Source organism: Curtobacterium sp. MCBA15_016 (genome assembly GCF_001865105.1).
GTDB lineage: Bacteria > Actinomycetota > Actinomycetes > Actinomycetales > Microbacteriaceae > Curtobacterium.
Genome location: NZ_MJGR01000020.1, coordinates 1 through 57671, shown reverse-complemented (window position 1 = coordinate 57671; position 57671 = coordinate 1). Strand labels below are relative to the sequence as shown.

The 57671-nt window shown below is 71.9% G+C and carries 46 protein-coding genes and 1 tRNA gene (1 of these 47 running past the window's edge); 17 read left to right on the top strand and 30 right to left on the bottom strand.

Annotated features, from left to right (window positions below):
* Positions 1-854, top strand: partial view of a S9 family peptidase gene (locus BIV03_RS08890; protein WP_071295496.1) — the end only. It extends 1291 nt beyond the left edge of the window; the window shows 854 of its 2145 coding nt (coding positions 1292-2145); the start codon falls outside the window, past its left edge; its stop codon occupies positions 852-854.
* 76 nt (positions 855-930) lie between these two features.
* Here the strand turns inward: BIV03_RS08890 and BIV03_RS08885 are convergent, their stop codons facing one another.
* Positions 931-2460 carry a CYTH domain-containing protein gene (locus BIV03_RS08885; RefSeq protein WP_071295407.1) on the bottom strand — a complete coding sequence of 510 codons (1530 nt, stop codon included), beginning with the start codon at positions 2458-2460 and terminating at the stop codon, positions 931-933.
* 60 nt (positions 2461-2520) lie between these two features.
* Here BIV03_RS08885 and BIV03_RS19570 point away from each other — a divergent pair, with 60 nt between their 5' ends.
* Positions 2521-2793 (top strand): mycoredoxin, encoded by a 273-nt coding sequence (locus BIV03_RS19570; protein ID WP_070416538.1) that lies wholly within the window; start codon positions 2521-2523, stop codon positions 2791-2793.
* Between the two features lie 129 nt (positions 2794-2922).
* Here BIV03_RS19570 and BIV03_RS08875 read toward each other — a convergent pair whose 3' ends face one another.
* Together BIV03_RS08875 and BIV03_RS08870 are read right to left on the bottom strand one after the other, a co-directional pair.
* Entirely contained in the window at positions 2923-5052 is a 2130-nt protein-coding gene (locus tag BIV03_RS08875) for a DEAD/DEAH box helicase (RefSeq protein WP_070416539.1), read from the bottom strand.
* Positions 5053-5517: 465 nt separating this feature from the next.
* Positions 5518-6762, bottom strand: coding sequence for an aminoglycoside phosphotransferase family protein (locus tag BIV03_RS08870; protein WP_071295406.1), 1245 nt, complete (start codon positions 6760-6762; stop codon positions 5518-5520).
* Between the two features lie 80 nt (positions 6763-6842).
* Between BIV03_RS08870 and BIV03_RS08865 the strand changes: the two genes are divergently transcribed.
* The gene (locus tag BIV03_RS08865) at positions 6843-7937 is read left to right on the top strand and encodes an aromatic acid exporter family protein (RefSeq protein WP_071295495.1); all 1095 of its coding nucleotides are present in this window, start codon (positions 6843-6845) and stop codon (positions 7935-7937) included.
* Positions 7938-8025: 88 nt separating this feature from the next.
* Here BIV03_RS08865 and BIV03_RS08860 read toward each other — a convergent pair whose 3' ends face one another.
* Complete coding sequence (locus tag BIV03_RS08860) at positions 8026-8325, bottom strand: hypothetical protein (RefSeq protein ID WP_139199160.1); 300 nt, start codon at positions 8323-8325, stop codon at positions 8026-8028.
* A gap of 216 nt (positions 8326-8541) precedes the next feature.
* Between BIV03_RS08860 and BIV03_RS08855 the strand changes: the two genes are divergently transcribed.
* Together BIV03_RS08855 and BIV03_RS08850 are read left to right on the top strand one after the other, a co-directional pair.
* Positions 8542-9219: a response regulator transcription factor gene (locus BIV03_RS08855; protein ID WP_070416542.1), complete on the top strand. Its 678-nt coding sequence runs from the start codon at positions 8542-8544 to the stop codon at positions 9217-9219.
* Positions 9216-10700 (top strand): cell wall metabolism sensor histidine kinase WalK, encoded by a 1485-nt coding sequence (locus BIV03_RS08850; RefSeq protein WP_083403309.1) that lies wholly within the window; start codon positions 9216-9218, stop codon positions 10698-10700. The genes BIV03_RS08855 and BIV03_RS08850 overlap by 4 nt, the downstream gene beginning before the upstream one ends.
* 8 nt (positions 10701-10708) lie before the next feature.
* Here the strand turns inward: BIV03_RS08850 and BIV03_RS08845 are convergent, their stop codons facing one another.
* The 15 genes from BIV03_RS08845 to rplU form a co-directional block, all read right to left on the bottom strand.
* Positions 10709-14173, bottom strand: a complete 3465-nt coding sequence (locus BIV03_RS08845) for an error-prone DNA polymerase (RefSeq protein ID WP_071295405.1) — start codon at positions 14171-14173, stop codon at positions 10709-10711.
* Between the two features lie 22 nt (positions 14174-14195).
* Positions 14196-15824: a DNA polymerase Y family protein gene (locus BIV03_RS08840; RefSeq protein ID WP_139199161.1), complete on the bottom strand. Its 1629-nt coding sequence runs from the start codon at positions 15822-15824 to the stop codon at positions 14196-14198.
* Between the two features lie 101 nt (positions 15825-15925).
* Positions 15926-16750, bottom strand: coding sequence for a hypothetical protein (locus BIV03_RS08835; protein ID WP_175473611.1), 825 nt, complete (start codon positions 16748-16750; stop codon positions 15926-15928).
* 132 nt (positions 16751-16882) lie between these two features.
* Complete coding sequence (locus tag BIV03_RS19115; RefSeq protein ID WP_071295404.1) at positions 16883-18412, bottom strand: anthranilate synthase component I family protein; 1530 nt, start codon at positions 18410-18412, stop codon at positions 16883-16885.
* Positions 18391-19314 (bottom strand): aldose 1-epimerase family protein, encoded by a 924-nt coding sequence (locus tag BIV03_RS08825; protein WP_071295403.1) that lies wholly within the window; start codon positions 19312-19314, stop codon positions 18391-18393. The genes BIV03_RS19115 and BIV03_RS08825 overlap by 22 nt, the downstream gene beginning before the upstream one ends.
* Positions 19315-19410: 96 nt before the next feature.
* Positions 19411-19486, bottom strand: a tRNA-Ala gene (locus BIV03_RS08820).
* A 118-nt stretch (positions 19487-19604) separates the two neighbouring features.
* Positions 19605-19979: a ribosome silencing factor gene (rsfS, locus tag BIV03_RS08815; protein WP_070416546.1), complete on the bottom strand. Its 375-nt coding sequence runs from the start codon at positions 19977-19979 to the stop codon at positions 19605-19607.
* A gap of 106 nt (positions 19980-20085) precedes the next feature.
* Positions 20086-21570: a hypothetical protein gene (locus BIV03_RS08810; protein ID WP_071295402.1), complete on the bottom strand. Its 1485-nt coding sequence runs from the start codon at positions 21568-21570 to the stop codon at positions 20086-20088.
* Positions 21567-22166 carry a nicotinate-nucleotide adenylyltransferase gene (gene nadD / locus BIV03_RS08805; protein WP_022907294.1) on the bottom strand — a complete coding sequence of 200 codons (600 nt, stop codon included), beginning with the start codon at positions 22164-22166 and terminating at the stop codon, positions 21567-21569. The genes BIV03_RS08810 and nadD overlap by 4 nt, the downstream gene beginning before the upstream one ends.
* Positions 22167-22177: 11 nt before the next feature.
* Positions 22178-22378 carry a hypothetical protein gene (locus tag BIV03_RS08800; protein ID WP_070416548.1) on the bottom strand — a complete coding sequence of 67 codons (201 nt, stop codon included), beginning with the start codon at positions 22376-22378 and terminating at the stop codon, positions 22178-22180.
* A 42-nt stretch (positions 22379-22420) separates the two neighbouring features.
* Positions 22421-23686 (bottom strand): glutamate-5-semialdehyde dehydrogenase, encoded by a 1266-nt coding sequence (locus BIV03_RS08795; protein ID WP_071295401.1) that lies wholly within the window; start codon positions 23684-23686, stop codon positions 22421-22423.
* Between the two features lie 324 nt (positions 23687-24010).
* Positions 24011-24829 (bottom strand): glutamate 5-kinase, encoded by an 819-nt coding sequence (gene proB / locus BIV03_RS08790; RefSeq protein WP_083403307.1) that lies wholly within the window; start codon positions 24827-24829, stop codon positions 24011-24013.
* Positions 24830-24836: 7 nt separating this feature from the next.
* Entirely contained in the window at positions 24837-26378 is a 1542-nt protein-coding gene (gene obgE, locus BIV03_RS08785) for a GTPase ObgE (protein ID WP_071295400.1), read from the bottom strand.
* An 86-nt stretch (positions 26379-26464) separates the two neighbouring features.
* Positions 26465-26716, bottom strand: a complete 252-nt coding sequence (rpmA, locus tag BIV03_RS08780) for a 50S ribosomal protein L27 (protein WP_070416551.1) — start codon at positions 26714-26716, stop codon at positions 26465-26467.
* A 14-nt stretch (positions 26717-26730) separates the two neighbouring features.
* Entirely contained in the window at positions 26731-27039 is a 309-nt protein-coding gene (gene rplU / locus BIV03_RS08775) for a 50S ribosomal protein L21 (protein WP_022905369.1), read from the bottom strand.
* Positions 27040-27227: 188 nt separating this feature from the next.
* Here rplU and BIV03_RS08770 point away from each other — a divergent pair, with 188 nt between their 5' ends.
* Entirely contained in the window at positions 27228-27491 is a 264-nt protein-coding gene (locus tag BIV03_RS08770) for a DUF4031 domain-containing protein (RefSeq protein WP_229085138.1), read from the top strand.
* Positions 27492-27909: 418 nt separating this feature from the next.
* On the opposite strand, the gene BIV03_RS08765 is transcribed toward BIV03_RS08770, so the two are convergent.
* Together BIV03_RS08765 and BIV03_RS08760 are read right to left on the bottom strand one after the other, a co-directional pair.
* Positions 27910-28848, bottom strand: a complete 939-nt coding sequence (locus BIV03_RS08765; RefSeq protein ID WP_071295399.1) for a hypothetical protein — start codon at positions 28846-28848, stop codon at positions 27910-27912.
* Between the two features lie 2 nt (positions 28849-28850).
* Positions 28851-31703, bottom strand: a complete 2853-nt coding sequence (locus BIV03_RS08760) for an Rne/Rng family ribonuclease (protein ID WP_071295398.1) — start codon at positions 31701-31703, stop codon at positions 28851-28853.
* A gap of 267 nt (positions 31704-31970) precedes the next feature.
* On the opposite strand from BIV03_RS08760, the gene BIV03_RS08755 reads away from it, so the two are divergent.
* Entirely contained in the window at positions 31971-32573 is a 603-nt protein-coding gene (locus tag BIV03_RS08755; RefSeq protein WP_229085097.1) for a vitamin K epoxide reductase family protein, read from the top strand.
* A 100-nt stretch (positions 32574-32673) separates the two neighbouring features.
* Positions 32674-33525 carry a thioredoxin domain-containing protein gene (locus BIV03_RS08750; RefSeq protein WP_175475778.1) on the top strand — a complete coding sequence of 284 codons (852 nt, stop codon included), beginning with the start codon at positions 32674-32676 and terminating at the stop codon, positions 33523-33525.
* A 69-nt stretch (positions 33526-33594) separates the two neighbouring features.
* On the opposite strand, the gene BIV03_RS08745 is transcribed toward BIV03_RS08750, so the two are convergent.
* From BIV03_RS08745 to ileS, 5 genes are read right to left on the bottom strand one after another with little or no spacing between them, the layout of a single operon-like run.
* Complete coding sequence (locus BIV03_RS08745; RefSeq protein WP_071295396.1) at positions 33595-34443, bottom strand: thioredoxin domain-containing protein; 849 nt, start codon at positions 34441-34443, stop codon at positions 33595-33597.
* Between the two features lie 17 nt (positions 34444-34460).
* Complete coding sequence (gene ndk, locus BIV03_RS08740; RefSeq protein ID WP_070416558.1) at positions 34461-34880, bottom strand: nucleoside-diphosphate kinase; 420 nt, start codon at positions 34878-34880, stop codon at positions 34461-34463.
* Between the two features lie 36 nt (positions 34881-34916).
* Positions 34917-35333: a DUF4233 domain-containing protein gene (locus BIV03_RS08735; protein WP_070416559.1), complete on the bottom strand. Its 417-nt coding sequence runs from the start codon at positions 35331-35333 to the stop codon at positions 34917-34919.
* A complete protein-coding gene (locus BIV03_RS08730; protein WP_083403306.1) occupies positions 35330-36775 on the bottom strand; it encodes a folylpolyglutamate synthase/dihydrofolate synthase family protein in 1446 nt (481 codons plus the stop codon). The genes BIV03_RS08735 and BIV03_RS08730 overlap by 4 nt, the downstream gene beginning before the upstream one ends.
* Positions 36772-40023, bottom strand: a complete 3252-nt coding sequence (gene ileS, locus BIV03_RS08725) for an isoleucine--tRNA ligase (protein WP_071295395.1) — start codon at positions 40021-40023, stop codon at positions 36772-36774. Before ileS ends, BIV03_RS08730 begins: the two co-directional genes overlap by 4 nt.
* Before the next feature lie 250 nt (positions 40024-40273).
* On the opposite strand from ileS, the gene BIV03_RS08720 reads away from it, so the two are divergent.
* Positions 40274-41317, top strand: a complete 1044-nt coding sequence (locus tag BIV03_RS08720) for a cation diffusion facilitator family transporter (protein ID WP_071295394.1) — start codon at positions 40274-40276, stop codon at positions 41315-41317.
* A 27-nt stretch (positions 41318-41344) separates the two neighbouring features.
* Here BIV03_RS08720 and BIV03_RS08715 read toward each other — a convergent pair whose 3' ends face one another.
* Positions 41345-42841 carry a hypothetical protein gene (locus BIV03_RS08715; protein ID WP_139201917.1) on the bottom strand — a complete coding sequence of 499 codons (1497 nt, stop codon included), beginning with the start codon at positions 42839-42841 and terminating at the stop codon, positions 41345-41347.
* Positions 42842-42867: 26 nt separating this feature from the next.
* On the bottom strand, positions 42868-43467 hold the full coding sequence (locus BIV03_RS19565) for a TetR/AcrR family transcriptional regulator (protein WP_071295392.1): 600 nt from the start codon (positions 43465-43467) through the stop codon (positions 42868-42870).
* A gap of 32 nt (positions 43468-43499) precedes the next feature.
* Between BIV03_RS19565 and BIV03_RS08705 the strand changes: the two genes are divergently transcribed.
* The 4 genes from BIV03_RS08705 to BIV03_RS08690 are packed head-to-tail and all read left to right on the top strand — an operon-like array spanning position 43500 to position 48740.
* Entirely contained in the window at positions 43500-45128 is a 1629-nt protein-coding gene (locus tag BIV03_RS08705; RefSeq protein ID WP_071295391.1) for an ABC transporter substrate-binding protein, read from the top strand.
* 35 nt (positions 45129-45163) lie between these two features.
* A complete protein-coding gene (locus BIV03_RS08700) occupies positions 45164-46195 on the top strand; it encodes an ABC transporter permease (protein WP_254790821.1) in 1032 nt (343 codons plus the stop codon).
* Positions 46192-47073, top strand: a complete 882-nt coding sequence (locus BIV03_RS08695; protein ID WP_083403305.1) for an ABC transporter permease — start codon at positions 46192-46194, stop codon at positions 47071-47073. The genes BIV03_RS08700 and BIV03_RS08695 overlap by 4 nt, the downstream gene beginning before the upstream one ends.
* A complete protein-coding gene (locus BIV03_RS08690) occupies positions 47070-48740 on the top strand; it encodes an ABC transporter ATP-binding protein (protein ID WP_071295390.1) in 1671 nt (556 codons plus the stop codon). The genes BIV03_RS08695 and BIV03_RS08690 overlap by 4 nt, the downstream gene beginning before the upstream one ends.
* A 224-nt stretch (positions 48741-48964) precedes the next feature.
* Here the strand turns inward: BIV03_RS08690 and proP are convergent, their stop codons facing one another.
* A complete protein-coding gene (gene proP, locus BIV03_RS08685) occupies positions 48965-50545 on the bottom strand; it encodes a glycine betaine/L-proline transporter ProP (RefSeq protein ID WP_254790819.1) in 1581 nt (526 codons plus the stop codon).
* A 274-nt stretch (positions 50546-50819) separates the two neighbouring features.
* On the opposite strand from proP, the gene valS reads away from it, so the two are divergent.
* Both valS and BIV03_RS08675 read left to right on the top strand, forming a co-directional pair.
* The gene (gene valS, locus BIV03_RS08680) at positions 50820-53414 is read left to right on the top strand and encodes a valine--tRNA ligase (RefSeq protein ID WP_071295389.1); all 2595 of its coding nucleotides are present in this window, start codon (positions 50820-50822) and stop codon (positions 53412-53414) included.
* Between the two features lie 65 nt (positions 53415-53479).
* Complete coding sequence (locus BIV03_RS08675; RefSeq protein WP_070416567.1) at positions 53480-53731, top strand: hypothetical protein; 252 nt, start codon at positions 53480-53482, stop codon at positions 53729-53731.
* Positions 53732-53839: 108 nt separating this feature from the next.
* Here the strand turns inward: BIV03_RS08675 and BIV03_RS08670 are convergent, their stop codons facing one another.
* The gene (locus BIV03_RS08670; protein ID WP_071295388.1) at positions 53840-54676 is read right to left on the bottom strand and encodes an alpha/beta fold hydrolase; all 837 of its coding nucleotides are present in this window, start codon (positions 54674-54676) and stop codon (positions 53840-53842) included.
* A gap of 121 nt (positions 54677-54797) precedes the next feature.
* Between BIV03_RS08670 and BIV03_RS08665 the strand changes: the two genes are divergently transcribed.
* The gene (locus BIV03_RS08665) at positions 54798-55391 is read left to right on the top strand and encodes a TetR/AcrR family transcriptional regulator (protein ID WP_070416569.1); all 594 of its coding nucleotides are present in this window, start codon (positions 54798-54800) and stop codon (positions 55389-55391) included.
* Between the two features lie 88 nt (positions 55392-55479).
* Complete coding sequence (locus BIV03_RS08660) at positions 55480-57507, top strand: M3 family metallopeptidase (RefSeq protein ID WP_071295387.1); 2028 nt, start codon at positions 55480-55482, stop codon at positions 57505-57507.
* The last annotated feature ends 164 nt before the right edge of the window (positions 57508-57671 follow it).

The following is a 57671-nucleotide window of genomic DNA, read 5'->3' as shown; positions in this document are numbered from 1 at the left end:
GCCAGCCCGTGCTCGGCGGCTACGACCCGGCCGACTACGTCCAGGAGCGCGACTGGGCCACCGCCGACGACGGCACCCGCGTGCCGATCTCCCTCGTGTGGCGCCGTGACGCGGTGGACACCGACCGTCCGGCACCGCTGCACCTCTACGGCTACGGCTCGTACGAGCACTCGATCGACCCCGGGTTCAGCGTCATGCGCCTGTCGATGCTCGACCGCGGCGTCGTGTTCGCCGTCGCCCACGTGCGCGGTGGCGGCGAGATGGGTCGGCACTGGTACGAGAACGGCAAGACCCTCACGAAGAAGAACACCTTCTCCGACTTCGTCGCGGTCGCCACGCACCTGATCGACACCGGACGCACCACCGCCGACCGGCTCGTCGCCGAGGGCGGCAGCGCGGGCGGGCTCCTGATGGGCGCTGTGGCGAACCTCGCCCCGGAACGGTTCGCCGGGATCCTCGCGGCGGTGCCCTTCGTCGACGCGTTGACGAGCATCCTCGACCCCGACCTGCCGCTGACGGTCATCGAGTGGGACGAATGGGGCGACCCGCTGCACGACCCCGAGGTCTACCGGTACATGAGCGAGTACTCGCCGTACGAGAACGTCCGCGACGACGTGCAGTACCCGAAGATCCTCGCCGTGACGTCCATCAACGACACCCGTGTGCTGTACGTCGAGCCCGCGAAGTGGACCGCGAAGCTGCGTGAGGTCGGCGCTCCGGTGCTGCTCAAGACCGAGATGGCAGCGGGGCACGGCGGCGTCAGCGGCCGGTACGCCTCGTGGAAGGAGCGGGCGTTCGAGCTCGCCTGGCTCCTCGACGTCCTGGGGTTGGCGGACGAGGCGACCGCCGCGTGACGACTTCGTGAGCAGGAATGGTCGGGTTGCCCATCGGCACCCGACCATTCCTGCTCACGAAGCGAGCGCCCGGCGCTCACACGCGGTTGAGCGCGTGCACCGCCTCGTCGTAGGACTCCTCGGCGAGGCGCACCCGGTCGCCCGCGAGCACCCCGTACCCGAACGTGCCCTCGCCGCCGCGCTCGGCGATCGCCGCGTTCGTGCGCAGCGTGTCGAGCGCGTGCAGGGAGCGCACCCGCTCGGTGAGGACGTCGGCCGCCGTCCCGATCCGCTTCCACAGTGCGTGCGGGAACGCGTCGTCGCCGAGCACGTCCATCGTCAGGCGCGCGCGCATCGTCGCCTGCCAGGCGGCCTCGGTCGTGGCGCGGTCGGCGGCCTCACGCGCAGCGGCGGTGTCCGAGGTGTCGTCGGCGACCGCGGCGCGCACGAGTTCGCGGACCTCCGGCTTCACCTGGGCGACGACGTCCTGCGCGACCTTCTTCGGCGACCGGAGGGCCCACGCGGTCGGTGCGGGGCGCTCGACCGCGTCGTCGAGGGCGTCGAGGAGCTCGAGGAACGGCTCGCCGTGCAGGAACGCCACGACGTCCCGGACCGACTGGTCGCGACGTTCGCGGGTGGCCGCCAGGATCCGCTCGCGCGTCATCGCGTCGACGAGCTCGTCCTGCGCCGGGGTCGACGCACGCGGCAGCCGGTCGATGAGGTACTCCGCCAACGCAGCGCGCGCGGTGACGGCGGCGAGTCCGTCCGCCCCTGCGGCAGCGCGGTCGACGGCGTCGCCGGCGGCGAACGCCGGACGGTACGCGCCGAGGATCGCGGCGATCTCGAGGGCGGTCTCGGCCGCCTGCCGGAGGTCGGTGGCGTCGCCGGAGCGGAGCCGCGCCTCCTGGGCGAGGAGCGCGGCGCGGAGCTTCCGCAGCCGCTTCACCAGCACGCGTGCGGTCGTTCCCTTGTCCGGCTTGTCCTCGGCCTGGAGGCGCGGTGCCGGTGCTCCTACCAGCCCACGTGCCAGCTTGGACGAGACGGCGGCGGGGCCGGCGCCGACGGCGGCGAAGCGCCCGTCCAGCGACGCGAAGAGCTCGTGGGCGACCTGCGGGTCGACGCCGCCGACGATCTCGACCTCGACCTCTCGCCAGGTGCGCGGGGTCTCGGGGGCGTCGTCGTCGAGCCGCGTCGCGCGGACCTGGTCGTCGGCGAGCTCGGCGATCTGGTCGCCGTCCTCGTCGAGCAGCCGCGTCACCGTGCGGGTCGTCGTGATCCGGACCACCGGGTGGAGGCCCCGGCCACGGCGCTCGGTGAAGAGTGCGGCGAGGACCTCGTCGGGGACGGTGTCGGCGTCGTCGGTGAGTGGGAAGTGCTGCTCGTGCCGGACGGTGTCGGACGAGGCGCGCTTGATGTGCCAGCCGGCGTCGGGGCCACCGGTCCGTCGGCGCACCGTCACGCGGGCGGCCACGAGGTCGTACCGCTCGGTGTCCCAGTACGTGGCGTCGAGGTCGAACGGTTCCTGGTGCTCGGTGCGGATGATGCCGCCGATTCCCACGAGGTCCGGCAGGGCACCGCCCTCGGGCAGGTCGTAGGTTCGCTCGATCTCGAGGTGCGTGTCGCTCACGCGGTCCTGTCTACCAGGGCTTCCCCGTGTTCCCCGAACCGGCGGGGTTAGCCTGAGCACATGAGCGAGACGATCACCCGCGACGCGTTCGTGCCGGAGGCCGGCGCCGTCACGATGTTCACGACCAGCTGGTGCGGCTACTGCGCGCGCCTGAAGAACCAGATGTCCAAGGCCGGGGTCCCCTACCGCGAGGTCGACATCGAGCAGACGCCCGGCACGGCCGAACTCGTCGCCGAGGTCAACGGCGGCAACCAGACCGTGCCGACGCTGGTGTTCCCCGACGGCAGCACGGCGACGAACCCCTCGCTCGCCGAGGTCCAGTCGCGCATCTGACGCCGCGGAGCCCCGCACAACCGAAGTCCGTCCGAACCGCGCGATCGCGTGGTTCGGACGGACTTCCGTTGTGCGAGAGACATGCGCGCCACGCGCCGGGCGCGCCGCACGCGCCGGACGGCGCCGGCCCTAGCCGCGCTCCAGCGCCTCGGTCAGCAGCGCCGCCATCGCGTCGAGCTGGATGTCGCCGGAGTCGACGATCTCCTCGTCCGAGCCGTCGAGCGCGCGGGCGGCGAGGGACGCCTTCGAGTCGATGAGCTCGGCGATCTTGGTGTCGATCGTCTGGGCGGCGATGATGCGCCACGCCGTGACGGGCTCCTCCTGCCCGATGCGGTGCACGCGGTCGATCGCCTGGGTCTGCTCGGCGCTCGTCCACGACAGCTCGGCGAGCACGACGTTCGACGACACCTGCAGGTTCAGGCCGACGCCCGCCGCGGTGAGCGAGCAGACGATCACGGCGACGTCGGGGTCGTTCACGAACGAGTCGATCTCGGCCGTGCGCTGCGCCGGCGTCTGGTCGCCCCGGACCGTCGCGGTGCGGAGGTGTCGACGTGCGAACACCTCTTCCGCCTGGTCCATGACGTCGAGGTGCTTCGCGAAGAACACGACCTTGCCGACGTTCGAGGCGAGCTGCGCCGCGTAGTCCGCCGCGAGCTGTGCCTTGGCCCGACCGATGCGCCGCACCATCGAGAACACGTTCTCCCCGGTCGGCGAGGCGTCCTGGTCCTCGAGCTCCCAGCGCGCGACCTGGCGGACGAGCTTGTGGTCGATGCCGACGACCGGGTCCTGCCCGGTGCGGGCGTCGAGCGCCTGGTGGTACCGCTTGACGAGCTTCGCGGTGAGCTCGCGCTCGGCGTCGCGGATCGAGCGGCCGACCTCGTCGTCGAGTTCGACGGGGATGTCGGCGATCCGACGTGCCGGGATGTCCGCGGCGACGTCGACCTTGCGGCGGCGGACGATGCCCTGGTCGATGACGGCCTTGCGGGCCTCGACGAAGAACCCGGGGTCGGCCGGCGTCAGGCCGATCTCCTCGAGCTCGTTCATGAGCTTGGCGCGCGGCTTCTTGTCGTCGATCCAGCCGAGGTACTCCCAGATGGTGCGGAAGTCCTCGACCGAGTTGATCAGCGGCGTGCCGGTGAGGGCCATCAGCAGCGGCGACGCGGTGCGCGACCGGATCGCCTCGGCGAGCTGCAGCACGAACTTCGAGCGCTGCGAGTCCTTGTTCTTGATGAAGTGCGCCTCGTCGACGACCATGCCCTTGAACCCGAAGTTCCCGAGCCAGCCGGCGTGCCGGTCGAGGATCTCGTAGTTCACGATGACGATGTCGGCGAACCCGTCGAGGTCGTCCCCGTCGCCGTGGATGACCGTGGCGGTGCGGTTCGGGACCCAGCGGGCGGCCTCGCGCTTCCAGTTCGTCTTGACGACGTTCGGCACGACGACCAGCAGCGGGAAGGCGTTCGCGGCCTCGGCGGCGAGGAGCGACTGCGCGGTCTTGCCGAGGCCGGGCTCGTCGGCGAGCAGGAACGTGCGGTGGCCCTGCGCCGCGGCGGCGATGAGCTCCGCCTGGTGCTTCATGAGCGTGGTGCCCGACCGCGAGTGCAGCGTCGTGGGCTCCGGCAGCGGCATCGTCGCCGCTCCCCCGCCCGCGCCGTACTCGAACGACTTGAAGAGCGGGCCGAACAGCTCCCAGTTCGCCAGGCGACGCGGGTGCGCGACGGGCTGGTCGGCGAGCGCGAAGTCCGGCGGCAGGAACGGGTTCGCGAGCTGTCGCTGCACGACCGCCTGCGGCACGACCGCACGCACCGGACTCTCCACCGTCGGCGAGGGCTCCGCCGCGATGACGAGTTCCTCGGGCTGCAGTTCCATGCCGCCCGCGATCATCATGTCGCGCTTCACGGTGCGGGTCGTCTCGCTGACCGACGCCTCTTCCGTGAGGAGCTGGATCACGCTGGTGTCCCGCGCCGCGGTCTTAGCGAGGATCGTCGCGACGCCGTCGAGCCGCTTGAGCTGCTCGGCGCGCTGCGAGTCGGTGAGTTCGGTGTCCGCCTTGACCCGTGCGCGTTCCTCGCGCATGAGCAGGGCGACCGCCTGGAACTTCGAACGGTTCGACGCCTTGAGCGGTCCACGCTGCGCCGCCGCCTCGACCTCGCGCACGGCGCGGGCGAGCACGGGGATGACGCCGTCGTTGTCGAGCGGCCTGGTGCGACGCGACGCGGTCCGCGTCCCGCCGGCTGCTCGCCGGGTGCCTGATCGAGCCAACGCTCCTCCTGTTCCGCCCGTTCGTGCGGGCGAGCCGCCCCGCGGGGCGGAAGTCCTGAACCGGCGCCTGGCACGGCTCCGGTGTTCCGGGGGCCACCGTGGCCCACCGCTTCGCCGGTCCCCGTCCGGGGGACGTGGAGTCCCGCGGACCGTTCCCATCGCGGCCACCGGGTGGGGCCGGATGCGACGGTCCGCGCCGGGATCCGGCGCCGTCACACGCACGTGATGCCCCCTCGGAGCGATCACGGACCCGGTTCCCACGTCGGTCAAGTGACCGACTGCTGCGTCCGGAATCGACGCGGCACGCGGGAACGCGGTGCGTGCGCGCTCAGTTTACTCCCCGACCACCGACGGAGGCGACTCGACGACGCCCGCGCGAGTCGCGCCTCCTGGATCCGCCTGCTGTCGGGTCCAGGAGGCGCGGTGCGGACCCGTCCCGCGACCGGCGTCGCGCAGGTGGTCGCGTCAGGCCTGTGGTGCGGAGCGCGGACGGAGGAGGCCGTCGGACGGGACGATCGGCGTCGCCTCCGCGAGGGCCGCCTGCGTCGCCGCCAGCAGCTGCTCCGCCGTGTGGATGCCGTTCGCGGAACCGGTCGTGGCCTGGCCGCCGGCGTGCGCGAGCAGTTGCGCGCCGATCGCCGGGCCGATCCGGTCCGACTGGTCGGGGTTGCGCGCGATCCAGTCCCGCGCGACGGCGTCGGCGAGGCGTTCGGCGGCCGCCCCGCGCTCCGCGTCGCCGCGCGACCGGTGCCACAGCCCCGTGACGACGAGGTGCGCCACCACGGCACCGATGTCGCGGACCGGGTAGCCCCAGCCCGCCGTGTCGATGTCGAGCAGGCCGGAGATGCGCCACGGCTCGTCCTCGTCGACGAAGACCTGCTCGAGGTGCAGGTCGCCGTGCACGACCTGCTTCGTCGCGGTCGCCCAGCCGATCGAGCGTCGACCGATGGCGTCGTAGAGCGCGTCGATCTCCTCGGCGTCCTGCGGCAGCGCGGCGACGAGGGTGCGGCGGTGCCAGTCGGCGTGGTCCATCGCGTCGGCGCGGGCCTGCTGCGTCATCGGGACCGTCGCGATCCGCCCGGTGAGCGCGGCGAGGGAGGCCACGAAGCGCGGGTCGTCCGCGATCTCGAGGATGCGGCTGCCGGCGGGGACCCCGCGGATGCGTTCGAGGACGAGCAGACCGTCCCCACGGCTCGAGAGCACCCGCGGCACCGGCAGTCCGGCGGCGACGAACTGCTCGTGCGACTTCTCGATCGGGGCCACCCGGTGCGGACGCACGACCTTGAGGAAGAGGGTCCCCTCGGCGGCGTCGACCCGCACCACGGCACGCTTGCCCGGTCGGTACGCCGCGACCGTGAGGGTCGGGTCGGTGACCGGCATGCCGAGCGTCGTGAGGAGCTCGGCGACGGCGTCGCGGTACGTCACCTGGGGCAGCACCGGCAGCCCGGGGTCGTTCGGGTACGCCCACACCGAGACCGGCTCACCCGTCGCGGGGTCGGTGACGATCGCGCTGTTCTGGTCGTGGGTCCCGCCGGTGTCGACGTAGGTCAGGACCGTGGCGCGCTGGCCGTTGCGGTCCACGGTGTCGACCTCGTAGCCGTACAGGTAGCCGTTGCCCGAGGGTTCGACCGAGTGCGCGCGTGCGGCCACCACGGAGGTCCCGGAGCCGGCGAAGGCCTGCGGGATGACGCGCTCATGGTTGGGCCACACGAGACCAGTCAACCGGACGGGGCGGGATTCGTCGCGTTCGTGCACGGCTCGGCGCGCGCACCGTGGCTACGGTGGTCGTCGTGAACCCGGTCGCGCGTCTCCGCAGCTCCAGTCGCACGCCGTTCCTGCAGGTCGTCAAGACCGCGGTCGCGGTGGTCGCCGCCGTGCTGCTGTGCCGGGTGCTCATCGACGGCCCGTTCCCGACCTTTGCCGCGATCGCCGCGCTGCTCGTGGTGCAGCCGAGCATCAACCAGTCGTTCGTGAAGGGACTCGAGCGCAGCGCCGGGGTCGTCCTCGGGGTCGTGCTCGCCACCGGGTTCCACCTGCTGCTCGGCGACACCGTGTGGGTCGTGCTGCTGGTCATCGTGCTCGCCATCCTCATCGCGTGGGCCCTGCGGCTCACCCCGACCTCGGCGACGCAGGTCGGCATCAGCGGCATGCTCGTGCTGACCGCGGGCGTCGTCACGCCGAACTACTCGGCCGACCGGATCCTCGAGACCGTCCTCGGAGCGATCGTCGCCCTCATCGTGAACGCGCTCATCGTGCCGCCGGTGCTGCTCGGTCCGGCGCACCTCGCGGTCGCACGGCTCGCCCGGGACACCGCCGCCGCGTTCGAGCGGGTGGCGATCGGGCTCACCGAGGGGTGGGACCAGGACCGCTGGCACGAGGCGCTCCTGCAGGCCCGGGCGCTCCGGCAGCAGCACGCCCGCGCCGAGGCGTCGCTCACCGCGGCCCGGGAGTCCCTCACGATGAACCCGCGCGGCGGCCGGCACCGGACCGTCCTCGACGAGGACATCGTCGTGGCCGAACACCTGCGTGTGCTCGTCACCCGGGTCACCGGCATGACCCGGGCGATCCAGGACAACACGGCGCCCGACCTCCGGGCCGACCCCGTCGTCGGGAGCATCGCCACCGAGGTCGCCCGGATCGCGGCCGACGTCCGGGCGCTCAGTGCCCGGGTCGCCGCGAAGGAGGTGCCCGTGTCGACCGCCGCGTCCCCTCGGCCCCGGTGGTCGGTGCCGACGTCGCCGCAGCACGACGAGGACGTCGCGGAGCCGGCACTCACGGCGCCGCTCGAGGTGATCCAGCCGAACTCGCGGCACTGGATCCTGATCGGGGCGCTGCTCGAGGACATCCGGCGCGTGCGCGAGGAGCTGCTCGGCGAGGACGACTGACGCGGAACGTGGGCGGGCGCGTGCGCGTGCGCGCTCGTGGCGCGTCAGCGTGCGGCCGGCACCGCCTTGCTCACCGGCACGTGGCGCGTCAGCGTGCGGCGGACGCTGCCTCGGCCGCGGAGTGCACGATGTCGTCCCAGATCGTCGCCGTCGGCACGGTCGAGTCGCTCGAGACGACCTCGACGCTCGCGAATCGGCTGATCTCGGCCACGACGGCATCGGCCCCCGCGGCACGAGCAGCGACGCTCGCGATGTCCGGGACCGCCGCCCGGAGCTCGGCGACCACACGGTCGCGGCTGTCGTCCTCCATGTCACCGAGCACGCCGATGCCCTTCCAAGCGGCGTCGAGCTCGGCACGCAGACGGACGAGGGCCGGGTGTTCCGGCATGTCGTTCATGGTGCCCCCACTGCGGATGTGACGTCGGGTACGCCGCTTCCGGTGCGCGAGCATAGCAACGAAGCAAGCAGTCCTCACGTCCCACGAACGGGGGACAGACCGTTCTACCTGTCCGACCGCCGTGACTGTGACGAGATTCAGCGAGTTCAGCCGTGGGATCTCCCGCATGTACAGGTTCGATGCCACGATGGGGTCGAGGAGGTCGCTATGCGCCTGTTGGTGGTCGAGGACGATGACGAGATGCGCGCGCTCATGGAACGTGGGCTCGCGGCAGAGGGGTACCGCGTCACCGCGGTCGAGAACGGGGTCGAGGCGCTGATCGCGCTCGGCGACCAGGCGTTCGACCTGGCCGTCGTGGACGTCATGATGCCCGGCATGTCCGGCTTCGAGCTCGCCCGCCGCATCCGCGAGCGCGAGGACCCGGTCCGGATCCTCCTCGTGACCGCGCGGGACGCCGTGGACGACCGCGTGTTCGGCCTCGACGCCGGCGCCGACGACTACCTCACGAAGCCGTTCGCCTTCGCCGAGCTCACCGCTCGGCTCCGTGCCCTCGGTCGTCGCGAGTCCGCCGGCGCCCCGCGCACCATCGAGGTGGGCGACGTCGCGATCGACTCCGAGGCCCGTCGCATCCTGATCAAGGGCCAGCGGGTCGCCGTGAGCCCCACCGAGTTCGCGCTCCTCCGGCTGCTCGCACGGTCGGTGGGCACCGTGGTCGACCGCCCGAAGATCCTCGAAGAGGTCTGGGACGGCTCGCAGCACGTCGACCCGAACGTCGTCGAGCAGTACATCTCGTACCTCCGCAAGAAGCTGACCTCGCACGAGGCGACGGTCGCGATCTCCACCGTGCGCGGCCGCGGCTACCGGCTCGATCTGCTCGGAGCGTGACCGGTTCCGGGCGTGGCCTGATCCGTCCGCTGCGGAACCTGTCGCTCCGCGCTCGGATCACCATCGGGTCCACGGCGATCGCGGCGGTGGTCATCGTGCTGCTCGTGCTCGTCATGCGGTTCCAGGTCGTCAGCGTCGTCGCGAGTGCCACGCGCACGCTGCTCGACGCGGACGCCGACCCGTACGTGGCCACGCTCGAGGTCGACAGCGATCCCGACCTGTCCCCGCCGGGCAACGCGCAGCTCGTGGCCGTGGTCTCGCCGTCCGGTGACATCGCCCTGTCGACCATGCCGCCCCGCGTCGAGCGCGCGCTCGGCAGCCTCACCGAGACGAAGGCCGGGACGTCCCTCATCCGGGTCGCCGGCTCGGAGTACCGCGTCGTCGTCGAGCACCCCGTCAACCAGGCGGGTCGGTGGACGGTCGTGGCGGCCCGCAACTCGCAGGCCGAGGCGATCGTCGTCGACGACCTGACCTCGACGCTGTCGCTCACCGGCCTCGCGATCCTGGTCGCGTTCGGCATCGCCTCGTGGGTGCTCGCGACCGCCGCCCTGCGCCCGGTGAACCGGATGCGCCGCGAGGCCGAGCGCCTCTCCGTCGCCCCCGAACGCGCCGAACTGCCGGTCGGTCCTGCCCAGGACGAACTCGCCTCGCTGGCGACGACCCTCAACGCCTTCCTCGCCCGCACGCGCCAGGCCACCGAACGCGAGCGCCAGATGGTCTCGGACGCGAGCCACGAACTCCGCACGCCCCTCGCGATCCTGACGACCCAGCTCGACCTGGCGTCCCTCGACGGGGACGACGCGGCCGCCCTCGCCGCCCACATCGAGCGCGCGAAGCTCAGCGTCGCGCGGCTGTCCCGCCTGGCGAACGACCTGCTCGCGCTGTCCCGCATCGAGGAGTCCGAGCGCCGCGAACAGGACGGTGCCGAGCAGCAGCCCACGGGCTGGTCGGACCTCGGCGACGAGGTCATGAGTGCCGTCGACCGCGTCCGGCTCATCGCGTCCGCCAAGGACATCACCGTCGACTTCGACCTGGAGTCCCCGGTCGCCGTCGGGGGTTCCGGCCCGGGCATCGGCGGCGGCACCGTGGAACCGCGGTACCGACTCGACACCGGTGGCATGGCGCAGCTCGTCACGAACATCGCCGGCAACGCGGTGTCGGCACTCCCCCGCGGCGGCGGCGTCTTCGTCTCGTGGCGCAGTGCCGGCGGCGAGGGGATCCTGCAGATCACGGACGACGGCCCCGGCGTGCCGGAGTCGTTCATCCCCGTCGCCTTCGACCGGTTCACCCGTCCCGACGAGGCCCGGAAGTCCCGCCCGAACCCCGACCCCGCGACCGGCACGATCCCCCTGCCGGGTGGTTCCGGACTCGGGCTCGCGATCGTGCGGGCCGTGGCGGAGCGTGCGGGCGGGACGGCGTCGCTCCGGAACGTGCGGTCCGGCGGGCTCGAGGTCACGATCCGCATCCCCGAGGTGCGGTAGCCGGTCGGTCACTGGAAGTCCCTCGACCGGGTGCGGACCGACAGGGACAGGTGTTCGATCCGGTCGGCCACCAGGTTCACGACCCCGTCCGGCGACCGCTCGAGGATCCCCCGCACGATCACGGCCGGCGCCTCGCGCGCGACCCGTCGGTACCGCCCCCACACCCCGACGCTGCAGATCACGTTCACCAACCCGGTCTCGTCCTCGACGTTCATGAACGTGATGCCGGACGCCGTCGCCGGACGCTGCCGGTGCGTCACGATCCCTCCGACCTCGACCCGCCGTCCGGTCTCGGCCGTCGCGGTGTCCTGGACGCTGAGCACCCCGCGGGCCACGAGGCCGCCACGGACGTGCCGCACGGGATGGTCGTCCGTCGTCATCCCCGTCGACCACATGTCCGCGATGAGGACGTCACCGCTGGTCATCTGCCCGAACAGCGGCGGCTGCACCGTCACCTGGGTGTCGGGCAGCTGGTCGGGACGCTCGGCCGCGGCCTGTGCTGCCGACCACATCCCACCGCGCCGGTCGACCCCGATCGACGCGAAGGCGTCGGCGGCGGCGAGCGCCTCGAGCTGCGCCGTGGTCAGGCCGACACGGCGAGCGAGGTCGGACATGTCGGTGAAGGGACCGTGGGCGTCCCGCTCGGCGACGATCTTCTCGGCGCTCTTCCGGCCGAGCGAGGAGACCTCGGCCAGCCCGAGACGGACCGCGAAGGCGCCGTCCCGCCGGTGCCGCGCCGTGTCGTCGGGCGTGGCCTTGTCGAACGGCAGCACCGGGGGTTGTTCCTCGGCCAGGCAGTCGTCGTGACCCGTCGCGTGGACGTGCGCCGCGCCTCCTGGACCACCGTCGGCGTCGTCGTCGGCGGCGTCGTCGTGCAGCGGCTCCAACGTGGCGTCCACGCCGGAGCGCAGGATGTCCGGTCGCAGGACGGTGACCCCGTGCCGACGGGCGTCGGCCACCAGGGTCTGGGGTGAGTAGAACCCCATCGGCTGCGCACGGAGCAGCGCGGCGAGGAAGGCTCCGGGGTAGTGCAGTCGCATCCACGCGCTCGCGTAGACGATGAGCGCGAAGCTGATGGAGTGGCTCTCCGCGAAGCCGAAGTTCGCGAACGCCTGGATCTTGGCGTAGATGGCGTCGGCGTCCTCGCCGTGGATGTCGTTCGCAGCCATCCCGGCGTAGAGCTTCTCGCGCAGCCGGTCGATCTTCTCGTGCCCGCGCTTCGACCCCATCGCACGCCGGAGCAGGTCGGCGTCGTCCCCCGAGCACCCGCCCACCGCGATCGCCATCTGCATCAGTTGTTCCTGGAAGAGCGGGACGCCGAGGGTCCGCTCGAGCACGGGTTCGAGCGACGGGTGGATGTACGTGATCGGCTCTTCGCCCGTGCGCCGCCGGATGTACGGGTGGACCGCGCCGCCCTGGATCGGCCCGGGGCGCACCAGGGCGACCTCGATCACGAGGTCGTAGAAGCGCCGCGGCAGCAGTCGGGGCAGCGTCCCCATCTGCGCTCGGGACTCCACTTGGAACACCCCGATGGTGTCCGCGCGGCACAGCTGGTCGTAGACGCCCTGTTCCTCCTTCGGGATGGAGTGCATGTCCCACCGCTCCCCGCAGTGCTCGTCGGCGAGGTCGAACGAGTACTGCAGCGCGGCGAGCATGCCGAGCCCGAGCATGTCGAACTTCACGAGCCCCATGTAGGCGCAGTCGTCCTTGTCCCACTGCAGCACCGTCCGGCCGTCCATGCGGGCGTGCTCGATCGGCACGACCTCGCCCACGGGCCGGTCGGTGAGGACCATGCCGCCGGAGTGGATGCCGAGGTGCCGGGGGAACCCGAGCACCTGCTGCGCCATGTCGACCACGGTGTCCGGGATGTCGTGGTCTTGGCTCTCGGTCACCGAGCCCCAGCGTTCGACCTGCTTCGACCAGGCGTCCTGCTGCCCGGGGCTGTGGCCGAGCGCCTTCGCCATGTCCCGCACGGCGCCCTTCGGCCGGTAGGTGATGACGTTCGCGACCTGTGCGGCGTTGAACCGGCCGTACTTCTCGTAGACGTACTGGATGACCTCTTCACGCCGGTCGGAGTCGAAGTCGACGTCGATGTCGGGTTCCTCGTCGCGCATGGCCGACAGGAAACGCTCGAACGGCAGCCCGTAGCGGATCGAGTCGACCGCGGTGATCTCGAGCAGGTAGCAGACCGCCGAGTTCGCCGCCGAGCCGCGGCCCTGGCAGAGGATGCCGCGCTCACGGGCGTACTGCACCATGTCCCGCACGATGAGGAAGTAGCCGGGGAAGTCCTTGTCCTCGATCACCGAGAGCTCGCGCTCGATGCGCTCGCGCTTCTGCGGGTCGACACCGTCCGCGCTGCCGGGGTAGAACCGGCGGGCGCCGCGCCAGGTGAGTTCCCGCAGCCAGGACATCGTGGTGTGCCCGTCGGGGACGTCGATGTCGGGCAACCCGGGCTTGACCGTCTTCAGCCGGAACCCGAGCTCGTCGGCGAGTTCGACGCTGTGCTCGATCGCCCCGGGGTAGCGGGCGAACCGCCGGGTCATCTCCGCCCCCGAGCGGAGGTGGGCCGTCGGTGCGGCCGGCAGCCAGCCGTCGATCTCGTCGAGACTGCGGCGGGCCCGGACCGCGGCGAGCGCCGTCGCCACCGGGAAGCGGTCCGGGGTGGCGTAGTGCACGTTGCCCGTGGCCACCGTGGGCAGCGCGTGCTTCGCGGCGAGGGCGGCCAGGACGTCGTTCCGCGCGGTGTCCATCGGGTCGCCGTGGTCGGTGAGCTCGACGACGACCCCCGCCGTGCCGAACCGGTCGAGCAGGGCGCGCAGGGCGTCCTCGGCCGCGGACTCGCCCCCGCGCTCGAGCGCCTGCCGGACGGCCCCCTTGCGGCACCCGGTCAGGACGCGCCAGTGCCCGTCCGATCGTGCTGCGAGGTCGTCGAGGTCGTACCGGGGTCGTCCCTTCTCGGCGCCGGCGGCCAGGTGCGCCCGGGTGACGGCACCGGCGAGCCGGTGGTACCCGTCCTGCCCGTCCGCCAGCAGGAGCAGGTGCGTGCCCTCGGGGTCGGGTACGCCGTTCTGCGGTTCGGTCAACCCGAGGGACAGCTCGGTGCCGTACACCGTGGCGACGGTCGGGTATGCCTCGGCCACCTCGGCCATGCGCGCGGCACCGTAGAAACCGTCGTGGTCGGTGAGGGCGAGCCCGTGCAGGTGCAACCGAGCGGCCTCTTCGAAGAGCTGTTCCGGGCCGCTCGCGCCGTCGAGGAAGCTGAACGTCGAGTGCGCGTGCAGCTCGGCGTACGGCACGACCGGCACGTTCGTGTCGTCGGCCACCGGCGGGGTCGTCGGCGCGTAGGGCTCGCGCTTGCGGGACCACGCGGGGCTGTCCCCGCCGTCGCCGTCGTGCGTGCTGCCGGGGCTCCGCTTGTCGGACAGCGCACGTTCGAACTGGGACCACGGGATCGGCGGGTTGCTGTACCCCATCAGTGTTCCCCCGTCCGGGCGGTCACGTCGCCACCGCCTCGGCCCACCACCGGTGGTCGGCGAGCACGAGGTACCACGCACGTCCGTCGGCGTCGACGAGCTGCAACCGGTGGAGTCGGCGTCCGCCGGCCTCCCACCAGCGCACGACGAGCGGCCACGGTCCGGCCCACGCGGTCACGGCGTCGAACCGGCCACCACGCTCCCCCTCGGCACGGAACCGTTCCGGGACCCCGGTGAGGACGCCGCGGTCGTCGACGTCGACGGTGCCGCCGTCGCCGGTGACGACGTCCACCGGGCGCGGACGGTCGAGCACGGTCGCCGGCGGCGGACCGGGAAGCTTGCCGGGCCACGGGCGGTCGCGGACGGTCGCCAGCGCACGCTCGCCACCGACGGGAGCGTCGCCCCACGGCACGAGCACCACGCGTTCGGCCAGGGTGCGCCCGCCGCCGATCCGTGGCGTGACCACCCCGTCGTGCCCGACCAGTCCCTGCACGCGGGCGAGACCGTGGTGCACGCGTTCGTCCGGTCCGGTCCCCCAGAGCCCGCGTTCGTGGTTCGCCATGTCGTCGACCGCGACGGGCTCGAGCACCACCTGGACGACCGGCGCCTCGAGACCGGTCGGGTCCACCCCGCCGGCGAGCTGCCAGCGCACCCGGTCCACCACGTCGGCGGCGTCGAACCACCGCGGGTGCACCCACGTGCGCTCGAGCAGGATGTCCCGCTCGTCGACGATGCCGACCCGGATCGTGGTGGCGACGAGTCCGGCTGCCCGCAGGCGTGCGGCGAAGTCGTCGGCGGAGCGACGGAACGCGAAGGCGATCTGGTCGGCACGGTCGAGCGGGGGTTCGAACGACGCCTCGACCCGGAGTTCGGGCGGGACCGCGCGCGCCGCGACCTCTCGCGGGTCACGACCGCCGGCGAGCCGGTGCAGGAACGCCCCGGCGAGTCCGAACCGGTCGCGCACCTGTTCGTCGGCCAGCGCGGCGAACTCGCCGAGGGTCTGGATGCCGAGGCGCCCGAGCAGCATCGCGAGGTCGGCGTCGCCGAGCACGCCGAGCGGCAGCCCGGCCAGGAACGGCGCCGAGCCGTCGACGGGCACGATCCGCACCCGCTCCCCCGGACGTGCCGGGCGAGCCCGTGCGGCCTGTTCGGCGGCGAACGGGGTGTCCGCGACGCCGGCGCGCACCCCGGGAGCGCCGTGGTCGGCAGCGATGCCGGCGAGGGTCGCCGCGGCGGCTCGTTCTCCGCCGTAGTACCGGGCCGGCCCGCGGGACCGCAGCGCGAGGGTGCCCGGGCGGAGCACCTCGACACCGGGGACCGCCGCCTCGACCGCGCGGATGACCGGTTCGAACGCCCGGTGGTCGAGCGCGTCGTCGTAGGGCTGCACGACGAGCTCGGGGCAGCGCGCCTGTGCCTCGCGCACGCGGAGCCCACGGACCACGCCGTGCTGCCGAGCACTGGCGGAACTGGCGTACACCTGGCCCTTCACCACGAGGGCGAACGGGTGGTCCGGCGGCGACCCGGCAGCGCGAGCGGCCGCGATCACCGGCCAGTCCGGGCACCACAGCACGATCGTCCGGGTCGGCGGGGGCTCGGGCAGCGCCCCACCGCGGGCGAGTGCGTCGGCTCGGATCGACCGCGCATCGGGCACGCCCGCCGCACCCGCGCCTGCCCCGGGCCCGCGTCCGCGTCCGGCGAGGGCACCGGTGACCCGGGACCCGGTCGTCCGGGTCCGGCCGCCGCCCCGGGGGCTCACGACGCCACCGCCACGGGACGCAGCACGGGTGTCGTCCGGCCGGGGCCGGACGCCGCAGCGGTGGGGACGGCGGCCCGGACCGTGCCGTCCGCCGCGGGCAGCAGCAGGTCGGCGTCCACCGGTCGGCCCGCTCCGGCACGACCGGACGCCGACACCGTGACCCGTCGTTCCGTCAGGAAGCCGTGCCCGTCCCCGATGCCGCTCCACTCGGACCGGGTCACCCGCAGCGAGACGTCGGCCCCGGGCCAGGACCCGAGCGCGACGAGCGCCCCACCACGCTGACGCAGCCGTGCCGACAGCCGGGAGACGTCGCCGGGCACCACCCGACCGAGCGGACGGGTGAGGACGATCTGGGCGACGTCCGCCAGCGCGGCCGTCACGGTGAGCCACTGGTCGCCCGGGTCCGGCACGAGCACGAGCCGTTCGAGGTCGATGCCGGCCGCGGCCGCTGCCTCGACCCCGAAGGACGGCACCCCCACCACCGCGCACCAGGCACCGGCGGCCGAGGCTGCCTGCAGCATCGTCATCGCGAGGAGCACCGACTCGTGCACCGAGTAGGACCCGCCCACGCGGATCGCGCCACCCGGCAGGAGCGGTGCGAGCGCCTCGGCCGTGGGCAGCCCCTCGGTGTCGACCCGGGTGGACTCCATCTCGGCCACACGCGACCGCAGCGAGGTGATCCGTTCGAGTGCGGCGCGGGCGTCACCGAGGTGGTCGACCCGCCGCACCGGCCGGGCAGGACCGGGCCGCCCGGTCGGCTCTGGGTGAGCCCCGGGCGATCGGAGTGCCGCCGCCGTCTGCATGCCCTCATATTCGAACATGTGTTCGATGATGTCAATCGGGTCTGACATCCTGTGGACAGTTGCTTCGAACACGCGTTCGACACGCCGTGTGAGCGGTGGATCAGCGCCCTGTGGAGGAGTGATCCGGCACCGCCGCCCGACGATCCGCCGTCACCAGCGGGCGACGGCCCCCACACCGGCGAGCACCGAGCGCGTCTTCGTCTCGACCTCGTCCGCCTCGTCTGCGGCGACCGACGACCACGTCACCGCGCCGCCGGCACCGAACGACCGCGACCGCACCGTGCCCCGGTCGTCGATGACCGTCACCAGTGTGCGGATCACCACCGACAGGTCGACCGCGCCGCTGGCCGAGAAGTACCCGATCGCACCCGAGTACAGCCCGCGAGGCCCGTCCTCGAGCCGATCCGCGATCCCCATGGCACTGATCTTCGGAGCGCCGGTCATCGACCCCGGCGGGAACGCGGCGTGCACCACGGCTGCCCGCGACGTCCCCGCGGGCAGGACCGCACCGATCGTCGACACCATCTGGTGCACGCTCGCGTACGTCTCGACGTCGCAGAGCCGGTCGACGTGCACCGACCCCGGTACCGCCGTCCGGAGCAGGTCGTTCCGGAGCAGGTCGACGATCATGACGTTCTCGGCTCGGTCCTTCGCGCTCACGGCGAGTCCGGCGCGGACCGCTTCGTCCTCCACAGGGTCGTCGGAGCGCCGTCGGGTTCCCTTGATCGGCTCCGCGGACACCGTCCCGGACGCATCGATCCGCAGGAACCGCTCAGGAGACCGGCTCGCCACGCGCAGCGGGCCGAGCCGCAGGTACGCACCGAACGGGACGGGGTCCGCCGCGCGCAACCGCAGGTACTCGGTCAGGTGGGGGTCCGTGGCGGGGCCCCGCCGCGCCTCCTGGACCGGCGGCACCGCGAAGGCGGTCGTGAGGCACACCTGGAACGCGTTGCCCGCACGGATCTCCGCGCGGCACGCGTCCACCGCCGTCTCGTAGGCGACGCGCGTGACGCGCCCGGTCGCCGGAGCAGGGCCCGGGAGGAACGGGGCCACGTCGTCGACGTCGACCCGCGTGACCGGGGCGGTCACCGTCTCCAGCCATGCGCGGTTCCGCGCGCTGGCCTCGGGTTCCGCATCGCTCGCCAGGGCGAGTGCCCAGGCGTCACCGGCGGCGTCGACGACCACCGCGCGGTCGACGAACCGCAGGTCCGCGTCCGCGTGCCCCTCGGCCGTCCGGTCGACGCCGCCCGACTCGCGACCGAGCTCGTAGCCGAGGAACCCGACCCAGCCGAGCGCGAAGCCGCAGCCCGCAACCGGTTCCGGCAGCACCGGGGTGCGCGCGAGCAACTCGGTGAGGACCGCGAAGGCGGGTCGGTCCGATCCCTCGGCGGTCGCGACGTCCCCGAACCACGGTCGGGACGCCGGGGTCGTCTCGACGAACGCCCGTCGCGTCTCGTGCCGGAACCGCGCTGCGAACGGGCCGTCCGTCAGCGCCAGGACCGACCACCGGGCACGGGCGCGCGCGGTCGGGGGCGAACCGGCCGGCAGCGAGGAGTCGAGCCAGACCACGTCGGCGCCGGACGCGGCGGCGAGGGCGCCGAGGTCGGGAGTCGACGGCAGCCGCCGGACCTCGATCCGGGCGGACGCGGGTGCTGCCGTCAGACCGCCGCGATCGTCCACGAGGCCGCCGACGAAGACCCGGGCTCGAGCACGACGAGTCCGGCGTCGGACCCGGCGTTGAAGGCGTCCGGCGCACAGGTCATCGGCTCGACCGCGAGACCCGCACGGTGGTACTCCGGCACGACGTGGTCGGCGGTGTGCACCTGCGCCCACCCGCACTCCGGGCCGAACGAGGCACGGACACCGCGGCCGTCGGCGGCGGTGAGGACGATCGTCGCGGTGCCGTCGGCGTCGCGGTCGAACCCGGTGAAGGCGTGGTCGATGAACCGGTCGCCGATGCGCGTCGCGGAGCGCAGATCGAACTCGTCGTGCACCGGCGCGAGGCCCGTCGGGACGAGGCGGTCCTCGGTTACCTCGAGCACCTCGGCCGCGGGCAGCGTCAGGGTCCAGTCGTCGACACGACCCTCGCCAGCGACGAGGTACGGGTGCGGACCGGTCCCCCACGGTGCCGCGTCGGCACCGGTGTTCGTGCCGGTGATCGTCGTGTGCAGCCCCTCGCCGTCGACGCGGTACTCGACGAGCACCTCGACGCGGAACGGGTAGCCGGCCTGTGCAGGCACCGTCGTGCCGAGGACCGCGCGGTCCGGTTCGTGGGCGACGATCCGGAAGTCGGTCCAGGCGACCAGCCCGTGCAGGGCGTGCTGACGTGCTGGCTCGGTCAGCGCGAGCTCGTGCTCGGTGCCGCCGAACGTGTACTTCCCGTCGACGACCCGGTTCGGCCACGGCGCCAGGACGGCTCCGCGGAAGGCCGGGCGGACCTCGTCGGCGTCGAACGGCACGACCAGGTCGCGTCCCTCGAACCGGAACGTCCGCAGTGTCGCCCCCACCGAGGCGATCTCGGCCGTGTAGCCGCCGGCGGTGATCGTCAGGGCGGAACCGGACAGGGGTGCGTCGCTGCTCATGCGCTCAGCGTACTGGGGACGCGGGAGCCGGATCGCCTCGGGCGCGCGTCCCCGGAACGAGAAGACCCCCGCGGTTCCGGAGAACCGCGGGGGTGATGGTGGATCTGAGGGGACTCGAACCCCTGACCCCCTGCATGCCATGCAGGTGCGCTACCAGCTGCGCCACAGACCCGAAGTGTTGGTGTTCCCACCGACTTCAGTGTGCCCCCATTCCCCGGAGGCACCATAGAAGCGTACACCATGCGAACGCCGGGTGACGAAATCGTCGCCGCCACCCGGGCGCGTCGCAGCTACGCGGTGTGGTCCACCGGGAGCTCGAGCGGGATGGTCGGGCAGTCCGACCAGAGACGCTCGAGCGAGTAGTACTGGCGGTCTTCTTCGTGGAAGACGTGCACGACGATGTCGCCGAAGTCGATGAGGACCCAGCGGCCCTCGCTCCGGCCTTCACGACGGAGCGGCTTGGCCCCGGCTTCGAGGAGGCGCTCTTCGATCTCGTCCGCGATGGCGAGCACGTTGCGCTCGTTCCGGCCGGTCGCGAGCAGGAACACGTCGGTGAGCTGCAGCGGCCCGGTCACGTCGAGGGCGACGAGGTCCTCGGCCTGCTTGGCGTCGGCCGCCTGGGCGGCGATCTGCACGAGTTCCACTGCGCGTGAGGAGGCGGTCACGGATTCCTTCCGGTCGGTCGACCTGGCAGGCTGCCGGATCGCTTGATGGGTCACGATCATAAGCCACCCACCGACACACGGCCAGGCCGTGCGCGGTGGGGAGAGCTCAGAACGTGTGGGTGACGAGGAGCGAGACGATGATGACGGCGGCCGCCGCGACACCGACCGAGCCGATGGTCACGGCGAGGACGACCGGCATCCGCGACTCCTTCGGCTTGGCCGCCGCGAGGACGACCTGCCGCGTCGAGGTGTGGCTCGACACCGCACGGCTGGCACGGACCGGGCTGGCGTCCGTGTCTGGCTGTTCGTCGTGCTGCTCGAGCAGTCGGTCGACCTCGGCACCGTCGATCGGCCGGTGCGACCCGGTCGAGGACAGCGACGCCGGCAGGTCGATCGAGCCGGTGAGGATGACCTCGCCCGTGGCGTTCAGCGCACCCGTCGGGTCTGCGAGGGCCGAGTTCGGCAGGATGATCGCGTTCGTGTTGGTCACGGCGACGCGGCGCGTGCCGGTCTCCTCGTCGTGGACCTCGGCGTCGTTCGAGTCGTGCGCCTGCTGCGACCAGTGGCCGACGGGCGGCTCGAACGCGGTCGTGAGGGGCTTCGGCTCGGCCGGACGCTGGAACGAGGCCGGCACCCGGGGAGCATCGGCGTCGCCATCGGTGTCACCGGCGGACGACGGCGCGCCACTCGACGTGGGTGCCGAGGCAGCACGCGCGGGCTGGGCGGCGTTCTGGACCGGGACCTCGTTCGTGTCGTCCTCGTCCAGCGAGAGCGGGAACACCGCCGGGGTGGAGGACTGGATCGGGGTGCGCTGCGCCGTGGCAGGGACGTCCGGGGTGCCCAGCGTGTCCGGAGCGTCCGGCGTGCCCGGCGTGTCCGAGTCGGCTTCGGTGTCGGACGGCTCGGTGGCCTCGGGCGGGGCCCAGGTCGAACGGTGGCGACGCGGCTCTTCGCTGTGGGCGGCGGCTTCCTCGAGGGGCTCGATCGCGTCGGGCGATCCGTCCGCCTCGGTCGCCTGCGCCACGGCTGCCTGGTCGAGCACGACCGTCTCGGCCGAGGGCTCGGGGTCGACGGAGGACTCCTGCGCGAGCGGCTCGGGCTCGGCAGTCGACGTGCCCGTCGCGTCCGGCGTGCCCGTCGCGTCCGGCGTGCCAGGGCGCTCCGGTCCACCGTGCAGCGCGTCGACCGAACCGAGGACGTCCTCGACGGTGCGGTCGGACGACTGCGGGGTCGGGTTCTGCAGCGGGACGGGCTGGATCGCCTGCCCCTCGGCCGCACGCAGCTGCCGGATCTGCCGACGGGTGAGCCCGCCCGAGCCGGGGACGATCTCGGTCGCCGAGGCCGGGGGCATCGACGGCACACCGGAGCCGGCGGACGACGGCGACGAGGCCGACGACGGCACGGCGGACTGTGCGGGTGCGCCAGGGGCGGGAGCGACGTGGCTGCCGGGACGGTGGCGCACTTCCGGCTGCTCGGCCGGGGCGGCGACGGTCGGGGGCGGCGTCACGGGCTGCGCACCGCCCGCGGCGGCACGCTCCCGCTCGCGCGCCTGGCGCCGCGACAGAGGCGGCTGCGCGTCGGACGAACTCATGCAACGCTCCGATACAGATGGTGCTTGGAGATGTACTGGACGACACCGTCGGGGACCAAGTACCACACGGGGAAACCACGTCTCACCCGGTCGCGGCAGTCGGTCGACGATATTGCCAGCGCGGGAACTTCGAGCAAGCTTACGTCTCGTTCGGGCAGACCCGTGATGCTCAAGGCGTGTCCCGGACGTGTCACAGCGACGAAGTGCGCGAGGTCCCAGAGGCCATCATGGTCCTTCCAGTCGACAATCTGCTGGACGGCGTCTGCGCCGGAGATGAAGACCAGCTGCGCGTCGGGTCGCTGCTCGTGCAGGTCCTTCAGCGTGTCGACCGTGTAGGTCGGGCCCGGGCGGTCGATGTCCACGCGGCTCACGGTGAACATCGGGTTCGACGCCGTGGCGACGACGGTCATGAGGTAGCGGTGCTCGGCGTCGGTCACACCGGACTTCATGTACGGCTGCCCCGTGGGGACGAAGACCACTTCGTCGAGGTCGAACGCGCGCGCCACTTCGGACGCTGCCACGAGGTGGCCGTTGTGGATCGGGTCGAACGTGCCACCCATCACGCCGATGCGAGGCCGCCCCGTGCTCTCGAGCATGGAGTCGCGGGTCAGTGCTCGGCGCGACCGAACTCGTCGACACCCGTCTCGTGGGTGCGCGTGGCCTCGAACTTGTGCGAGTGGCGGTAGGCCACGTCGCGGAAGCTCCAGGTCACGAACCCGAGGAACGCGAAGAAGAGGGCACCGACGAGCGGGAACACGTACGCGGGGACCCCCGAGGCGTGCTCAGCGGCTTCTGCGAGGAAGGTCATTGATCCGATGCTCCGTTCGGTCGGGGGAATTCGCCGTTCAGTCTAGCCGCGGATCTGTCCCTGCCCGCGCACGATCCATTTGGTGCTCGTCAGCTCGGGCAGCCCCATCGGCCCACGAGCGTGCAGCTTCTGCGTGGAGATCCCCACCTCGGCACCGAACCCGAACTCCCCGCCGTCGGTGAACCGCGTCGAGGCGTTCGCCATCACGACCGCGGAGTCGACCTCGGCCAGGAAGCGCTCGGCCGTGTCGACGTCGTTCGTGACGATCGACTCGGTGTGGTGCGTCGACCAGCGCGCGATGTGCGCCATCGCCGCATCGACGTCGGGCACCACCCGGACGGACAGGTCGAGGTCCATCGACTCGGTCGCCCAGTCGTCGTCCGTCGCCCGGAGCACACCGGGCACGAGCACCCGCGTGGCGTCGTCACCGCGGAGCGTGACGCCGGCGGCCCGCAGCCGGTCGGCCAGCGCGGGCAGGAGCCGGTCGGCCGCCCGCTCGTGCACGAGGAGCGTCTCGAGCGCGTTGCACACGCTGGGCCGCTGCACCTTGCTGTTCAGGACGATGTCGATCGACCGGTCGAGCGGGGCCGACTCGTCGAGGAAGACGTGGATGACCCCGGCACCCGTCTCGATCACGGGCACCTGCGACTCGGTCACGACGGTCTGGATCAGTGACGCGCTGCCCCGCGGGATGAGCACGTCGACGAGCCCGCGTGCCCGCATCAGGTCGGTCGCGCCGGCACGCCCGAACTCGTCGATCGTCTGCACGAGTTCGCGCGGCAACCCAGCCGAGGCGACGGCGTCCTGGATCCGGGCGACGAGCACCGCGTTGGTGTGCTGCGCCGCCGAGCCGCCCCGGAGCACGACCGCGTTGCCGCTCTTCAGCGCGAGGCTGGCGATGTCGACCGTGACGTTCGGCCGCGCTTCGTAGATCGCGCCGACGACCCCGAACGGCACCCGCACCTGGGAGAGCTGCAGCCCGTTCGGCAACCGCGACCCGCGGACGTGCTGCCCGACCGGGTCGGTGAGGCCGACGACGTGCTCGACCGCGGCGGCGAGGGCGTCGATGCGGACGGGATCGAGCCGTAGCCGGTCGAGGAGCCCGGACGAGAGCCCGCTCTCCTCGCCCGCCAAGAGGTCCTCGTGGTTGGCCGCGACGATCTCGTCCGTCGCCTGTCGCACGCCCGCCGCGATCGCGAGGAGCGCCGCGTCCTTCACCGCGGTCGTCGCCGTGGCGAGGACCGACGCCGCGTCGCGCGCAGCGACGAGCTTGTCGGTCAGGGTCGGGGCGGATGCGGTCAGCGACATGGCTCGATTCTAGGCGCGGGGGTCCGCCACATGACGGCGGTCCGGCTCACCTGTGGAGGGCCCTGGAGGCGCGGCTCCTGTGGAGGAGTCAGCACACGCCCGCAGCGTCCTCACCCCTCGGTCCGCGCGCCCCGCGAGCGGGCACGACACGCCGCAGGCGTGCCGCCGAGGTCGCGGAATCCGTCGCTCGGAGACGCCGAGAGTGACGAACAATGCCCCCTCGGCGGACGTGAGCGGCGCGTCGAAGCCGACCCGCGCCTCCCGAACCGAACCGAACCGAACCGTACCGAACGAACCGTACCGAACGAACCGGAACCGAGCCCGTCAGCCCCGCGCCGCCGCCTCGAACCAGGTCCCGACCTGCTCCCCCGCCAACGCCCGCTCCACGAGCGCCGTCGCCGTCACGAGCACCGCCGTGCCGGCCTCGGCCGCGAGCCGGGCGGCAGCGACCTTCGTCCCCGCTCCCCCGGTCCCCACGCCCGCGCCACCGATCGACCCGAACGTGACCCCGGCGAGCTCGTCGCCGAACGGCACGTGCGTGATCGGCTCCGCACCGGGCTGCTCCGGGGGCCGCGTGTAGAGCGACTCCACGTCGGACAGCAGCACGAGTGCATCGGCCCCGAGCAGCCGGGCCACGAGCGCCGCGAGCCGGTCGTTGTCCCCGAAGCGGATCTCGTGCGTGGCCACGGTGTCGTTCTCGTTCACGATCGGCAGCACCCGCAGTGCGAGCAGCCGGTCGATGGCCCGCTGCGCGTTCACCCGGTGCGTCGGGTTCTGCAGGTCCCCCGCGGTCAGGAGGATCTGCGCCGCGACGACCGCGTGCCGGTCGAGTTCCTTCTGGTACCGGAACATCAGGACGTTCTGCCCGGTCGCGGCGGCCGCCTGCTGGGTGGCGAGGTCGTCGGGGCGGCCCTCGAGCCCGAGGAACGGGAACCCGGTGGCGATGGCGCCGGAGGACACGAGGACGACCTCGGTCCCCCGGGCGTGCGCTGCCGCGATGGCGTCCACGAGCGGAGCGATCTGCCCGGTGTTGTCACCGCTGACCGACGACGACCCGACCTTGACCACGATCCGCTTGGCACGCGGGATGTCCTCGCGCCGGGTGACGGGTCCGAGGTCGGTGCGTGCGGTCGTGTCGGTCATGCCGTGGTCAGTCCCTGTCGTCCCGGTCGGCTTCGGCGGGAGACAGGTCTCCGTCCTCCGCCCACAGCCCGGCGATGCGCTCCTGCTCGAGCTCGGCACGCGCCGCGGCCTTGGCGTCCATGCGCTCGAAGTACTCCTCGCGACGCTCGTTGCGGGTCGGACGCGAGGTCGCGCCGATCCGGGCGTCGGTACCGCGGGCGCTCGTGATGAGCTCCGCGGTCGAGGTGAGCGTGGGCTCCCAGTCGAAGATCGTGCCGCCGTCGCCACCGATGACGACGGTGGACCCGGCGACGGCTCCGGCCTTGAACAGGCCGTCCTCGACGCCGAGCTTCGCCAGGCGGTCGGCGAGGTAGCCGATCGCCTCTTCGTTCGTGAAGTCGGTCTGCTGCACCCAGCGCTCCGGCTTCGCACCGCGGATGCGGTAGAAGCGGTGTTCCTCGCCGCCTTCGGCGCGGATGGTGAAGGGCTTGTCGTCGACCGCCTTGGGGCGGAGGACGATGCGCTCGGCCACCGGCTCGGCCGCACGGGAGGCGCGGGCCTGCTCCACGACGTCGGCCAGCGCGAACGTCAGCTCGCGCAGGCCCTTGCGGGACGCGGTCGAGATCGGGAAGACGCGGTAGCCACGGCCCTCGAGCTCGTCGCGCACGAAGGCGGCGAGTTCTTCGGCCTCGGGCACGTCGACCTTGTTGAGCGCGATCATCTGCGGGCGCTCGAGCAGCGGCACCTGCCCCTCGGGGACCGGGTAGCGCTCGAGCTCGCCGAGGATGACGTCGAGGTCGCTGATCGGGTCACGGCCGGGGTCGAGCGTGGCGCAGTCGATCACGTGCAGGAGTGCCTCGCAGCGCTCGACGTGACGGAGGAACTCGAGGCCGAGGCCCTTGCCCTCCGACGCGCCCTCGATCAGACCGGGGACGTCGGCGACGGTGAAGCGGGTGGACCCGGACTCGACGACGCCGAGGTTCGGCGTGAGGGTCGTGAACGGGTAGTCGGCGATCTTCGGCTTCGCGGCGGAGACCGCGGCGATGAGCGAGGACTTGCCGGCGCTCGGGAACCCGACGAGGGCGACGTCGGCGATGGTCTTCAGCTCGAGGCTGACGTCACCGGCCCAGCCCTCGGTGCCGAGCAGCGCGAAACCCGGGGCCTTGCGCTTCGTGGTCGAGAGCGCGGCGTTGCCGAGACCGCCCTGACCGCCGGGGGCGATGACGACGCGCATGCCCGGCTCGGTCATGTCCGCGAGGACGTCGCCGTTCTCGTCGTACACGACGGTGCCGATCGGCAGCGGGAGCTCGAGCGTCTCACCGCTGATGCCGCTCCGCATGTCGCCCATGCCGGGCTGCCCGTTCTTGGAGGAACGGTGCGGCGAGCGGTGGTAGCCGAGCAGGGTCGTCACCTGGGGGTCGGCGACGAGGACGATGTCGCCACCGTCACCGCCGTTGCCGCCGTCCGGGCCGGCCAGCGGCTTGAACTTCTCACGGCGGACCGACACGCAGCCGTTGCCGCCGTTCCCCGCGGTGAGGTGCAGGGTCACGCGGTCGACGAAGGTCGCCATGGGTCCACTCCTTGGTGTTGCAACGAAAGAACGGGAGGGGCGGGCACGTGGCCCGCCCCTCCCGCAGAGTCAGATCGTCGAACTGCTTACGCGTTGACGATGTTGACGACCTTGCGGCCGCCCTTGGTGCCGAACTCGACCGCACCGGCCGAGAGGGCGAACAGCGTGTCGTCGCCACCGCGGCCGACGTTGGCGCCCGGGTGGAAGTGGGTACCGCGCTGGCGGAGGATGATCTCACCGGCGTTGACGACCTCGCCACCGAAGCGCTTCACGCCGAGGCGCTGTGCGTTCGAGTCACGACCGTTGCGAGTGGAGCTCGCACCCTTCTTGTGTGCCATCTTCTACTCCCGCCTTACGCGATCGAGGTGATCTTGACGCGGGTGAGCTCAGCGCGGAAACCCTGACGCTTCTTGTACCCGGTCTTGTTCTTGAACTTCTGGATGACGACCTTCGGACCGCGGAGGTCCTCGAGCACCTCGGCGGTGACCGTCACGTTGGCGAGCTCGGAAGCCGCCGACGTGATCTTGTCACCGTCCACGAGGAGCACCGGGGCGAGGTCGATGTTGCCCTTGTCGTCGGCCTTGGCACGGTCGATCGTGATGATCGTGCCGACCTCGACCTTCTCCTGACGGCCGCCGGCGCGCACTACTGCGTAAACCACGTGGAAATCCTTACGTAACTCTGCTTGAGGGAAGTCTCGGGTGCCCACTTCTGCACGAGCGGTTCCCGGAGGGCCGGGCCCGATCGGCGACGCAGGCAGAACGGCCCGCTGACACCAGGGATCGAGAATACTCGATGCCCCCAGGTCCGGTCAAACGGCGACACACGTACGATTGCCGTGTGACCGTGATGATCGACCCGCCGACGTGGCCCGCACACGACACTCTGTGGTCGCACCTCGTCAGTGACACATCATACGACGAGCTGCACGAGTTCGCTGGACGCGTCGGTATCCCACGCCGTGCGTTCGACCACGACCACTACGACGTGCCGCTGTCGCGCTACGAGGAACTCGTCGCCGCGGGGGCCACGGCGGTCACCGGGCGGGAGCTGGTCCTGCGCCTGATCGGCAGCGGGCTGCGGGTCGCCCAGCGGGACAAGCACACGTTCTGAGCGCGCGGCCGCCCACGCACGGTGCGAGGTTCCGTGCTGGGTGCGGCGGTCGCACCCTCGCGCCCTGCCCGGCACCTCGCACGCGGCACGGCGCGGTGGCGCGCGGCGGTCCAGGAGGCGCGGCGCACCCCCGCCCCGCCGGGCACCTCCCACGGCGCGCGGCCGACTCCCGGGCGCGGCGCGGCGTGGCGCGGCGGTGAGTCGCCAGCGCGCGTGGCGAGCCCGGACGACATCGCCGAGGTCGGACGACGTCGGGGATGTCGCACCCCCGCGTCCGCAACGGACGGCGCACGCACCGTGCGACATGGTCGACGTCGGACGACCTCGACCATGTCGCACCACGTCGGTGCGCGGCGCACGGCGCGCGGCACACGGCGCCCGGCACACGGCCACGAGCCGCACGCGGCCGCTCAGCGGCTCAGCGCGGCGCCGGACCACCCCAGGGGTTCGACGGGGGCTGCGGCGGCGCGTACGGCGGCACCTGGGCCCCCTGCGCCCCCGGCTGACCCGGCTGACCCTGCTGCGACGACGGCTGCACGGTCGCCGGCGGCACCGCGTCGGCCGGTCGGACCGTCCCGGGCGTGCCGGGTGCTCCGGGCGCACGACGTCCGCCCCTTGGCCGCCCGAGCCAGAGCCACGCCGCGGTCGACGTCGCGATGAGCATCAGGGTGAACGGCACACCGGACTGCAGCGGGCGGGTGACGACGTCGATGAGGAGCTGGGCGCCTCCCGAGCGGACGGCGCTGAACGTGCCCGTGAAGACCCCGACGAGCGCCAGGGCGATCGTCCCAGCGGCCCCGGCGAGCACGGCGCGGAGGAGCACCGTCGGCAGCGGGCTCCGTCGGTCGACGGGCGTGAGGAACGCCAGCGCGAGGAAGGCCCCGGCGTAGAACGGGAACGGCGTGGCGAACACCCCGGACACGAACCCGCCGATCAGGCTGCCGCCCGCGCCGTAGCTCGCGAACGGGTGCACCACGAACGAGGCGCCGAGCAGGCCGACGAGCCCTGAGACGAACTCGACGAGGACGATCGACACGACGGCGATGAGTGCGCCGGCCGTGTTCGTGACCGACGCTCCCGGAGCGAAGGCCCGACGCGGATCCGCCGGCGTCCGCGGCTGCCGCGGAGCCGGCGCTGCCCCGCCGTACTGCGGCCCGCGGTACGGGCCGCCCTGCGGCGCACCGTACGGGACGCCGGACTGCTGCGGCCCGCCGTACGGGGCACCGGACTGCTGCGGTCCCCCGTACGCTCCGCCCTGCTGCTGCGGGGCACCGGCGGGCGGCGCGGGCTGGGACCAGCCCGCGCCGTAGTACCCACGATCGTGCTGCGACCGCTGCGGATCGCCGGGGTTCGACATCGTCAGTTCCCCAGGATCACGGCGCCGTCGTCGGTGTCGTCACCCTCGGCCGTCGCCGGTGCGCTGATGCTCGGGGACGAGACGCGACGGGACCGCGAACGGCCCTGCCCCGGCTGCTTGGGCTCCGGGAGCGCCTGCAGCACGGAGTCGAGCAGGGACTCGGCGTCCCCGCTGACCTGGCGCGGCTCGCGCTTCGTGGCGGCGATCGGGATGTCGAGGATCGCGACCGAGGTCTCGGCCGGGGTCACCGGGGCGCTCGAGCTCACCCGACGGCGGGTCGGCGCCTTGGCCGGCGCGTCCTCGACGGCGGGGGCAGCAGCGACCGGAGCCGCAGCAGCCGGAGCCGCAGCAGCCGATGTGTCCTGCTCGGGCGCGGACGGCGCATCGGGCGTCGAGGACGAGCCGGACGCGGTGTCCGCCGTCGTCTCGGGCGCACCGGCACCACGGCCACCACGGCGACGTCGACGCTTCGAGCCCGACGACTGCTCGCCGTGCTCGGACTGCGACGCGCCGGTGTCCGGACCGGACTCGGCGGCGGGAGCCTCCGGAGCCGATGCCGCCGATGTTGCCGATGCCGCCGAACCCGCCGACACTGCAGAGGACGCCGAAGCCGGGGTCGCAGCACCGTCGTGCTCCTCGTGCGGGATGGTCGATGCGGCGATCCGGGACAGCGCGCTCTTCACGTCGTCCGTGATCTGGTGCGCGTGCGACGAGCCGTTCGACGACGAACCGTTGCCGGACCCGCCGTTCGACCCGTTCCCACCGTTCGAACCGTTCGAACCGTTCCCACCGTTGGACCCGCCGTTGCCGGCCCCACCGCGGCTCTTGCGACGGCTCTTCGACGGCCCCGGGTCGGCGTTGTTGTCGTTGACCTTGGCGTTGACCTCGTCGAGGGACTCGCGGAGCCCCACGCCGATCTTCTTGCGGGTCATCTGCACGAGGCCGAGCGAGGTGACCTCGGCGACCTGGTGCTTCGTCCGGTCACGGCTGAGGCACTCGACGAGTCGACGCAGCACGAGGTCGCGGTTCGACTCGAGCACCATGTCGATGAAGTCGACGACGATGATGCCCCCGATGTCCCGCAGGCGGAGCTGGCGGACGATCTCTTCGGCCGCTTCGAGGTTGTTCTTCGTGACGGTCTCCTCGAGGTTGCCGCCGGACCCGACGAACTTCCCCGTGTTGACGTCGACGACCGTCATGGCCTCGGTGCGGTCGATCACGAGCGAACCGCCGGAGGGCAGCCAGACCTTGCGGTCGAGTGCCTTCTCGATCTGCTCGTTGAGGCGGTACTCCTCGAAGGAGTCCGGGCCGTCGTAGATCTCGACGCGGTCCTTGAGGTCCGGCGCGACCGCGGTGAGGTACTCGTCGATCGTCTCGCGCGCCGCGGAGCCGTCGATGATGAGCTTGGTGAAGTCCTCGTTGAAGACGTCGCGGACGATCTTCACGAGCAGGTCCGGCTCCGAGTGGAGCATGACCGGCGCCTGGCCGTTCGCGACCTTCTTCTGGATCGCCTCCCACTGGCTGGTGAGCCGCTGCACGTCGCGGGTGAGCTGTTCCTCGGTCGCGCCCTCGGCGGCGGTGCGGACGATGACGCCCGCGTGCTCCGGGAGGACCTCCTTGAGGATCTTCTTGAGGCGCGCACGCTCGGTGTCCGGCAGCTTGCGCGAGATGCCGTTCATCGAGCCGTTCGGCACGTACACGAGGTAGCGGCCCGGCAGCGAGACCTGGCTCGTCAGACGGGCGCCCTTGTGCCCGACCGGGTCCTTCGTGACCTGCACGAGGACCTTGTCGCCCGGCTTGAGCGCGGCTTCGATCCGACGCCCGTGATTGCCGGTGTCGACCGAGTTCCAGTCGACCTCGCCCGCGTACAGCACGGCGTTGCGACCGCGACCGATGTCGACGAACGCCGCCTCCATCGAGGGCAGGACGTTCTGCACCTTGCCGAGGTACACGTTGCCGATGAGCGACACGTTGTGCGACTTCGTCACGTAGTGCTCGGCGAGGACACCGTCCTCGAGCACGCCGATCTCGATCTTCGAGGCGCTCGACCGGACGATCATCTGCCGGTCGACACTCTCGCGGCGGGCGAGGAACTCGTCCTCGGTGACGACCTGGCGACGACGACCGGCATCGCGCCCGTCGCGGCGGCGCTGCTTCTTCGCCTCGAGCCGGGTCGAGCCCTTCACCTTCTGCGGCTCGGTGATGTACTCGACCTCGCGGCGGCGGGGCTCCTGGTGGTCCCGCGGCTCGCGCGGTTCGCGCGGCTCACGGCCTTCGCGGTCGGCGCTCGTGCCGCGGCGACGCGACCGACGGCGTCCGCCGCCCTGCTCGTCGTCGTCGTCCTCGTCGTGACGGGGCGCGCGCTCGGGCAGGTCCGGCAGGACCGGGGCGTGGAAGATCAGGCTGAGCGTGCTCGTCGCCTTGGGGACGAACGGCTCGTCGACGGGCTCCGCCGGACTGGAGGCGCTGCTCGCGTCCGTCTCGACCGTCGCGGCCGGTGCGGCTGCGGTCTCGGTGTCGTCACCGGCCGTGATGACCGGCAGGTCGCCCGTGAGGGTGCTCACGTCGTGCGGCTCGTCGCCGCCGGCGGTCGCCTCGACGGCGACCGACACGGTGGGCGCCTCCGGCGCTCCCCCGGCGTCCGGCGCTGCGTCCGTCACCGCGAGCGTCTCCGCGCCGGCGTCGGACGTGCCGTCCGCCGGAGACCCGGTCACCTGCTCGACGGGACCCGTCTGCGCGGCGTTACCCCGTGCCTCCTGGCCGGCCGACCGGGCGCGCCGACCGCCGAACAGGCGGCCTCGACGCTTCGGTGCGACTTCTTCGTTGTTCGTGTTGTCGTTGTTCTGCTCCACCATGGACCTGGTGCACTCCTTGACCCCGCTCGCATCCTGTCCGGACGGCGGGAATTCTGTAGTTGTAGCGGGTGGCGACCACGCCCCCGCGTTCGCTGTCTTGTGACCGTCGCGTCGCGCGCGTCCCGGTCACGGTGCGCTCTCACCGCACCTGATCGTCCGGGCTGGGCCCGGAAAGCTTTCGTCGTCGTGCGGATGGCCGCACGACCTCCAGGGATTATCGCATGCCGCACCGGGAAAGGACCGGATCGAGCATGCGATGATGACGCCGTGAGCACGCCAGCACCTGCCGTCCGCCGTCCGATCGCCATGGGCGTCTTCCTCCTGATCACCGGTGCCGTCGGTCTGTACGGGGCGTTCCGACTGGTCATCGACGAGTTCGAGAAGTACGCGCACCCCCAGGCAGTGCTGTCCTGCGACGTCAACCCGTTCATCAACTGCTCGGACGTGATGGCCAGCTGGCAGGGGCACCTGCTCGGGTTCCCGAACCCGCTGCTCGGCGTCATGGGCTTCGTCGCGCCGATCGCCGTCGCGGTCATGCTCCTCGCCGGGTTCCGGAACGGTTCGCGCTGGTTCTGGATCGCGTTCAACGCGGGCGTGTTCCTGGCGTGGGTCTTCGTCACGTGGCTCTTCACCCAGACCGTCTGGTTCATCGGCGCGCTCTGCCCGTGGTGCATGCTCGTGTGGTCGATGACGATCCCGATGTTCTGGGTGTTCACGATCTGGAACGCCGCGCAGGGACGCTTCGGCGCCGGGGCCCAGCGGCTCGGTCGGACCCTGCTGCCCTTCTGCTGGGCGTTCCCGCTGGCGAACTACCTGTTCATCGCCGTGTCGATCCTCATCGTGTTCCCGCGGGTCCTCTCCTCCTTCTGAGCGCCCGCTGAGCGTTGCCGATGACGCGTCATCGAATTCCTGGGTCCTTCCCAGCCAGATCGGCCGATCGACCCACCGGCACGACCTACGCTCGATGGCGATGAGCGAGAACGAGAGCAAGAAGGCCCGGCGGGAGGCAGCGCGGGAGCGCGCACGCCTCGCCCGCGCGAAGGAGCAGGCGCGTCGACGCCGCAACAAGACCCTGGGGATCAGCGGCATCATCGTCGGCGCGCTCGCGGTCGCCGCGATCGTCGTCGTGGTGGTCGCGAACTCCGTGCAACCCGCCGGCCCCGGGCCGAAGAACATGGCGAGCGACGGTGTGCTCCTGACGGGGTCGAACGGGCAGATCGTCCCCGTCACCACGAAGGCGACGCCGGAGGGCGGGAAGCCGACCCCGACGAAGCAGGACGACTCGGTCGCGAACATCACGGTGTACTCGGACTACATGTGCCCGTACTGCAACCAGTTCGAGACGAGCCAGATGTCCCAGATCCAGCAGTGGGTGAAGGACGGCTCGGCGACGCTCGAACTGCACCCGTTCAACCTGCTCGACCGCGTGTCCCTCGGCTCGAAGTACTCGACCCGTTCGGCCGCCGCCGCAGCCTGCGTCGCGAACTACGACCCGGACGCGTTCCTCGCGTACAACACGTCGCTCTACGAGAACCAGCCGTCCGAGAGCACGCGCGGCCTCACGAACGACAAGCTCGCATCGCTCGCGAAGGCCGCCGGGGCGACGAACGAGAACGTGGCGTCCTGCATCACGGACCAGAAATTCGCCGGGTGGGTTGCCGACGCGACGAACCGGGCGCTCAACGACCCGATCCCGAACTCATCGCTCGACAAGGTCACCGGTACCCCCACCGTGATCGTCAACGGCAAGCAGTACAACGGCTCGCTCACCGACACGGACGCCTTCGCCGCGTTCGTGGAGCAGAACGGTGGGAAGGCGTAGTCCTGCCCGCTCCGGACGACGACGGCCCCCGCTTCCGATCGGAAGCGGGGGCCGTCGTCGTCGAGCGTGCTACTTCGACGCGGCGTCGATCTCGGTGATCACGTCGGTCAGCGTGGCGATCTTCTTGCCGTTCACGAGGACGGTCGGCGTGCCGAAGCCCTGCGTGCCCTGCAGTGCCGGATCGGCCAGCACGGCGTTGGTGGACTTCGTCACCCACCCGCGGAAGCGCTCGCTCGACAGGCACTCGGAGACGTTCGACCCGGTCGCGCCACCAGCCGTGACGAGCTTCGCGATCTCGGCGTTCGTCAGGCCCTTCGTGCCCTCCTCCGGCTGGTTGTCGAAGAACTGCGTCTGGACGTCGAGGAACTTGTCCGGCGCGTAGTTCGCGACGCACATCGCGGCGTTCGCGGCACGGCTGGCGTACCGCGAGTTCTGGTAGCTGCGGTCGAGGATCGACACGGGCTGGATCGCGAGGGTCGCGTCGCCGGACTTCACCTTGTCGAGGATCTGGTCGGCGTAGGCGGCCTCGAACTGCTTGCAGACCGGGCAGGCCCAGTCGACGTACTCGGTGACCTGAACCTTCCCGTCGGCAGCCGCCGTGGGCACCGGGGACGGGGTGGCCTTCGCCGACACCGCGCCGGAGGTCACGGGGGTGACCGTGCCGTCGCTGCCGGTGAACTGGATCGCACCGGTCGCCATGTTCTTCGGCCCGGCCGCGGACACGGCGGGCTGGTTGTTCACGTTCACCACCACGATCGCGACGATCGCGGCGACGGCGATGATCCCGAGGCCGATGCCGCCCTGCAGGAACCAGCGGTTGCGGCGCTTGCGGCGCTTCTCGGCCTCGGCGCGCTGCCGGGCGACGTCACGGGCGTGCTGGCGACGCTCGTTCTTCGAGGGACGGTCGTTGTTCGTCACGCGTCGATCCTCCGGACTCAGGCGAACCAGAGCGCGAGCTCGCGCGCCGACGACTCAGGGCTGTCGGAGCCGTGCACGAGGTTCTGCTGCACCTTGAGGCCCCAGTCGCGGCCGAGGTCACCGCGGATCGTCCCCGGCGCGGCCGAGGTCGGGTCGGTGGTGCCGGCGAGCGACCGGAAGCCGGCGATGACGCCGTTGCCGGCGACGCGCACGGCGACGACCGGGCCGGACTGCATGAACTCGACGAGGGGCTCGAAGAACGGCTTGCCCTGGTGCTCCTCGTAGTGGGCGTCGAGCAGGTCACGGGGCGCCGTCACCATCTTCAGGTCGACGATCTCGTAGCCCTTGGCCTCGATCCGGCGGAGGATCTCACCGGTGAGCTGGCGGGCGACGCCGTCGGGCTTGACGAGGACGAGGGTCTCTTCGAGATCGGACACGCGGAACTCCTGGTGTTTCGTGGTCGAACGGGGTGGTCAGTCCTCGCCGAGGGCCGCGCGTCTCGCGGCGTTCTGACGGTCGAGCTGACCGCCCTTGACGAAGCAGAAGACCCACAGCGCCAGGAACACCACGGCCACGGCGAACATGAACGGTTCGATGAACCCGGTGGCGAGGATGGCCGCCTGCAGCAGCCACCCGAACCCTACACCGGCGCGGTTGCCGGTCAGGCGAGAGGCCAGCGCCAGCACGATCATCGAGCCGATGCCACCGCCGAACGCGACCGCCGGCGGGAGCGTCCCCTTGCCGAACACGACGAGCATCGGGAAGAAGAACATGATCGCCTCGAGCACGAGGGTGATCGACAGCAGGCTCTCCCGTGCACCGCGATCGCGTCGCGGCCGACGGGTGCGCGGTGCGCGTGGGGTCCTGGAGGCGCGGCCCGCGTCCGTCACTTCGTCCCGCCTTCGGCGTGGACCAGGTCCATGACCCGGCCCACCATCACGATCGAGCCCGCGACGAGCACCATGGCGTCGTCCGCCTCGGCGTCGTCCGCGAGGTCACGGGCTTCCTGGAGGGCGGCCTCGAGCGACGGCTCGACGACGACCCGGTCCTCGCCGACCTCGTCGACCACGACCCGGGCGAACTCGTCCGCGTCGAGGGCGCGCTCCCCCGGCGGCTGGGTCACGACGAAGGTCGCGACGGTGTCCTTGAGCGCGCGGACGAAGCCGCGGGCGTCCTTGTCGCCGAGGATGCCGACGACGCCGACCACGTGCTCGGACGGGAACGCCACGGGGAGCGCCTCGGCGAGCGCGCGTGCGCCGTGCGGGTTGTGCGCCGCGTCGACCACCACGGTCGGACCCGTGGCGATCGGCTGGAGCCGTCCGGGGCTGGTCGCACCGGCGAGTCCCTCGGACAGGACGTCCTCGTCGAGGGCCTGCGAACCGCGGCCGAGGAAGGCCTCGACGGCGGCGATCGCCACGGCCGCATTGTGCGCCTGGTGCCGGCCGAAGAGCGGCAGGAACAGGTCGTCGTAGCGTCCGGCGATGCCCTGCACGGTGATGAGCTGGCCGCCGACGGCCGGCGTCACGTCGACGAGCCGGAAGCCGTCCCCCTCGACCGCGAGGGTCGACTCGGTGAGCTCGGCCGCGCGCTGCAGCTCGGCGAGCGCCTCGGGCGTCTGTGCGCTCGAGACGATCGACGACGAGGGCTTGATGATGCCGGACTTCGTGCGGGCGATCTCGGCGACGGTACTGCCGAGCTGCTTGGCGTGGTCGATCGCGATCGGCGTGAACACCTGCACCTGGCTCTGCACGACGTTGGTGGAGTCCCACTCGCCGCCCATGCCGACCTCGATCACGGCGACGTCGACCGGAGCCTCGGCGAAGCACGCCAGGGCGAGGACGGTCAGCGCCTCGAAGAAGGTCAGCGGGAGCTCGCCCTTGTCGGTGAGCTCCTGGTCGGTCATCTCGAGGATCGGGGCGATGTCGTCCCAGTTCTCCACGAAGCGGTCGGCGGCGATCGGGGTGCCGTCGATGACGATGCGCTCCCGGATCGACACCAGGTGCGGGCTCGTCATGAGGCCGGTCCGGAGGCCGTGTGCCCGGACGATGCTCTCGGCCATGCGCGCGGTCGAGGTCTTGCCGTTCGTGCCGGTCAGGTGGATCACGGGGTACGACAGGTGCGGGTCGCCGAGGAGCTCGACGGCACGCCGGGTCGCGGACAGCCGGTGTTCGGGCGACTGCTCACCGATCCGGGCGTACAGGGCCGCCTCGACGCGCTTGACCTCGTCGTCGTCCGCACCGTAGGGCACGGCGTCGGCGGGGTCCGTCGCACCGGCGGGGCCGACGGGGATCTCGATGCCGTCCTCGGACGGTTCTTCGGGGTACTCGCTCATGCGCGTGACACCTCCACGGTCACCTTCGCACCGTCACCGACGTCGGTGGTGGTGGCGTCTGCCCCGAGGGGCACGATCTCGACGCTCGTCGACAGGGTCTCCCCCGCGATGAGCTGCTGGTGGGTGCGGACCGCCGCGTCGGCGACCTCGTCCGCACCGAGGGTGAGGACGATGCGGTCGCTGACGTCGAGGTCGGCGTCACGGCGGGCCTGCTGGACGGCGCGGACGACGTCGCGGGCGAGCCCCTCGGCCTCGAGCTCGGGCGTCGTCACGGTGTCGAGCACCGCGAAGCCGCCGCCGTCGAGGAACGCCACCGCCACGGAGTCGTCGGCGACGGTGAGGTCGAGCGTGTACTCGCCCTCGACGAGGTCGACGCCGCCGACGGTCACGCCGGACTCGGTCGCGGTCCAGTCGCCCTTCTTGGCAGCCGGGATGACCTGCTGGACCTGCTTGCCGATGCGGGGTCCGGCGGCACGGGCGTTCACGGTGAGCTTCCGCTCGATGCCGTACCGACCGAGCGACGACTCCTCCTGCTGCTCGAGCACGACCTGCTTGACGTTGAGCTCGTCGCGGAGGATGTCCACGAAGGGCTCGACGGCCGCCGGGTCGGGCACCACGAGCGTCAGGGTGGCGAGGGGCAGGCGGACGCGCTTGCCGGTGGCCTTGCGGAGCGCGAGCCCCTTCGAGGCGACGTCCCGCACGCGGTCCATGGCGTCGACGAGCGCCTGGTCGGCCGGGAACTCCTCGGCGTCGGGGAAGTCCTCGAGGTGGACGCTGCGGCCGCCGGTCAGTCCCCGCCAGACCGCGTCGGTCACGAGCGGGGCGAGGGGTGCGGCGACGCGGGTGAGCGTCTCGAGCACGGTGTACAGCGTGTCGAACGCGACACGGGCCTCGGGCGAGGACTCGGCGCCGAGCCAGAACTTGTCGCGCGACCGGCGCACGTACCAGTTCGTCAGCACGTCGGCGAAGTCGCGGACGGCCTGGGCGGCGAGCGGGGTGTCGAGCGCGTCGAGGTGCTGTTGCACGTCCGACACGAGCACCCGGGTCTTCGCGAGCAGGTAGCGGTCGAGCACGTCGGTGCTCGCCGTGCTCCGCGACGCCTGGTACCCGGACTCCCCCGACGCGTTCGCGTAGAGGGTGAAGAAGTAGTACGTCGACCAGAGCGGGAGCAGGAACTCGCGGACGCCCTGGCGGATGCCCTCTTCCGTGACGACGAGGTTCCCGCCGCGGATGACCGACGACGACATCAGGAACCAGCGCATCGCGTCGGCACCGTCGCGGTCGAACACCTCGGAGACGTCCGGGTAGTTCCGGAGCGACTTCGACATCTTCTGGCCGTCGGAGCCGAGCACGATGCCGTGGCTGATGACGTTCTTGTACGCCGGCCGGTCGAACAGCGCGGTGGACAGCACGTGCATGACGTAGAACCAGCCGCGGGTCTGCCCGATGTACTCGACGATGAAGTCGGCCGGGTTGTGCGACTCGAACCACTCGCGGTTCTCGAACGGGTAGTGCACCTGGGCGTACGGCATCGACCCGGAGTCGAACCAGACGTCGAACACGTCGGTGATCCGGCGCATCGTCGACTTCCCGGTGGGGTCGTCCGGGTTGGGGCGCGTCAGGTCGTCGATGAACGGGCGGTGCAGGTCGACCTCGCCGTCGGCGTTCACCGGCAGTCGACCGAAGTCACGCTCGATCTCCTCGAGCGAGCCGTACACGTCGGTGCGCGGGTGTTCGGGGTCGTCGGACTGCCACACCGGGATCGGCGTGCCGAAGTACCGGTTGCGGGACACCGACCAGTCGATGGCGTTGCCGACCCACTTGCCGAACTGGCCGTCCTTGACGTTGTCCGGCACCCAGTTGATGTCCTGGTTGAGCTCGCCCATGCGGTCGCGGAACTCGGTCACGCGGACGAACCAGCTCGACACGGCCTTGTAGATGAGGGGCTTCCGGCAGCGCCAGCAGTGCGGGTAGCTGTGCTCGTAGGACGCCTGGCGGAGCAGTCGCCCGGCGTCGCGGACGGCCTTCGTGAGGGGCTTGTTCGCGTCCGACCAGAGCATGCCGGCGACCTCGCCGAACTGCGACGTGAAGACACCGCCCTCGTCGAGCGACAGCACCACGGGGATGCCCGCAGCGGCGCAGACCACCTGGTCGTCGGCACCGTAGGCCGGGGCCTGGTGCACGATGCCGGTGCCCTCGCCCGTCTCGACGTAGTCGGCGACGAGGATCTTCCAGGCGTTCTCCATGCCCTCGGTCTCCGCGAGGAAGTCGAAGAGGCGCTCGTACTCGACGCCGTCGAGCTCCGCACCCGTCAGGGTGCGGACGACCGCGGCAGCGGCGTCCTCGGCGCTCTCGTAGCCGAGGTCCTTCGCGTGGGCGGCCACGGTGTCCGAAGCCAGCAGGTAGTGGACGGAACCGGCGGTGCCACCGTCAGCCGCGCCTCCTGGACCGGCGGGCAGCACCACGTACGAAACCGCAGGCCCGACGGCCAGCGCGGCGTTCGTGGGCAGGGTCCAGGGGGTCGTCGTCCAGGCGAGCGCACGCACGCCGGCCAGCCCGAGCGACTCGGCGCGCGCACCCTGCAGCGGGAACGACACCGTGACCGACTGGTCCTGGCGCATCTTGTAGACGTCGTCGTCCATGCGCAGCTCGTGGTTCGACAGCGGCGTCTGGTCGTTCCAGCAGTACGGCAGGACCCGGAATCCCTCGTACGCGAGCCCCTTGTCCCAGAGCTGCTTCCACGCCCACAGCACGCTCTCCATGAACGTCACGTCGAGGGTCTTGTAGTCGTTCTCGAAGTCGACCCAACGCGCCTGGCGGGTGACGTACTGCTGCCACTCGTCGGTGTACTGCAGGACGGACTTCTTGGCGGCGGCGTTGAAGACGTCGACGCCCATCTCGTCGATCTCGTGCTTCTCGGTGATGCCGAGCTGGCGCATCGCCTCGAGCTCGGCGGGCAGCCCGTGGGTGTCCCAGCCGAAGCGACGGTGCACCTGCTTGCCGCGCATGGTCTGGTAGCGAGGGAAGACGTCCTTCGCGTACCCGGTCAGGAGGTGGCCGTAGTGCGGCAGGCCGTTGGCGAACGGCGGGCCGTCGTAGAACGTCCACTCGTCGCAGCCCTCGCGCTGGTCGATCGACGCCTGGAACGTGCCGTCGCCCTTCCAGAAGGCGAGGATCCCCTGCTCGACGGCGGGGAAGGACGGCGACGGGACGACGCCGTCTGCGTCGGAATCAAGTGGGTAGCGCACCGCGGGGCTCCTGTGGGTTGCCGGTTCTCAGGACCACGAGGACGGAGCAGGCTCCGCGGTACCACCTCGCTTGCCGCTCCGGGTGACCCGGGGCGACCGCTCGTTGCCGGGGGCGTGCGCGGCCCGGTCCGCCCGGTTCTACTGCCGGCGGTCGATGGTGCTGACGGCCGGGTTCTTCCGGAGACTCCCCGGTGATGGCCGGATCGACGCCTGTGTGCTCGAGTTTAGCGGACGGGAGCATGCTGGAGCGATGCCCTCGTCAGATGCTGCCCCCGCGCAGCAGGAGCGTCCCGATTCCCTGCTCACCGTCGTCATCGCCTTCGGCGCGAACCTGCTCGTCGCGATCGCCAAGACGATCGCCTCCCTGATCTCCGGATCGGCGTCCATGGTCGCCGAGGCCGCACACTCGTGGGCCGACACCGGCAACGAGATCTTCCTGCTCGTCGCCGAACGGCGTGGCTCGAGGAAGCGCGACACCGCGCACCCGCTCGGCTACGGCCGTGAGACGTACATCTGGTCGATGTTCGCCGCGTTCGGCCTCTTCACCGCGGGCGCCATCGTCTCGATCTACCACGGCATCACCGAGCTCGGGGACACCGGGCCGGCCGAGGACGTGCTCCTGAACTACATCGTCCTCGGGCTGTCGTTCTGTCTCGAGGGCACGAGCTTCCTGCAGGCGTACCGGCAGGCGCACGGCGCGGCGACGAAGCGGCGGGTGCCGGTGCTCCGGCACGTCCTGCAGTCGTCGAACCCGACCCTCCGTGCCGTCTTCGCCGAGGACGCCGCGGCGCTCATCGGCCTCGTGGTCGCGTTCCTCGGGGTGTTCCTCCACCAGGTCACCGGCCTCGCGGTCTTCGACGCCGTCGGCTCGATCGCGATCGGGATCCTGCTCGGGGTCGTCGCGATCGTCCTGATCGACCGCAACCGCCGGTTCCTGCTCGGGGAGAGCACGTCACCGGAGCTCGAGAACGCGGTGCTCGTCGAGCTGCTCGGGCGGTCGCAGATCGAGCGCGTCACCTACCTGCACCTCGAGTTCGTCGGGCCCTCGCGGGTCTACCTCGTCGCCGCGGTCGACCTGACCGGCAACGAGAACGAGGAGCACGTGGCGGTGCGGTTGCGCGACGTCGAGAAGTCCCTCGAGGAGAGCCAGTACATCGAGGAGGCCGTGCTCACCCTGAGCTACCCCGGCGACGAGTCGCTCGTGCCGACGGGCGACGACGTGCCCGAGGTGGTGCGGGACGGGACGGCCGAGGACGTCGCCGCGGGCGGGGCCGGCACGCTCCGGACCGACTGAGCCGCACGCGGCTGCCGCGCGGTCGGGTCAGCCGCGGTCGGCGGGCACCAGGGTGGCGGCGTCCCCGCGGCGCTCGATCACCAGGCCGTCCTGCACGACCCACACCCGCAGCGCGTCGAGCCGGAACTCCTCGAACCGCTCCGGGTGCTCCCGCAGCAAGGCCCGCAGGTCGTCGTCCATCGGGAACCGCGGGTCGATCCCGGCGACGAGCACGCCGTAGTCCCCGTGCGTCACCCCCTGGGTCGCGCCACGACGGCCGATGAACACCGCGAACGACTGCTGCGCCGACCCCGACACGAGGACGCGGACGTCGTCCGGCACCCCGCGTTCCTCGAGGACCCCCTCGAGCCGGGCGAACCCGGTGGTGCGCGTCTCGGCGACGGTCCGCACCACGACGACCGCGGGGACGATCGTCACGACGACGGCGAGGAGCGCCACCACGGTCGTGCGCGGCGGCCGCAGCCGGGCGAGCCGGGTGTACCCGACCGCGGCGAGCGCGATGATCCAGGGCATCCACGCCTGGTAGTAGTGCGGCAGTGCGACGTTGGCCGTCGAGTAGAAGACGACGAGGATCCCGAGCGCGATCCCGAGGAGCGCGACGAGCCGGTCCGGGCGGATCGCGAACGCCGCGGCCGTCCCGACCAGGAGCACGACGACCGTCGGCCACCCGACCCCCTCGACGACCCGCACGAAGTTCGTCCACCACGGCGCGATCATGTACGTCTTCCCGAGGACCGAGATGATGTGTCCGCGGGTGTCGTGCTTGCCCTGGAACTCGATCATGAAGGTGATCGCCCGGACCCCGCCGACGGGCACGTACGCGACGACGAACACCACGGCGAACGCCGCGGCGGCCGCGACGCCCCCGGTCAGCAGCCCGGACCAGCGCCGGAACAGCAGCGGGACCGCGGCCAGCGCGAGCACGAGGACGGTGGTGGTGACCTTCGACGTGACCGACAGCGCCAGCAGGGCACCGGCGAGCGCCATCCACCACCAGCCGTCCCAGGCCGTGGTCCGGTCGGCGGGGCGTCGGGGTCGGGTCGCCCACTGCCAGGCCGCGGCGAGCGCCGCCACGGCGAAGAAGGTCATCAGCGGCTCGAGGAGGGCGAGCCGGTCGATCCGTGCGGCCGTGCCGGACGCGACGTCCGCCCACGTCGGCGAGTCGGCACGCGGCGTGAGCCACCAGAGCCCGGCGGCGAGCACGGCGCCCCAGTACCCGATCGGACGCCGGAGCCAGGCGAACAGGACGATTCCGGTGCCGAACGAGGCCGTCGCGGCGACGAGACGGGGCCCGAGCACGCCCTCGCCGAACACGAGCTGCGCGACGCCGAACAGGTACTTGCCGGTCGGCGGGTGCTGCAGGTTCGAGGAGAGCACCCCGTGCACGTAGTCCCACCCGGCCCGCGTGTAGGTGAACTCGTCGACGTAGGTGCTCTGTCGGCCGATGTGCCAGTACGCGACGAACACCCCCGCGAGGGCGACCACGGCGAAGACCGCGGTTCGTGTCCATCGCGCGCGGGTCATGGGGAGAGAGCCTATTGGGCCGGACCTCAGTGGGAGGCGAGACCCGCTGCGACCGGGGTGAGCGCCGCCCCGACGTACTCGACGAGCGGTCGGCGCCCGACCCCGTCCGAGACCCAGACGCCGAACGCCGCTGCGGCCGCCCCGAGCATGGCGCCGGACACCGTCTGGGGCCAGAGCGCCGCCGGGTGCTCCCCCGTCCGGCGGGCGACGAAGGCCGCGACCGCCGCGTGCTGGGCCGTCACGCGTGCCGCGACGCTCGCCACGAGCTCGGCACCGATGCCCATCACCTCGGCCTGTGCGATCGCCCAGGGGACCCGGTCGGGGTCGTGGGCGCGGGCGGTGGCGAGCAGCGCGGCCTCGACGGCCCGCACCGCGGACTCCTCGGTCGAGGCGGCGAGGCACGCCGGGAGCGTCGCGACCGCGGCGTCGAGGTCGAGCCAGAGCACGTCGGACTTCGCCGTGAAGTAGTTGAAGAACGTCGCGCGGCTGACGCCGGCCCGTGCGGCGATCTGGTCGACCGTGGTCCGGCCGTAGCCCTGCTCGAGGAACAGCTCGGCCGCGGCGTCGGCGAGCACCTCGGCGCTCGAGCGTCGGGGGCGGCCACCGCGGCGCATCGGTTCGTCCATGGGCCCCAGTAAACCGCTAGACTCGTCCAGCCATGATCTTGGACTCAGTACAGAAAACCACCGCAGTGGTCGCCGGCGCCGCCGCACTCCTCCTCGTGCTCGCCGGCTGCACCGGTGGCGGCACCGCGACGTCGAACAGCACGCCGGTCGACGGCGGCACGCTCACGTACGCCTCGGGCGACGCCGAACCGACCTGCCTCGACCCGCACGTCGGCGGCAACTACCCGCAGGCGCTCCTGTCCACCCAGTACATCGAGGAGCTCACCGCGCTCGACGACGGCAAGCCCGTCCCGGCGCTGGCGAAGTCCTGGACGACGAGCGACGACGGCAGGACGCTCACCTTCACGCTCCGCGACGACGTGACCTTCACCGACGGCACGCCCTTCGACGCCGCCGCGGTCGTGGCGAACATCGAGCACGTGCAGGACCCGGCGACCGCGTCGAGCACGGGGTACCTCGCGCTGCAGTCGATCACGAAGGCGACGGCCACCGACGACCACACGGTCACCCTGACGCTGAGCCGGCCGGACAGCGCGCTGCTCGAGTCGTTCTCGCAGCCGTGGGTCGGCATGGAGTCCCCGAAGGCGCTGGAGCGCTCGCAGGCGGTGAACTGCGAGTCGCCGGTCGGCACCGGCCCGTTCGAGGTCACCGGCTGGAAGCACGGCGACCGGGTGACGCTCCGCAAGAACGCCGACTACACGCCGCTCCGCGGGAGCACGGAGCCCCGCCTCGACGGCATCACGTGGCGCTTCCTGCCCGACTCGACCTCGCGGTACGCGGCGCTGCAGTCCGGCCAGGTCGACGTCATCGACAACGCCCAGCCCGACCAGCTCAAGGCGGCCTCGTCGAAGGGGTCCATCCGCGACCTCGACGCTCCGCGCCCCGGTGCGTCGAACCGCCTCGAGCTGAACTCCGGCCACGGGGTCTTCCGCGACGAGGCCGTCCGCAAGGCCTTCATCGCCGGCGCCGAGATCGACCCCGGCATCCGGTCGCTCTTCCTCGGGACGGCGAAGCGCTCGTACTCGGTGCTCTCCAGCGTCGAGCCGTACGGGTACTCCGACAAGAGCCTGTTCGAGTACTCCCCGACGAAGGCGAAGCGCCTCCTCGACGACGCCGGCTGGAAGGTGGGCAGCGACGGCATCCGCGAGAAGGACGGCGAGCAGCTGACCGTCACGTTCCCGGTGTCGACGAACCAGTCCGTCCCCGCCGAGCGCAGCCTGTTCCAGCAGATCCAGGCCTCCGAGAAGGCCGTCGGCTTCAAGGTCGTGCTGCAGGAGCTCGACCTCTCCAGCTGGTACGCCGCCCTCGCGGCGAACGAGTACGACGTCGTCAGCGCGCCCTACACGAAGGTGGGCGCGGACGTCCTCCGCATCCTGTACGACTCCGCCAGCATCACGCCGGCACCGTCCGGGTACTTCGCGAACCTCGCCCAGCTCGACGACCCGGAGCTCGACGACCTGCTCCAGCGGGCCGCGCAGACCTCGGACACGTCCGAGCGCGGCGACCTCTACGAGCAGGCGCAGGAGATCATCCTGTCCAGCGGCACCGTCCTCCCGCTCTACGACCAGCAGAACCACTTCCTGCTGCGGTCGAGCGTGCACGGTGTGCAGACCACCGCGGTGTCGACGCCGTGGTTCGGCACGGCCTGGATCGACCGCTGATCGCGACCTCGCGATCGTCGGACGGGAGGCACGGATTGCGTCGCGGACGTCGAGGCACGCCCGCCGCGTGGTCGGCGTGGACCCTGTGGGGACTGCGCCGCCTGGCCGGCGGCATCGGGGTGCTCTGGGCGGTCGCCACGATCGTGTTCGTCGCGATCCGGCTCATCCCGGGCGACCCGGCGCTCGCCATCCTCGGCGGACCGGGCTCCCAGGCCTCGGCCGAAGCGGTCGCGCAGGTCCGACAGGAGTACGGCCTCGACCGGCCGGTGCTCGTGCAGTACGCGGTGTTCCTCGGGCGTCTGGCGACCGGGCACCTCGGTGACTCGTACGCGTTCCGGACGCCGGTGTCGACGCTCCTCGGGCAGCAGCTCCCGGTCACGCTGACCCTGGCCGTTCTCGGGCTCGTCGTCGCCTGGGTGCTCGCGATCGCCGCCGCGTGGTGGTCGACGCAGCGCGGTCGGTTCGCCGCGGGACTCACGAGCGCCCTGAGCGTCACCGCGAGCGTCACCCCGCACTTCTGGCTCGGCAGCGTCCTCATCGTGGTGTTCGCCAGCGCCCTCGGCTGGGTGCCGGCGGTCAGCGACGGCTCGGCCCGGGGCTGGGTGCTGCCGGTCGTCACGGTGGCCGTGCCGGTCGCCGGGTACCTCGCCGAGACCGTCCGGGACGGCGTGGTCGACGCCCAGCGGTCGGCCTTCGCACTCGCGGCCCGCAGTCGTGGCGAGACCCGCGCGGGACTGTTCGGCCGGCACCTGCTCCGGCACGCCGCACTCCCGGGGATCGCCCTGTCCGCGTGGGCGTTCGGTTCGCTCGTGTCCGGTGCGGTCGTCGTCGAGTCGGTGTTCGCGCTCCCGGGCATCGGGCGCGCACTCGTGACCGCGGTGACGCAGCGGGACATGCCGCTCGTCGCGGGCATCGCGCTGGTGTCGGCCGCCGCGTACGTGGTCGTGCTCGCCGTCGCGGACCTCGTCGAGCGTGTGGTGGACCCGCGTGCCGGCGGGACGGCCGGGGCGGGGGCGACCCGGCGTCGCGCTCCGCGCGTCACCCGGCACGGGGCGGGCGCACGGTGAGCGGGATCGCCGAACCGCGCCTCCAGGCCGGTGCCCAGGGTGACGCGTCCGCCGGACGGTCCGAGCGAGTCCGTGGGGGGACGCTCGGCCCGGCCGGATGGACCGCTGCCGCCGTCGTGGCGCTGGCCGTGGTCGCGGCGGTGTGGCCGGCGCTGCTCGGCGGTGGCGACCCGCTCGCCGTGCACCCGGCGCAGGCGCTCCAGGCGCCGTCGTGGTCGAGTCCGTTCGGCACCGACGAGTCCGGGCGGGACGTCCTCGCCCGGGTCGTCGCCGGCACGCGGGCGTCGCTCGTGGTCGGTGTGGTCGCGACGCTCGTCGGCGGCGGGGTCGGGGTCGTGCTCGGCGTGGTCGCGGGACTCGGCGGGCGCGTCGTCGACGGGGTCGTCGGCCGACTGACCGAGGTCGCGTTCGCGCTCCCCCTGCTCCTCGTGGCGCTCGTCGTCATCGCGGTGACCGGCCCCGGGCCCGTCCCGGCGATGCTCGCGGTCGGGTTCGCCACGGCGCCCGGGTACGCCCGGATCGTCCGCGGGCTCGTGCTCCGGGCGCGCCGCTCGCAGGTGGTCGAGACCGCCGTGCTGATGGGCCGCTCCCCCGCCGTGATCACCGTGCGGCACGTGCTCCCCGCGGCGCTCTGGCCGGTCGTGGCCGTCGGGACGCTCGGCGTCGGGCAGGCGATCGTCTGGGCCTCGGCGCTGAGCTACCTCGGCGTCGGCACCCCGCCACCCGCGCCGGAGTGGGGCGCGATGCTGGCCGACGGTCGCACGTACCTGCAGACGGCCCCGTGGATGAGCACCTTCCCCGGCCTCGCGATCGTGGTCCTGGCGACCGCGGTGACCGTGCTCGGCCGGGCGATCCGACGAACAGGAGCGATCCGATGACCGTGCTCGACGTGCAGGGGCTGACCGTCAGCATCGGCGGATCAGTGGTCGTGCAGGACGTCGCGCTGCACGTCGATGCCGGCGAGTGCGTCGCGCTCGTCGGCGCCTCCGGCTCCGGCAAGACCGTCACCGCACGGGCGGCGCTCGGCCTGTCGGCACCCGGTTCCTCGGTCCGGGTCGACCGGCTGACCGTGGCCGGGCTCGACGTCCGGGCGTTCTCGGACCGCAGGTGGCGGAGCGTGCGCGGCTCGCGGGTCGGCTACGTCGGCCAGGAGGCCCTGGGCGCCCTGGACCCGCTGCGTCCCGTCGGGCGTGAGGTCGCGGATGCCCTCCGGCTGCACACGGACATGACGGCGGCGCAGCGGGTGGGGGCCGTGCGGGACGCCCTCACCGCGGTCGGCCTCGACCCGGCGCTCGCCACGGACGGTCGGCTCGCGGGCACCCTGTCCGGAGGGATGCGCCAGCGTGCCCTCATCGCCGCGGCCACGGTCGGGTCGCCGGCGCTCGTGGTCGCCGACGAACCGACGACGGCGCTCGACGCCGGGGTCGCGGTCACCGTGATGGAGCAGCTGCGTGCGGCCCAGTCGCGCGGCGCCGGGCTGCTCGTCATCACGCACGACCTCGGGCTCGTCGCGGGGTGGGCGGACCGGGTGGTCGTCGTGCACGAGGGACGCGTGGTGGAGCAGGGGCCGGTGGCCTCGGTGTTCGCGGCGCCGCAGCACGAGGCGACGCGGGCGCTGGTGCGGGCGGCGGGCGCGGGTGCGGGTGGGCCCGGCGGGTCTGGCGGGTCTGGCGGGTCTGGCGGGTCTGCAGTGTGCGAGGTGCCGGACACGGTGCGGGGGCCGGAGCCCCGCACGGAGCGCGGAACCTCGCACGGTGCGGGCGTGGTGCTCGCCGCCCAGGGGCTCGCGCGGGCGTTCGACGGCGTCCCCGCCGTGCGCGACGTGTCGTTCGGGCTCGAGCGCGGGCGCGTCCTCGGGGTGATCGGCGCGTCGGGGTCCGGCAAGACCACGCTCGCGAGGATGCTCCTCGGCCTCGAGCTCCCCGACGCCGGCACGGTCACGCTCGACTCGTCGCCGTGGGTCCCGCTCGACGAACGCACCCGCCGGCCCATGCGGCACCGGGTGTCCGCGGTGGTGCAGGACCCCGGGGCGACGTTCGACGAGCGGTGGAACGTGGAGCGGGTCCTCGCGGACGCGTTCACCGGCGGCGCCGAGCGGTCGGCCCGTGGTGCGCTCGGTGCCCGCATCGACGCGGCGCTCGACCAGGTGGGGCTCGACCCGGCACTCCGCCGGCGCTCGCCGCTGACGCTGTCCGGCGGGCAACGGCAGCGCCTCGCGATCGCCCGCGCGCTCGCGACGTCGCCCGAGGTGATCGTGCTCGACGAACCGGTCACGGCACTCGACGCCACGGTGCAGGACGCGGTGCTGACGCTCCTCGAGGGGCTCCGGGACAGCACGGGCGTGGCGATGGTCTTCGTGTCGCACGATCTCCGGGCCGTCCGGCGGATGGCCGACGACGTGCTGGTCGTGCACGAGGGCCGGGTCGTCGAGCACGGCCCCGCCGCGACGGTGTTCGACCGCCCGACGCACGCCGTGACCGCGCGCTTGCTGCGTGCCGCCGAGCGGCTCGCCGCGGGCCCGCGGCCCGAGGCCGGCGCCGCGTAGCGCGGCCGCGGCCGCGCGCCGCGCGCCGCGCGGCGCCTGCGTTCTCACGCGCTCAGCGACACCTCACGGGCGCGAGGAGCCGTGAACTGTCGCGCAGCGCGAAACGTCGCGAACCGCGCCGCGCACCGCGCCGCGACCGCGACGCCGCGCACCGCGCCCGGACGAGCGGAGGCACGGCGCGACGTCCGAGGCGGACGCGCACCGTGCCTCCAGGCAGCCAGCTCCTACGAGCCCGCGGGCTCCTTCGAACCGTCACCGGACGACGGCACGTCGCCCGAGATGATCGGGATCTCGCTCGTCGAGAAGTCCTTCGCCCAGTCGGACTGCGCCAGCTCGGACTCCGGGTCGTTGTAGTCCTTGATGACGCCGGCGATCTCGTCCTCGTGCGCCACCGTGGGGCCGGACCCCATCAGCGGCGTCGCGGCCGTCTCCTTGGTGAAGTAGACGGCGACGAGCCCGATCAGGGCGGCCAGCATCAGGTAGAACGCCGGGATGTCCTCGGCCCAGCCGTAGCCGGCGTCCTTCGCGGCGTTGATGAGCGCCGAGGTGGCGAGCGGGGTCGTCCCACCGAAGAGCGACACCGACACGTTGAACGCGATGGCGAGCGCGCCGTAGCGGATGATCGTCGGGAACAGCGCCGGCAGGGTCGACGGCATGGTCGAGGTGAACGTCACGAGCACGACACCCAGGATCAGGAGTCCCGCGAAGACCCCCACGCCGGTACCGGTCTGCACCAGCTTGAGCGCCGGCCACGACAGCAGGATGAACCCGACGCAGCCCGCGGCGAGCACCGGACGTCGGCCGAACTTGTCGGACAGGCGACCGCCGAACGTGATGACGACCATCATGAGGATCATCACGATCACGATGAGGATCAGGCCGAACGTGGCGTTCTGGCCGAGGTTCTGCTCGAGGTACGTCGGCATGTACGACAGGAGCATGTAGTCGGTCACGTTGAACACGAGGACCAGACCGATGCAGATGATCAGCGAGCGCCAGTTCTCGGCGAAGAGCTTGAGGAACGGGGTCTTCTGCCCCTCGCGCTCCGCGGCCTGCTCCTGCTGCTTCTGGAACGCCGGGGTCTCCTCCAGCTTGAGGCGCAGGTAGAGACCGATCAGGCCGAGCGGGCCGGCGATGATGAACGGGATGCGCCAGCCCCAGCTGAGCAGGGCGTCCTCGGAGAGGCCGAACTGCAGGCCCGTGACGATCGATGCGCCGAGCACGTAGCCGGCGAGGGTGCCGAACTCGAGCCACGAGCCCATGAACCCGCGGCGCTTGTCCGGCGAGTACTCGGCGATGAACGTCGCCGCGCCGCCGTACTCACCACCGGTCGAGAAGCCCTGCACGAACCGCGCCACCAGCAGCAGCACGGGCGCCCAGAAGCCGATCGAGTTGTACGACGGGATCAGGCCGATCATGAGCGTGCCCGCGGCCATCAGGATCATCGTGAGGGCGAGGACCTTCTGCCGGCCGATCCGGTCGCCGATCGGGCCGAAGACCGCACCGCCGATGGGGCGCACGATGAACGCGGCGGCGAAGAAGCCGAAGGTCGCGACGATGTTCGCGGCGGGGTCGCCCTCGGGGAGGAACACCTTCGAGATCGTCACCGTGAGGTAGGCGAAGATGCCGAAGTCGAACCACTCCATGGCGTTGCCGAGCGCGGCGGCCGCGACGGCACGCTTGAGCAGCGACTCCTCGACGACGGTGACGTCGTCCTCGGTCAGCTTGCGGCGTGCGCGCTTCGCGGCGCCCTTGGTGCGCAGGGGGCGGTCGCCCCGTGCGTTTCCTGCTTCGTTCGGTGCCAAGTGAGTTCCTCCGGTAGTGCTGTGTCTTGCCTTCGGGCGCCCGGCGGACGGCGACGCTGCAGTCCCTGCGAACCCCGCGTCCGCCGGACAAACTCCGACAGACTATCAGCTGCCCGGCGTGTCTGCCGGATCCGTGTGCTATTGGCCACCGGAGGGTCGGTGCGAGCCGCTACGATCGTGGGACTGCGCAGCACGCGCACACACTCAGGCACCTCATCACGGACTCGGTGCCGCACACAGCGGTCGCAGCACCGCACCGAACGGAAGGCCCGCCATGTCGAAGCCCATGCCCGAGAAGCCCACGGTGGACGGACTCGAAGACGTCTGGGGCCCGGTCTGGGAGCAGGACGGCACCTACCGGTTCGACCGCGACGCCGCCGGCGACCGCAGCAACGTCTACTCGATCGACACCCCGCCGCCGACCGCCTCCGGTTCGCTCCACATCGGGCACGTGTTCTCGTACACGCACACCGACCTCAAGGCCCGGTACGAGCGCATGCGCGGCAAGCACGTCTTCTACCCGATGGGCTGGGACGACAACGGTCTCCCCACCGAGCGCCGTGTGCAGAACTACTACGGCGTCCGCTGCGACCCGCAGCTCCCCTACGACGCCACCTTCGTGCCGCCGTTCGAGGGCGGGGACAACAAGTCGTCGAAGGCGGCCGACCAGATCCCGGTGTCGCGCCGCAACTTCATCGAGCTGTGCGAGCGCCTGACCGTGCAGGACGAGCAGCAGTTCGAGCACCTCTTCCGCACGCTCGGGCTCTCCGTGGACTGGACGCAGTCGTACCGGACGATCGACGACACCTCGCGGGCGAGCGCCCAGCGTGCCTTTCTCCGCAACCTCGAGCGTGGTGAGGCCTACCAGGCCGACGCCCCGACGCTCTGGGACGTCACGTTCCGCACGGCCGTGGCCCAGGCCGAGCTCGAGGACAAGGAGATGCCGGGCGCCTACCACGGCATCGCCTTCCACCGCACGGACGGCGGCGACGACGTCGTCATCCAGACCACCCGCCCCGAGCTGCTCCCCGCGTGCGTCGCCCTCGTCGCGCACCCGGACGACGAGCGCTTCCAGGACCTCTTCGGCACGACGGTCCGCTCCCCCTTGTTCGACGTCGAGGTCCCGGTGCTCGCGCACCACCTCGCGCAGCAGGACAAGGGCGCCGGCATCGCGATGGTCTGCACCTTCGGCGACACCACCGACGTCGTGTGGTGGCGCGAGCTGCAGCTGCCGAACCGCGCGATCATCGGGTTCGACGGCCGCGTCCGCTCCGACGAGCCGGCCTGGATCGAGTCCGACGGCGGCAAGGCGCTCTACGCCGAGATGGCCGGCAAGACCGTGTTCTCGGCGAAGAAGGTCGTCGTGGACGCCCTGACCGAGTCCGGCGAGCTGATCGGCGACGTGAAGACGATCAACCACCCCGTGAAGTTCTTCGAGAAGGGCGACAAGCCGCTCGAGATCGTCTCGACCCGCCAGTGGTACATCGTGAACGGTGCCCGCGACGAGCAGCTCAAGGCGACCCTCCGGCAGCGCGGTGACGAGATCGCGTTCCACCCGGACTTCATGCGCGTCCGGTACGACAACTGGGTCGGCGGCCTCTCCGGCGACTGGCTCATCTCGCGCCAGCGCTTCTTCGGCGTGCCGCTGCCGGTCTGGTACCCGCTCGACGCCGACGGCAACCCGGTCTTCGACCAGCCGATCGTCCCGACCGAGGCCCAGCTCCCCGTCGACCCGGCGTCCGAGCCGGCCCCGGGCTACACCGAGGACCAGCGCGGTGTCGCCGGCGGGTTCCAGGGCGAGCTCGACGTGATGGACACCTGGGCCACCTCGTCGCTCACCCCGCAGCTCGCGGGCAAGTGGGAGACCGACCCGGCGCTCTACGACCTCGTCTACCCGTACGACGTCCGCCCGCAGGCGCAGGACATCATCCGTACGTGGCTGTTCACGACGGTGCTCCGCAGCCAGCTCGAAGCGGACACCGTGCCGTGGAAGCACGCGAGCATCTCCGGCTTCATCGTGGACCCCGACCGCAAGAAGATGTCGAAGTCGAAGGGCAACGTCGTCACGCCGCTGTCGATCCTCGAGCAGCACGGCGCCGACGCGGTCCGCTACTGGGCGGCCTCGTCGAAGCTCGGCACCGACGCGGCCTTCGACCCGCAGAACCCGAAGCAGATCAAGGTCGGTCGTCGTCTGGCGATCAAGGTCCTCAACGCCGCGAAGTTCGTCTACGGCTTCCCGCTGCCCGAGGGCGCCACGAGCGTCACCGAGCCGCTCGACGTCGACGTGCTCGCCGAGCTCGGGTCGGTCATCGACCAGGCCACCACGGCGTTCGACGCGTTCGACCACGCCCGTGCCCTCGAGGTGATCGAGCGCTTCTTCTGGACCTTCTGCGACGACTACCTCGAGCTCGTCAAGGAGCGCGCGTACGGCACCGCCTCGGACGCGACGCACGAGACGCAGGCGAGCGCGGTCCTCGCGCTCCGCGCCGCGATCGACGCGCTGCTGCGCCTGCTGGCACCGTTCCTCCCGTTCGCGACGGAGGAAGTGTGGGCCTGGACCCACGAGACCAGCGTGCACCGCGTCTCCTGGCCGACCGTGGCCGAGCTGCCCACGCAGGCCGAGCCGACGGGGCTCCTCGGGGCGGTGGGCCAGGCGCTCATCGGCATCCGCGGGGCGAAGACGGCCGCCAAGGCGTCCCAGAAGACGCCCGTGACGCGCGCCGTCGTGCAGGCCCCGGCCGAGACGCGGGCGCTCATCGAGCGCGCTGCGGTCGACCTGGCGGCCGTCGGCCGCATCGAGAACCTGTCGTTCGAGGACGGCGCGGAACTGGCCGTCACCGAGATCGAGCTGGCGGAACAGCAGGCGTAACGTCGGTCGTCCGGGCCGGGTCGCGTGTGCGATCCGGCCCGGCCACCACCGGACTGGAGGCACGGATGCAGTTGGGCAGACGCTGGAACGTGGGTGCCGAGGCACCCGGGCAACTCCCCGAGGCGATGGTCGTCGCCGTGCGGGGCGTCGAGGACGAGCTCGCTTCGGAGTCGGTCGACACGGCGGGGTGGGGCTGGACCCTGACCTTCCTCGAGGGCAAGCCGATGGTCGCGCTCGACGACGGCACCTCGATCCACCTCGACGACGCCGGGCGCGCCCAGGTCACGAACCCCGACGACGCCCCCGAGGAGGACTGAGGGCGCGCGCCGCCCGCGCACCCGCGCCCGCGCATCGCTTGGTGAGCAGAAATGGTCGGGTCCCGCTGGGGAACCCGACCATTTCCGCTCACGATGCGAGCACGCGCACTACTTCGCGAGCCACCCCAGGAGCACCTCGTTCACCTCGGCGGTGTGCGTGGTGAGCAGGCCGTGCGGGGCGCCCTCGATCTCGACGTACTCCGCCGCGGGCAGAGCCTTGGTGAAGCGTCGGCCGGTGGCGTCGATCGGCAGGATGTTGTCCGCCGTGCCGTGCACGATCAGCGCGGGGACGGTGACCTTCGGGATGTCCTGACGGAAGTCGGTCGGCCACGTCAACGGTGCTGCGGCGGACGCGATCGCACCCGACCCGGCAGCGACGTTCCACGCGTTCCGGACGGCCTCCTCCGAGATGCGGGAGCCGAGGTTGTCCGACAGGTTGAAGAAGTCCTGGTAGAAGTTCGTGAAGTACGCGTACCGGTCCTTCTTCACGTCGGCGGCGATGCCCTCGAAGAACGACATCGGGCCGGCGCCGTCGGGGTTGTCGTCGGTGATCGCCAGGAAGGGCTCGAGCGAGGCCAGGAACGCGACCTTCGCGATCCGGTCCTCGCCGTGACGGCCGATGTACCGGGCGATCTCGCCGGTGCCCATCGAGAAGCCGACGAGGATCACGTCGTGCAGGTCGAGGGTCGTCAGGACCGTGTGGAGGTCGTCGGCGAAGGTGTCGTAGTCGTACCCGGTCGACGGCTGCGAGGACTGCCCGAACCCACGGCGGTCGTACGTGATCACGCGGTAGCCGGCGTCGAGCAGGGCCGGGACCTGGCCCTCCCACGAGTTGCCGTCGAGCGGGAAGCCGTGGATCAGCACGATCGGCTGGCCGGTTCCCTTGTCCTCGTAGTGGAGTTCGATGTCGACGCTGTTCTCGGTCCCGACGGTGATGGCACCCATGGTCGTTCCTTCCCTGAACCTCGCGGAGAACGGTCGTTCTCCGTCGATGTGGTTTACACTAGAGAACGGTCGTTCCCGGCGCAAGTCGAGAACGGTGAACACGCAGCGAACGGGGTACGCCATGGCAACCAGCACGCTCCCGACCGTCGACCCCGACGTCCGGGCACACATCGTCGACGTCGCCGACCAGCTCTTCTACGCGCGTGGCATCCAGTCCGTCGGCATGGACGAGATCCGCACCGGCGCCGGGGTGTCGCTCAAGAAGCTCTACGCCGCGTTCCCCGGCAAGGAGCAGCTGATCGCAGCGGTCCTCGCCGGACGCCACGACGTCTGGGAACACGGGGTCCACGGCGCGGTCGACACCGCCACCACCCCGCGTGACAAGCTGCTCGCGGTCTACGACTTCCTCGAGTCGTGGTTCGGCGACGACACCTTCCGCGGCTGCGGGTTCATCAACGCGTTCGGCGAGCTCGGAGCCACCTCCCCCGCCGTCGCCGAGATCGCCCGTGCCCACAAGGACTCGTTCCAGCGCTTCGTGCAGGACCTCGCGGCCTCGGTCGTCCGCGACCCCGCCACGGCCGAGGAACTCGCCGCCCAGCTCGCCCTCCTCGCCGAGGGGGCACAGACCACGGCCGCCATCGCCGGGTCGACGACGCCGGCGCGGCACGCGCGGCGGGCAGCCGAGACCCTCATCGACGCGGCGACGCGCGCCTGAGACGCGACCGACTCTCGGACAGGAGGCGCGGGGCGGGTCCGCACCGCGCCTCCCGTCCGACAGCGTCACCGGTCCGTAGGGTGGAGCGATGGCAACCCCGTTCGATGGACCGAGCACCCTTCCCTACGCCCTCCCGCCGTTCCGCGAGGTACGGCTCGAGCACTACCGCCCCGCGTTCGACGCCGGCATGGCCGAGCAGCGCACCGAGGTCGAGGCGATCGCCGCCTCCCCCGACGAACCCACCTTCGAGAACACGCTCGTGGCGCTCGAGCGCACCGGGCAGCTGCTCGCCCGCGTGAGCCACGTGTTCTTCACGCTGTCGTCGGCGGACTCGACGCCGGAGCTGCACGACCTCGAGGCCGAGGTCTCCCCGCTCCTCGCCGCGCACCGCGACGCGATCACGCTCGACGGACGTCTGTACGCGCGGGTGGCGGCGGTCCGCGATTCGCTCGACGACCGGGCCGACCTCACCGACGAGGACCGTCGGCTGGTCGAGCGCACGCACACCGAGATGACCCTCGCGGGCGCCGGGCTCGACGACGCCGGTAAGGAGCGACTCACCGCGATCAACCAGGAGCTCTCGACGCTCACGACGACCTTCGAGCGGAACCTGCTCGAGGACACGAACGACCTCGCCGTGCACGTTTCGGATGCTTCGGAACTGTCCGGCCTCGACGACGGCGCGAGGTCCGCCGCCGCCGCAGCCGCTGCCGACCGGGGGCTCGACGGCTGGCTCATCACACTGCCGCTCTACACCGGGCATCCGTGGCTGTCGTCGCTGGCCGACCGCGGGCTGCGTCGGCGGATCATGGAGGCGTCGCTCTCCCGTGGCCGTCGGGGCAACGACCACGACAACCGCGACGTCCTCCTGCGCATCGTCCGACTCCGGGCCGAGCGCGCCGAACTCCTCGGCTTCCCGAACCACGCCGCGGTCGTCACGGCCGACGAGACCGCCGGGACGCCCGAAGCCGTCGACGGTCTGCTGTCGTCGCTCGTCGGCGCGGCCGCTCGCAACGCCGACGACGAACGGGACGTCCGCGCCCGGGTGCTCGGTCACGAGGTCGAGTCGTGGGACTGGGCGTACGCGACCGAACTCCTGCGCGGCGAGCAGTTCGCGGCGGACAGCTCGGCGCTCCGCCCCTACTTCGAGGCCGACCGGGTGCTGCACGACGGTGTCTTCCACGCTGCCGGCGAGCTCTACGGCCTGACCTTCACCGAGCGCCCCGACCTGCACGGGTACAACGATGAGGTACGGGTGTTCGAAGTGCGCGGCGCCTCGGGTGAGGAGGTCGGGCTCTACCTGCTCGACCTCTACACGCGGGACGGCAAGCGCGGCGGCGCGTGGATGAACCCCGTCGTGGAGCAGTCCGCGCTGCTCGGGACGCTGCCGGTCGTCGTGAACAACCTCAACGTCGCGAAGCCGGCCGCCGGATCGCCGACGCTCCTGATCCAGGACGAGGTCGAGACGCTCTTCCACGAGTTCGGGCACGCACTGCACGGCCTCATCGCCCGCACCACCTACCCCCGTTTCTCGGGCACGAACGTGGAGCGGGACTTCGTCGAGTTCCCGTCGCAGGTGAACGAGATGTGGGTGTCGTGGCCGTCCGTCCTGGCGAACTACGCCAAGCACCACGAGACCGGGGCGCCGCTGCCGCCGGAGCTCGTCCTGGGGCTCAGCGACTCCGCGGGGTTCAACGAGGGGTTCGCGACGACGGAGTACCTCGCCGCGGCGCTGCTCGACCAGGCGTGGCACCGCCTCTCCGCTGCCTCGGCGGCTTCCGTGACCTCGGTCGAGGACTTCGAGCGGGCGGCTCTGGAATCCGCGGGCATCGCGGTCGAGGCCGTCCCGCCGCGGTACTCGTCGACGTACTTCGCGCACACGTTCTCGGGCGGGTACGACGCCGGGTACTACGGGTACATCTGGTCCGAGGTGCTCGATGCCGACACGGTGGAGTGGTTCCGCTCGAACGGTGGGCTCTCGCGCGCAGCGGGTGAGCGGTTCGCGGCGAAGTTGCTCGGGGTCGGTGGGGCGAAGGACCCGCTCGAGGCGTACCGGGACTTCCGCGGGCGCGATGCCGAGGTGGGGCCGCTGTTGCGGCGCCGCGGGCTGGAGTAGGGGCGCGGGGCGCGCCGCGCGCGGCGCGCGGGCGGGTGACGCCGTGCTGCGGCGCAAGCTGCTGGCGCACAACCAAAGTCACCCCGAACCGCGCGCATGCGCGGCTCGGGGCGACTTGCGTTGTGCGCCGCGCGCCGACGCGCAGCGTCGAACCACGTTTCCGA

Coding starts and splice junctions, on each gene's coding strand:
- BIV03_RS08860 (WP_139199160.1), bottom strand. CDS start 8,325: ATGCCGGAACACCCGGCCCTCGTCCGTCTGCGTGCCGAGCTCGACGCC.
- BIV03_RS19570 (WP_070416538.1), top strand. CDS start 2,521: ATGAGCGAGACGATCACCCGCGACGCGTTCGTGCCGGAGGCCGGCGCC.
- BIV03_RS08715 (WP_139201917.1), bottom strand. CDS start 42,841: ATGACCCGCGCGCGATGGACACGAACCGCGGTCTTCGCCGTGGTCGCC.
- nadD (WP_022907294.1), bottom strand. CDS start 22,166: ATGCTCGAGAGCACGGGGCGGCCTCGCATCGGCGTGATGGGTGGCACG.
- BIV03_RS08760 (WP_071295398.1), bottom strand. CDS start 31,703: ATGGTGGAGCAGAACAACGACAACACGAACAACGAAGAAGTCGCACCG.
- BIV03_RS08765 (WP_071295399.1), bottom strand. CDS start 28,848: ATGTCGAACCCCGGCGATCCGCAGCGGTCGCAGCACGATCGTGGGTAC.
- rpmA (WP_070416551.1), bottom strand. CDS start 26,716: ATGGCACACAAGAAGGGTGCGAGCTCCACTCGCAACGGTCGTGACTCG.
- BIV03_RS08845 (WP_071295405.1), bottom strand. CDS start 14,173: ATGGGGTACAGCAACCCGCCGATCCCGTGGTCCCAGTTCGAACGTGCG.
- BIV03_RS08770 (WP_229085138.1), top strand. CDS start 27,228: ATGATCGACCCGCCGACGTGGCCCGCACACGACACTCTGTGGTCGCAC.
- BIV03_RS08810 (WP_071295402.1), bottom strand. CDS start 21,570: ATGAGTTCGTCCGACGCGCAGCCGCCTCTGTCGCGGCGCCAGGCGCGC.
- BIV03_RS19565 (WP_071295392.1), bottom strand. CDS start 43,467: ATGGACGAACCGATGCGCCGCGGTGGCCGCCCCCGACGCTCGAGCGCC.
- obgE (WP_071295400.1), bottom strand. CDS start 26,378: ATGGCGACCTTCGTCGACCGCGTGACCCTGCACCTCACCGCGGGGAAC.
- BIV03_RS08800 (WP_070416548.1), bottom strand. CDS start 22,378: ATGACCTTCCTCGCAGAAGCCGCTGAGCACGCCTCGGGGGTCCCCGCG.
- BIV03_RS08665 (WP_070416569.1), top strand. CDS start 54,798: ATGGCAACCAGCACGCTCCCGACCGTCGACCCCGACGTCCGGGCACAC.
- valS (WP_071295389.1), top strand. CDS start 50,820: ATGTCGAAGCCCATGCCCGAGAAGCCCACGGTGGACGGACTCGAAGAC.
- BIV03_RS08730 (WP_083403306.1), bottom strand. CDS start 36,775: ATGAGCGAGTACCCCGAAGAACCGTCCGAGGACGGCATCGAGATCCCC.
- BIV03_RS08660 (WP_071295387.1), top strand. CDS start 55,480: ATGGCAACCCCGTTCGATGGACCGAGCACCCTTCCCTACGCCCTCCCG.
- BIV03_RS08855 (WP_070416542.1), top strand. CDS start 8,542: ATGCGCCTGTTGGTGGTCGAGGACGATGACGAGATGCGCGCGCTCATG.
- BIV03_RS08720 (WP_071295394.1), top strand. CDS start 40,274: ATGCCCTCGTCAGATGCTGCCCCCGCGCAGCAGGAGCGTCCCGATTCC.
- BIV03_RS08750 (WP_175475778.1), top strand. CDS start 32,674: ATGAGCGAGAACGAGAGCAAGAAGGCCCGGCGGGAGGCAGCGCGGGAG.
- BIV03_RS08795 (WP_071295401.1), bottom strand. CDS start 23,686: ATGTCGCTGACCGCATCCGCCCCGACCCTGACCGACAAGCTCGTCGCT.
- proB (WP_083403307.1), bottom strand. CDS start 24,829: ATGACCGACACGACCGCACGCACCGACCTCGGACCCGTCACCCGGCGC.
- BIV03_RS08705 (WP_071295391.1), top strand. CDS start 43,500: ATGATCTTGGACTCAGTACAGAAAACCACCGCAGTGGTCGCCGGCGCC.
- BIV03_RS08835 (WP_175473611.1), bottom strand. CDS start 16,750: ATGTTCGAATATGAGGGCATGCAGACGGCGGCGGCACTCCGATCGCCC.
- BIV03_RS08675 (WP_070416567.1), top strand. CDS start 53,480: ATGCAGTTGGGCAGACGCTGGAACGTGGGTGCCGAGGCACCCGGGCAA.
- BIV03_RS08825 (WP_071295403.1), bottom strand. CDS start 19,314: ATGAGCAGCGACGCACCCCTGTCCGGTTCCGCCCTGACGATCACCGCC.
- BIV03_RS08670 (WP_071295388.1), bottom strand. CDS start 54,676: ATGGGTGCCATCACCGTCGGGACCGAGAACAGCGTCGACATCGAACTC.
- BIV03_RS08690 (WP_071295390.1), top strand. CDS start 47,070: ATGACCGTGCTCGACGTGCAGGGGCTGACCGTCAGCATCGGCGGATCA.